This window comes from Nocardioides luteus, assembly GCF_000960475.2.
GTDB lineage: Bacteria > Actinomycetota > Actinomycetes > Propionibacteriales > Nocardioidaceae > Nocardioides > Nocardioides luteus_A.
Genome location: NZ_JZDQ02000011.1, coordinates 57,672 through 115,342, shown reverse-complemented (window position 1 = coordinate 115,342; position 57,671 = coordinate 57,672). Strand labels below are relative to the sequence as shown.

At 69.2% G+C, this 57,671-nt stretch carries 49 protein-coding genes and 1 pseudogene (2 of these 50 cut by a window edge); 39 read left to right on the top strand and 11 right to left on the bottom strand.

The window, feature by feature from the left end; all coding sequences use genetic code 11:
- Nucleotides 1-258, bottom strand: the 5' end (the start) of a protein-coding gene (locus UG56_RS09715; RefSeq protein ID WP_045549564.1) for an MFS transporter. It extends 1,164 nt beyond the left edge of the window; the window shows 258 of its 1,422 coding nt (coding positions 1-258); the start codon lies at nt 256-258; the stop codon falls past the left edge of the window.
- Nucleotides 259-376: 118 nt separating this feature from the next.
- Between UG56_RS09715 and UG56_RS09710 the strand changes: the two genes are divergently transcribed.
- Nucleotides 377-1,204, top strand: a complete 828-nt coding sequence (locus tag UG56_RS09710) for a helix-turn-helix transcriptional regulator (RefSeq protein ID WP_045549563.1) — start codon at nt 377-379, stop codon at nt 1,202-1,204.
- A gap of 41 nt (nt 1,205-1,245) precedes the next feature.
- Here UG56_RS09710 and UG56_RS09705 read toward each other — a convergent pair whose 3' ends face one another.
- Nucleotides 1,246-2,043 carry a helix-turn-helix domain-containing protein gene (locus UG56_RS09705; protein ID WP_045549562.1) on the bottom strand — a complete coding sequence of 266 codons (798 nt, stop codon included), beginning with the start codon at nt 2,041-2,043 and terminating at the stop codon, nt 1,246-1,248.
- 63 nt (nt 2,044-2,106) lie between these two features.
- Here UG56_RS09705 and UG56_RS09700 point away from each other — a divergent pair, with 63 nt between their 5' ends.
- The 10 genes from UG56_RS09700 (at nt 2,107) to UG56_RS09655 (ending at nt 11,989) form a co-directional block, all read left to right on the top strand.
- A complete protein-coding gene (locus UG56_RS09700) occupies nt 2,107-2,571 on the top strand; it encodes a DUF3224 domain-containing protein (protein ID WP_052693731.1) in 465 nt (154 codons plus the stop codon).
- Between the two features lie 59 nt (nt 2,572-2,630).
- Complete coding sequence (locus UG56_RS09695) at nt 2,631-3,737, top strand: GuaB3 family IMP dehydrogenase-related protein (RefSeq protein WP_045549561.1); 1,107 nt, start codon at nt 2,631-2,633, stop codon at nt 3,735-3,737.
- Nucleotides 3,738-4,288: 551 nt separating this feature from the next.
- Nucleotides 4,289-5,044 carry an SDR family oxidoreductase gene (locus tag UG56_RS09690; RefSeq protein ID WP_045549560.1) on the top strand — a complete coding sequence of 252 codons (756 nt, stop codon included), beginning with the start codon at nt 4,289-4,291 and terminating at the stop codon, nt 5,042-5,044.
- A complete protein-coding gene (locus tag UG56_RS09685; protein ID WP_045549559.1) occupies nt 5,044-5,820 on the top strand; it encodes an SDR family oxidoreductase in 777 nt (258 codons plus the stop codon). Before UG56_RS09690 ends, UG56_RS09685 begins: the two co-directional genes overlap by 1 nt.
- The gene (locus UG56_RS09680; protein ID WP_045549558.1) at nt 5,817-6,800 is read left to right on the top strand and encodes an NADPH:quinone oxidoreductase family protein; all 984 of its coding nucleotides are present in this window, start codon (nt 5,817-5,819) and stop codon (nt 6,798-6,800) included. The genes UG56_RS09685 and UG56_RS09680 overlap by 4 nt, the downstream gene beginning before the upstream one ends.
- On the top strand, nt 6,797-7,456 hold the full coding sequence (locus tag UG56_RS09675) for an HAD family hydrolase (protein WP_045549557.1): 660 nt from the start codon (nt 6,797-6,799) through the stop codon (nt 7,454-7,456). The genes UG56_RS09680 and UG56_RS09675 overlap by 4 nt, the downstream gene beginning before the upstream one ends.
- A complete protein-coding gene (locus tag UG56_RS09670) occupies nt 7,453-8,484 on the top strand; it encodes a phosphotransferase family protein (protein ID WP_045549556.1) in 1,032 nt (343 codons plus the stop codon). The genes UG56_RS09675 and UG56_RS09670 overlap by 4 nt, the downstream gene beginning before the upstream one ends.
- Nucleotides 8,485-8,487: 3 nt before the next feature.
- Nucleotides 8,488-9,720 (top strand): acyl-CoA dehydrogenase family protein, encoded by a 1,233-nt coding sequence (locus UG56_RS09665; protein WP_045549555.1) that lies wholly within the window; start codon nt 8,488-8,490, stop codon nt 9,718-9,720.
- Complete coding sequence (locus tag UG56_RS09660; protein ID WP_045549554.1) at nt 9,717-10,904, top strand: acyl-CoA dehydrogenase family protein; 1,188 nt, start codon at nt 9,717-9,719, stop codon at nt 10,902-10,904. The genes UG56_RS09665 and UG56_RS09660 overlap by 4 nt, the downstream gene beginning before the upstream one ends.
- Nucleotides 10,901-11,989 (top strand): acyl-CoA dehydrogenase family protein, encoded by a 1,089-nt coding sequence (locus UG56_RS09655; protein WP_045549553.1) that lies wholly within the window; start codon nt 10,901-10,903, stop codon nt 11,987-11,989. Before UG56_RS09660 ends, UG56_RS09655 begins: the two co-directional genes overlap by 4 nt.
- An 87-nt stretch (nt 11,990-12,076) precedes the next feature.
- Here UG56_RS09655 and UG56_RS09650 read toward each other — a convergent pair whose 3' ends face one another.
- The gene (locus tag UG56_RS09650) at nt 12,077-13,291 is read right to left on the bottom strand and encodes a PucR family transcriptional regulator (protein WP_143054979.1); all 1,215 of its coding nucleotides are present in this window, start codon (nt 13,289-13,291) and stop codon (nt 12,077-12,079) included.
- Between the two features lie 150 nt (nt 13,292-13,441).
- Between UG56_RS09650 and UG56_RS09645 the strand changes: the two genes are divergently transcribed.
- The 18 genes from UG56_RS09645 (at nt 13,442) to UG56_RS09560 (ending at nt 31,902) form a co-directional block, all read left to right on the top strand.
- Nucleotides 13,442-14,227 carry an ABC transporter ATP-binding protein gene (locus tag UG56_RS09645; protein WP_045549552.1) on the top strand — a complete coding sequence of 262 codons (786 nt, stop codon included), beginning with the start codon at nt 13,442-13,444 and terminating at the stop codon, nt 14,225-14,227.
- Nucleotides 14,227-14,931, top strand: a complete 705-nt coding sequence (locus tag UG56_RS09640; protein WP_045549551.1) for an ABC transporter ATP-binding protein — start codon at nt 14,227-14,229, stop codon at nt 14,929-14,931. Before UG56_RS09645 ends, UG56_RS09640 begins: the two co-directional genes overlap by 1 nt.
- Before the next feature lie 12 nt (nt 14,932-14,943).
- Nucleotides 14,944-15,822, top strand: a complete 879-nt coding sequence (locus UG56_RS09635; RefSeq protein WP_045549550.1) for a branched-chain amino acid ABC transporter permease — start codon at nt 14,944-14,946, stop codon at nt 15,820-15,822.
- 3 nt (nt 15,823-15,825) lie between these two features.
- On the top strand, nt 15,826-16,944 hold the full coding sequence (locus tag UG56_RS09630) for a branched-chain amino acid ABC transporter permease (RefSeq protein ID WP_071326994.1): 1,119 nt from the start codon (nt 15,826-15,828) through the stop codon (nt 16,942-16,944).
- Complete coding sequence (locus UG56_RS09625) at nt 16,941-18,269, top strand: ABC transporter substrate-binding protein (RefSeq protein WP_045550220.1); 1,329 nt, start codon at nt 16,941-16,943, stop codon at nt 18,267-18,269. The genes UG56_RS09630 and UG56_RS09625 overlap by 4 nt, the downstream gene beginning before the upstream one ends.
- 91 nt (nt 18,270-18,360) lie before the next feature.
- Nucleotides 18,361-19,140, top strand: a complete 780-nt coding sequence (locus UG56_RS09620; RefSeq protein WP_045550221.1) for an SDR family oxidoreductase — start codon at nt 18,361-18,363, stop codon at nt 19,138-19,140.
- 9 nt (nt 19,141-19,149) lie between these two features.
- Complete coding sequence (locus UG56_RS09615; RefSeq protein WP_045550222.1) at nt 19,150-19,920, top strand: serine hydrolase; 771 nt, start codon at nt 19,150-19,152, stop codon at nt 19,918-19,920.
- Nucleotides 19,917-21,068: a dipeptide epimerase gene (locus UG56_RS09610; RefSeq protein WP_045550232.1), complete on the top strand. Its 1,152-nt coding sequence runs from the start codon at nt 19,917-19,919 to the stop codon at nt 21,066-21,068. Before UG56_RS09615 ends, UG56_RS09610 begins: the two co-directional genes overlap by 4 nt.
- On the top strand, nt 21,065-21,646 hold the full coding sequence (locus UG56_RS09605) for a C40 family peptidase (RefSeq protein WP_052693870.1): 582 nt from the start codon (nt 21,065-21,067) through the stop codon (nt 21,644-21,646). Before UG56_RS09610 ends, UG56_RS09605 begins: the two co-directional genes overlap by 4 nt.
- Before the next feature lie 84 nt (nt 21,647-21,730).
- The gene (locus UG56_RS09600; protein ID WP_045550223.1) at nt 21,731-23,470 is read left to right on the top strand and encodes a glycerol-3-phosphate dehydrogenase/oxidase; all 1,740 of its coding nucleotides are present in this window, start codon (nt 21,731-21,733) and stop codon (nt 23,468-23,470) included.
- 54 nt (nt 23,471-23,524) lie between these two features.
- Entirely contained in the window at nt 23,525-24,124 is a 600-nt protein-coding gene (locus UG56_RS09595; RefSeq protein WP_045550224.1) for a hypothetical protein, read from the top strand.
- A 48-nt stretch (nt 24,125-24,172) separates the two neighbouring features.
- Complete coding sequence (locus tag UG56_RS09590) at nt 24,173-25,795, top strand: succinic semialdehyde dehydrogenase (RefSeq protein WP_052693872.1); 1,623 nt, start codon at nt 24,173-24,175, stop codon at nt 25,793-25,795.
- A complete protein-coding gene (locus UG56_RS09585; RefSeq protein WP_045550225.1) occupies nt 25,792-27,510 on the top strand; it encodes a GMC oxidoreductase in 1,719 nt (572 codons plus the stop codon). Before UG56_RS09590 ends, UG56_RS09585 begins: the two co-directional genes overlap by 4 nt.
- Nucleotides 27,511-27,757: 247 nt before the next feature.
- On the top strand, nt 27,758-29,332 hold the full coding sequence (gene guaA / locus UG56_RS09580; RefSeq protein WP_045550226.1) for a glutamine-hydrolyzing GMP synthase: 1,575 nt from the start codon (nt 27,758-27,760) through the stop codon (nt 29,330-29,332).
- Between the two features lie 36 nt (nt 29,333-29,368).
- Complete coding sequence (locus tag UG56_RS09575) at nt 29,369-30,400, top strand: hypothetical protein (protein ID WP_143054978.1); 1,032 nt, start codon at nt 29,369-29,371, stop codon at nt 30,398-30,400.
- A gap of 66 nt (nt 30,401-30,466) precedes the next feature.
- Nucleotides 30,467-30,808: a DUF3140 domain-containing protein gene (locus UG56_RS09570; RefSeq protein WP_045550227.1), complete on the top strand. Its 342-nt coding sequence runs from the start codon at nt 30,467-30,469 to the stop codon at nt 30,806-30,808.
- Entirely contained in the window at nt 30,805-31,437 is a 633-nt protein-coding gene (locus UG56_RS09565) for a UdgX family uracil-DNA binding protein (RefSeq protein ID WP_045550228.1), read from the top strand. The genes UG56_RS09570 and UG56_RS09565 overlap by 4 nt, the downstream gene beginning before the upstream one ends.
- Nucleotides 31,438-31,530: 93 nt before the next feature.
- Nucleotides 31,531-31,902 carry a DoxX family protein gene (locus tag UG56_RS09560; protein ID WP_045550229.1) on the top strand — a complete coding sequence of 124 codons (372 nt, stop codon included), beginning with the start codon at nt 31,531-31,533 and terminating at the stop codon, nt 31,900-31,902.
- A 100-nt stretch (nt 31,903-32,002) separates the two neighbouring features.
- Here UG56_RS09560 and UG56_RS09555 read toward each other — a convergent pair whose 3' ends face one another.
- Nucleotides 32,003-32,644, bottom strand: a complete 642-nt coding sequence (locus tag UG56_RS09555; RefSeq protein WP_045550230.1) for a GntR family transcriptional regulator — start codon at nt 32,642-32,644, stop codon at nt 32,003-32,005.
- Between the two features lie 147 nt (nt 32,645-32,791).
- Here UG56_RS09555 and UG56_RS09550 point away from each other — a divergent pair, with 147 nt between their 5' ends.
- The 6 genes and pseudogenes from UG56_RS09550 (at nt 32,792) to UG56_RS09530 (ending at nt 38,945) form a co-directional block, all read left to right on the top strand.
- On the top strand, nt 32,792-34,048 hold the full coding sequence (locus UG56_RS09550; RefSeq protein ID WP_045550231.1) for an NRAMP family divalent metal transporter: 1,257 nt from the start codon (nt 32,792-32,794) through the stop codon (nt 34,046-34,048).
- Between the two features lie 5 nt (nt 34,049-34,053).
- Nucleotides 34,054-34,833, top strand: a complete 780-nt coding sequence (locus UG56_RS09545) for a LamB/YcsF family protein (protein ID WP_071327000.1) — start codon at nt 34,054-34,056, stop codon at nt 34,831-34,833.
- Nucleotides 34,830-35,624, top strand: coding sequence for a putative hydro-lyase (locus UG56_RS09540; RefSeq protein WP_045552149.1), 795 nt, complete (start codon nt 34,830-34,832; stop codon nt 35,622-35,624). The genes UG56_RS09545 and UG56_RS09540 overlap by 4 nt, the downstream gene beginning before the upstream one ends.
- 5 nt (nt 35,625-35,629) lie before the next feature.
- A pseudogene (locus tag UG56_RS28670) lies at nt 35,630-36,223 on the top strand (5-oxoprolinase subunit B family protein); the annotation flags it as partial.
- The gene (locus UG56_RS28665; RefSeq protein WP_218145180.1) at nt 36,206-37,225 is read left to right on the top strand and encodes a biotin-dependent carboxyltransferase family protein; all 1,020 of its coding nucleotides are present in this window, start codon (nt 36,206-36,208) and stop codon (nt 37,223-37,225) included. The pseudogene UG56_RS28670 and the gene UG56_RS28665, both read left to right, overlap by 18 nt.
- Nucleotide 37,226: 1 nt before the next feature.
- A complete protein-coding gene (locus UG56_RS09530) occupies nt 37,227-38,945 on the top strand; it encodes an acetyl/propionyl/methylcrotonyl-CoA carboxylase subunit alpha (RefSeq protein WP_045549043.1) in 1,719 nt (572 codons plus the stop codon).
- A 219-nt stretch (nt 38,946-39,164) separates the two neighbouring features.
- Here the strand turns inward: UG56_RS09530 and UG56_RS09525 are convergent, their stop codons facing one another.
- Nucleotides 39,165-42,704 (bottom strand): hypothetical protein, encoded by a 3,540-nt coding sequence (locus tag UG56_RS09525; protein WP_143054977.1) that lies wholly within the window; start codon nt 42,702-42,704, stop codon nt 39,165-39,167.
- Nucleotides 42,705-43,198: 494 nt separating this feature from the next.
- Here UG56_RS09525 and UG56_RS09520 point away from each other — a divergent pair, with 494 nt between their 5' ends.
- Nucleotides 43,199-49,855 carry an RHS repeat-associated core domain-containing protein gene (locus UG56_RS09520; RefSeq protein WP_177191450.1) on the top strand — a complete coding sequence of 2,219 codons (6,657 nt, stop codon included), beginning with the start codon at nt 43,199-43,201 and terminating at the stop codon, nt 49,853-49,855.
- Entirely contained in the window at nt 49,855-50,388 is a 534-nt protein-coding gene (locus tag UG56_RS09515; protein WP_045549040.1) for a hypothetical protein, read from the top strand. The genes UG56_RS09520 and UG56_RS09515 overlap by 1 nt, the downstream gene beginning before the upstream one ends.
- 76 nt (nt 50,389-50,464) lie before the next feature.
- Here the strand turns inward: UG56_RS09515 and UG56_RS09510 are convergent, their stop codons facing one another.
- The 3 genes from UG56_RS09510 to UG56_RS09500 form a co-directional block, all read right to left on the bottom strand.
- Nucleotides 50,465-51,316 carry an alpha/beta fold hydrolase gene (locus UG56_RS09510; protein ID WP_045549047.1) on the bottom strand — a complete coding sequence of 284 codons (852 nt, stop codon included), beginning with the start codon at nt 51,314-51,316 and terminating at the stop codon, nt 50,465-50,467.
- A 39-nt stretch (nt 51,317-51,355) separates the two neighbouring features.
- Nucleotides 51,356-52,414 carry an adenosine deaminase gene (locus UG56_RS09505; RefSeq protein WP_045549039.1) on the bottom strand — a complete coding sequence of 353 codons (1,059 nt, stop codon included), beginning with the start codon at nt 52,412-52,414 and terminating at the stop codon, nt 51,356-51,358.
- Between the two features lie 120 nt (nt 52,415-52,534).
- Entirely contained in the window at nt 52,535-52,774 is a 240-nt protein-coding gene (locus UG56_RS09500) for a hypothetical protein (protein WP_045549038.1), read from the bottom strand.
- Nucleotides 52,775-53,038: 264 nt separating this feature from the next.
- Here UG56_RS09500 and UG56_RS28315 point away from each other — a divergent pair, with 264 nt between their 5' ends.
- Nucleotides 53,039-53,434, top strand: a complete 396-nt coding sequence (locus tag UG56_RS28315; protein WP_045549037.1) for a VOC family protein — start codon at nt 53,039-53,041, stop codon at nt 53,432-53,434.
- 9 nt (nt 53,435-53,443) lie between these two features.
- Here UG56_RS28315 and UG56_RS09490 read toward each other — a convergent pair whose 3' ends face one another.
- Nucleotides 53,444-53,908, bottom strand: coding sequence for a DUF5709 domain-containing protein (locus UG56_RS09490; RefSeq protein WP_045549036.1), 465 nt, complete (start codon nt 53,906-53,908; stop codon nt 53,444-53,446).
- 160 nt (nt 53,909-54,068) lie between these two features.
- On the opposite strand from UG56_RS09490, the gene UG56_RS09485 reads away from it, so the two are divergent.
- A complete protein-coding gene (locus UG56_RS09485) occupies nt 54,069-55,586 on the top strand; it encodes a sulfatase-like hydrolase/transferase (protein WP_256206528.1) in 1,518 nt (505 codons plus the stop codon).
- Here UG56_RS09485 and UG56_RS09480 read toward each other — a convergent pair.
- Entirely contained in the window at nt 55,571-56,533 is a 963-nt protein-coding gene (locus UG56_RS09480; RefSeq protein WP_256206527.1) for a formylglycine-generating enzyme family protein, read from the bottom strand. The genes UG56_RS09485 and UG56_RS09480 overlap by 16 nt on opposite strands.
- 31 nt (nt 56,534-56,564) lie before the next feature.
- A protein-coding gene (locus UG56_RS09475; RefSeq protein WP_045549034.1) for a hypothetical protein crosses the window boundary here: on the bottom strand, nt 56,565-57,671 show its 3' portion. 108 nt of this gene lie beyond the right edge of the window; 1,107 of the gene's 1,215 nt are visible here — the last part of the coding sequence; the start codon falls outside the window, past its right edge; its stop codon occupies nt 56,565-56,567.

Genomic DNA, 57,671 nt, shown 5'->3' with positions numbered 1-57,671 from the left:
CCGACGGCCGACGTAGTCGCCGATCCGGCCGAAGAGCAGCGTGAACCCCGCCGCGCACAGCGCGAACGCGGTCGCGATCCACTGCACGTGCGCCTCGGCGAACCCGAGGCTGTCCCCGACGGTCGGCAGCGCCACGTTGAGGATCGAGAAGTCGACGGTGAGGGTGAACTGGGAGGCGAGCAGCAGCAGGAGCACCAGCAGCTGTCCGCGGGTCATGGCGGCCTCGCGTACGGGCTCGGCCTGGGTAGTCGTGGTCATGGCCCCAACGCTGCGCCGGATGACGTACGCCAGCCAGACACCTGTCCTGACAGTCACCCGCGTGCCTGGCACTGGCAGGGACAGGAAGAAATCGCCGCGCGCCCGCACTATAGGAACCATGACGACCGAGCTCGGAGAGTTCCTGCGCAGCCGCCGGGCGGCGATCAGCCCCGAGGAGGCCGGCCTGGTGTCCTACGGTGCCCGCCGGGTGCCCGGCCTGCGCCGCGAGGAGCTGGCCATGCTGGCCGGCGTCTCGCCGACCTACTACACCCGGCTGGAGCGGGCCGACCACCACAACGCCTCCGACGCGGTGATCGACTCGCTGGCCCGGGCGCTGCGGCTGAGTGCCGAGGAGCACGACCACCTGCGTCGGCTGGCGCGCCCGGTCGAGACGGTCTCGGGCGGCCGCGACGTGGAGCCGCGCCCGGCCGCGGTGGCGATGCTGATGGACTACCCCGGTCCCGCGCTCATCGTCGACCACGCCAACTACGTGCTCGCCTGGAACGACCTCGGCCACCGCCTCTACGGTCACGGGCTGGACTTCGACGCGCCGTACGCCGGCCGCCCCCAGCGCCCGAACATCATCCGCCGGTTCTTCCTCGAGCCGGACGGTCCCGAGCTCTTCGTCGATCCCGAGGGCACCGGGCTGCAGATGGTCGGCTTCCTGCGCTACTCCTCGGGCCTGCACCCCGACGACCACATCCTCAGCTGCCTGGTCGGTGAGCTCGTCCAGCGCAGCGACCTGTTCGCCGAGCTGTGGGCCGAGCATCCGGTGATGGACTGCGGCTACGGCATCAAGCGCCTGCGGCATCCGGTGGTGGGGCGGCTGGACCTGGCGTACGAGGCGATGGTGCTGCCCGAGACCAGCCAGCGCATCGTGCTCTACCGGGCCGAGCCCGGTTCGTCCTCGGCAGCCGCGCTCGAGCAGCTCGCGCGCGGGTTGTGAAGCTGAGAGTGGTCTATAGATCACTCTCAGCTTCACAACCCCTACAGGTCCTTGGCGTAGGTCGCCGGGGGAGCGCCCACGACGTCCCGGAACGTACGCACCAGGTGGGCCTGGTCGCTGAAGTCGAGCTCCGCGGCGACCGCGGCCCAGTCGACGTCGCCGGAATGGGCGCGGGCGGCGACCTCGAGCACGCGGAACCGCTGCACGACCCACTTCGGGCCGATCCCGACGTACTCGCTGAAGAGGCGCTGCAGCGACCGCAGGCTCAGGCCGGCGTGGTCGGCGAGCTGCTCGGCGCGCGTGATCGAGCGGTCGTCCTCGGCGAGAGTCACCCAGCGGCGTACGTCCTCGGCCACGGGGTCGGCGGGAAGGCCGACCTCCAGGAGGTAGGCCTCCATGGCGGCGGCCATCTCCTTCGGGTCGGCCGACGACAGGATCCGCTCCGCGGCCGGCCGGTCGTCGACGCGGAGCAGCTCCTGGGCGGGGACGACCTGGTCGGCGATCGTGCTCACCCGGCGGCCGAGCACGGGCCGGAAGAGGCCGGGCAGGAAGGAGACGCCGAGGGTGTGCCCGCGGCCGGTGAGATGCCGGACGAACGGGCGCCGGCCGATGCCGTGGACCAGCAGCCGGCCCTCCTCGGCGGCGATGTGGATCCGCGGCTGCGGGATGACCTGCTGGTCGTGCGGGTGCTCGAGGTCCCAGGCGACGTACCAGTGGTAGTCCACGTGGCCGGCGATCTCGGGGCAGGGTGCGAACCGCTCGGTGGTGATCGTCCGGGCCGCCGTCACCGGCCGCACGATCGCGTCGGGATAGCCCCTGCCCTCCACGTGACCTGCCATGCCGCCAACGATATGGCGCGTTCCTTCAATCCTGCGCCCCTGTTTCCCGAGCAGGCTGGACCCATGACGAACAGCAACACCTACGGCAACAAGGCAAGCACCACGATGACCGTCGCGCGCTGGATCGAGGCGGCCTACGTCGACATCGACGGCGAGGGCACCCAGATGGGCGACGACGTCTACATCCCGAACCGCGGCCTGACGACCGCCGAGACCGACTACACCTACTCCGGGGAGATCGAGGGCAAGGGTGTCGCCCGGATGATCGGCGCCTACGGCAACCCCGCCGGCGGCGCGGTCTTCGAGGCGTACGAGCAGTTCACCGGCTCCATCGCCGGCCAGGAGGGCTCCTGCGTGTGGCGGATCAGCGGGACGTACGCCGACAAGACCGTCCGCTCCCACCTCACCGTCGTCCCCGGGCTCGGCACCGGCGGTCTCGAGGGGCTCGTCGGCGAGGCGGACATGGTCCTCTCCGAGGAGGGCGGTGGCGAGGCGTACGGCTTCGTGCTCTCCTACGACCTGAGCTGACGGTCCAGGTCGGTGCGTGCTTTCCGATCTCGATCCGGTCACGTGGAACAATCCGTCCTGTGACTGAGATCGAGATCGGCCGGGCCAAGCGAGCACGACGGGCGTACGCCTTCGACGACGTGGCGATCGTGCCGTCGCGGCGCACCCGTGACACCACCGAGGTCAGCACCGACTGGCAGATCGACGCCTACCGCTTCGACATCCCGGTGATCGCCGCGCCGATGGACTCGGTGATGTCGCCGTCGACCGCGATCGCGTTGGGCAAGCTCGGCGGCCTCGGGGTGCTCAACCTCGAGGGCGTGTGGACCCGCTACGACGACCCGCAGCCGCTGCTCGACGAGCTGGCCGAGCTGAGCGGTGTCGACGCGACCCGGCGGCTGCAGGAGATCTACGAGGCGCCGATCAAGGCCGAGCTGATCACCGAGCGGCTGCGCGAGGTCCGCGCCTCGGGCGTCACCGTGGCCGGGGCGCTGTCCCCGCAGCGGACGAAGGAGTACGCCAAGGCCGTCGTCGACGCCGGCGTCGACCTCTTCGTCATCCGCGGCACCACCGTCTCGGCCGAGCACGTCTCCTCGCAGGCCGAGCCGCTCAACCTCAAGGAGTTCATCTACGAGCTCGACGTGCCGGTGATCGTCGGCGGCTGCGCGACCTACCAGGCCGCGCTCCACCTGATGCGCACCGGCGCCGCCGGCGTGCTGGTCGGCTTCGGCGGCGGTGCGGCCCACACGACGCGGACGGTGCTGGGTGTCGCGGTGCCGATGGCCTCGGCCGTCGCCGACGTGGCTGCTGCGCGTCGTGACTACCTGGACGAGTCCGGCGGCCGCTACGTACACGTCATCGCCGACGGCGCCGTCGGCCGCTCCGGCGACATCGCCAAGGCGATCGCCTGCGGCGCCGACGCGGTCATGGTGGGTTCGCCTTTCGCGCGTGCCACGGATGCCCCCGGCAAGGGCTTCCACTGGGGCAACGAGGCCCACCACGCCGACCTGCCCCGCGGCGAGCGCGTCGCCTTCCAGCCCGTCGGCACCTTCGAGGAGGTCCTCTACGGCCCCTCCCACGTCGCCGACGGCACCATGAACCTCGTCGGCGCCCTCAAGCGCGCCATGGCCACCACCGGCTACACCGACCTCAAGGAGTTCCAGCGCATCGAGGTCGTCGTCGGCTGACGATCGATCCCCGGCCGAATCTGTAGTTCTGACGGCCGAGTCTGCAGTTGTGGGCGACGAAACGACAGTTTCGTCGCCCACAACTGCGTTTTCGGCGTTGTTGCCCGGGGACCCTTCGCCGTACGGGCGGTGCGTTCGGCGGCCGAGTGGTCGGGCGCGCAGACCGAGGCGTCACGTACGTCGGCCGAGACGTCGCTCCGGTTGCTCGAGACGTCGCTCCGGTCGGTCGAGACGTCACGTACGTCGGTCGAGTGGTCGCGACGGTGCCACCTCGGCCGACCGGAGTGACGCTTCGGCCGACGTACGTGACGCCTCGGCTGACGCGCGGCTGACGCGTCGCCCGACCGGGGTGACGCTTCGGCCGACCGGGGTGACGCGTCGGCCGACCGGGGTGACGCTTCGCGCGACCGGCGTGACGCCTCGGCCGACCGGGCGGACTTCTCGGCATTGCCTGGACACCGACCTTCCATGTTCTTGGGCGACCCCGTAGAGTGACCGCTGTCACCACCTAAGCAAGCGCTTAGATTAGCCGAGCACACGAGGGATTGAGCATGTCGAGGTTCGAGGGACGTACGGCGATCATCACCGGGGCCAGCCGGGGCATCGGTCTGGGCATCGCCCAGCGGCTGGTGGAGGAGGGGGCGAAGGTCGTCATCACGGCGCGCAAGCCCGAGGCGCTCGAGGAGGCGGTCGAGGGGCTCGGTGGCAAGGCGGTCGCCCTCGGCATCGCCGGGAAGGCTGACGACCCGGACCACCAGGAGGAGGTCGTCAAGACCGCGATCGAGACGTTCGGCGGCGCGGACCTGCTGGTCAACAACGCCGGTATCAACCCCAAGGCCGGCGGCCTGATCGACATGGACCGCGAGTCGGCCCGCAAGACCGTCGAGGTCAACTGCCTCTCGCCGATCGGCTGGACCCAGCAGGTCTGGCGGCAGTGGATGTCGGAGCACGGCGGCGCGGTCGTCAACATCTCCTCGGTGGCCGGCCTGGCCCCGACGCCGCTGATCGCCACCTACGGCGCGAGCAAGGCGATGCTCAGCTACATCACCCAGGAGCTCTCGGTCGAGCTCGGCCCGAAGGTACGCGTCAACGCGATCCTCCCCGCAGTGGTGAAGACCAAGTTCGCCGAGCTCCTCTACGAGGGCCGCGAGGCCGAGGTCTCGGCCGCCTACCCGCTCAAGCGCCTCGGCGTCCCCGAGGACATCGCCGGCGTCGCCTCCTTCCTCCTCTCCGAGGACGCCGGCTGGATGACCGGCCAGCTCGTCACCGTCGACGGCGGCCTCACCCTCGCCGGCGGTCGCGTCTGATGCCGATCGCTCCCGACAGCACCGCCGTCGTCACCGGCGCCGCAGGTGGCATCGGCCGCGCGCTGGCCGCCCGCCTCGTCGCCGAGGGCGTCCGCGTCGTGGTCAACGACATCGACGACGTACGCCTCGCCGAGACCGCGAAGGAGATCGGCGCCCACCCGGTGGCCGGCGATGCGGCTTCCGTCGAGGGCGTCGCCCGCCTGGTCGAGGCCGCGAAGGACCACCTCGGCCAGATCGACACCTGGTACGGAAATGCCGGCATCGACCGCGGCATCGGCCTGGACTGTCCCGAGGAGGACTGGCAGGCGTCGTACGAGGTCAACGTCATGGCCCACGTCAGGGCAGCAAGGCTCCTCGTCCCCGAGTGGGTCGAGCGGAAGTCGGGTCGTTATGTGGTGACCGCGAGCGCGGCGGGGCTGCTGATGATGGTCGGTACGCCGACCTACTCGGTCACCAAGCACGGCGCGGTCGCCTTCGCGGAGTGGCTCTCGGTGACCTACCGCCACCACGGGATCGTCGTCCAGGCGATCTGCCCGCAGGGTGTGCAGACCGGGATGCTCGAGCGGTCCGGACCGATGGCGGGCCTGCTCAGCCGCGACGGCGCGCTCACCCCCGAGCAGGTCGCCGACGCCGCCTGGGAGGCGACGACCGACGACCGCTTCCTGGTGCTGCCGCACCCGGAGGTGGGCGACTACTACGCCGCGCGGGCGACACAGACCGACAAGTGGCTCGGCGGGATGAACCGACTCTGGCAGCACGTGGAGGGACAGGTATGAAGGCGTGGCGGATCAACGAGCTCGGTGAGCCGAAGGACGTGATGAGGCTCGAGGAGGTGTCCGACCCGTCCCCCGGGGCCGGGCAGCTCGTCGTGAAGGTGCTGGCCAGCCCGGCCAACTTCCCCGACGTCCTGATGGCGCGGGGTCTCTACCAGGTCAAGCCCGAGCTGCCGTTCACTGCCGGCGTCGAGCTGTGCGGCGAGGTGACCGAGCTCGGTGACGGAGTCGACGGCTTCCGGGTCGGCGACCGCGTGATCGGCGGCGCCGCGCTGCCCTACGGCGGCTTCGGCGAGCTCGCGCTGATGGACGCCGCGACGACCTTCCCGGCGCCCGAGGCACTCACCGACGCGGAGGCGTCGAGCCTCTACATCGGCTACCAGACCGGCTGGTTCGGGCTCCACCGCCGCGCTCACCTCCAGCCCGGCGAGACGCTGCTCGTCCACGCCGCCGCGGGCGGGGTCGGCAGCGCCGCGATCCAGCTCGGCAAGGCCGCCGGGGCGACCGTGATCGGCGTGGTCGGCGGACCGGAGAAGGCCGAGGTTGCCAAGAAGCTCGGCGCTGATGTCGTGATCGACCGACACGAGGAGGACTTCGTGAAGGTCGTCAAGGAGGTCACCGGCGGCAAGGGTGCCGACGTGATCTACGACCCGGTCGGCGGCGACACCTACGACCGCTCCACCAAGTGCATCGCCTTCGAGGGCCGGATCCTGATCATCGGCTTCGCCGGCGGCCGTATCCAGGAGGCCGCGCTCAACCACGCGCTGATCAAGAACTACTCGATCGTCGGGCTCCACTGGGGTCTCTACAACATGCTCGCCCCCGAGCTCGTCAGGCAGTGCCACGCCGAGCTCACCCGGATGGCTGCCGAGGGCTCGATCAAGCCGCTGGTCAGCGAGGAGCTCTCCCTGGAGCAGGTGGCCGACGGCGTCCAGCGCCTTGCCGACGGCACCACGGTCGGACGGGTCGTGTACGTCGCATGATCGAGCAGATCACGGGCGAGATCAAGGGCGTCCTGTTCGACTACGGCGGCGTGATGACCACGCCGGTCCGTGACTCGATCGCGGCCTGGATCCAGGCCGACGGCATCAAGCCGGAGAGCTTCACCACCGTGCTCCAGGAGTGGCTGGGCCGCTACGTCGACACCGGCACGCCGATCCACCGGCTCGAGCTCGGCGAGCTCCCGGTCGAGGAGTTCGACCGGCTCCTGGCCGAGCGCCTGGAGACGTACGCCGGCACCCCGGTCGACCCGGTGGGAGTGCTGAAGCGCCTCTTCGCCGGGATGGGGCCGGACCCGGAGATGTGGACCCTGGCCCGCGACCTGCGGGACGCGGGCGTCCGGGTCGCGCTGCTGTCCAACAGCTGGGGCAACTTCTACGACCACGGCCCCATCGAGGAGACGTTCGAGGTCGCGGTGATCTCCGAGGACGTACGCCTCCGCAAGCCCGACCCGGCGATCTTCGAGCTCGTCCTCGACAAGCTCGACCTGGACGCGGCCGAGTGCGTGTTCATCGACGACGCCGAGCCCAACATCATCGGCGCCCGCGACCTCGGGCTGGTCGCCGTGCTCCACGAGGACGCCGCGACCACCCGCGCGACCCTGGCCCGACACATCCCCGCACTCGGAGGTGCCCGATGACCGAACCACTGCCCGGACTCGACCTGGACCGGCTCGGCCCCTGGCTCGCCGAGCACGTCCCCGGCGCGGGCGCCGAGCTGAGCGCGACCCACATCTCCGGCGGCAAGTCCAACCTGACGTACGCCGTCTCCGACGGCACTCACGAGTGGATCGTCCGCCGTCCGCCGCTGGGGCACGTGCTCGCCACCGCCCACGACATGAAGCGCGAGCACACCGTGATCACCGCCCTGCGCGACACCGATGTGCCGGTGCCGCACACGTTCGCGTTCTGCGAGGACGAGGAGGTGCTCGGCGCGCCGTTCTACGTGATGGAGAAGGTCGACGGCCGGCCCTACCGCTACGCCCGCGAGCTCGAGCCGCTCGGCGTCGAGCGGACCCGGGCGATCTCGGAGCAGCTGATCGACGTGATGGCCGCGCTGCACGCGGTCGACCCGGCCAAGGTCGGGCTGAGCGAGTTCGGCCGCCCCGAGGGCTTCCTGAGCAGGCAGGTCAGGCGCTGGAAGAAGCAGCTGGAGGCCTCCTACTCGCGCGACCTGCCCGCCGCCGACGAGCTGCATGCGCTGCTGGAGGCGCGCGTGGGCGCTGCCGAGGCCGCCTCGACCGGGCCCGGGATCGTGCACGGCGACTACCGGCTCGACAACGTCCTCACCGACGAGACCGACCGGATCAAGGCGGTCGTCGACTGGGAGATGGCCACACTCGGCGACCCGGTCACCGACCTGGCGATCCTGCTCACCTACCAGCGGATGGCCTCGGTCTCCGGCGACGGCACCGTGACCGACGTCAGCAACGCACCCGGCTGGCTCTCCGAGGACGAGATCATCGCCCGCTACGACGCGGCCAGCCCGCGCGACCTGAGCGAGTTCGGCTTCTACCTCGGGCTGGCCGCCTACAAGCTCGCCGCGATCCTCGAGGGGATCCACTACCGCTACCTCAAGGGCCAGACCGTCGGGCCCGGCTTCGACAAGATCGGGGACGGGATCCACCCGCTCCTGGACATGGGACTGTCTGCAATGAAGGAGAACTGACGCATGGACTTCGCACCCGACGCCAGGACCGAGGAGCTCGTCGCCTCGGTGTGGGACTTCCAGAAGACGTACGTCGAGCCGAACGAGGCCGTCTTCGACGAGCAGCTCGCGGCACTGCCGGATCGCTGGGCCTGGGACTCGGTTCCCGTCCTCGGCGAGATCCGGGCGGAGGCCCGCAAGCGTGGCCTGTGGAACCTCTTCCTGCCCGGCGAGGGCGGGGCCGGGCTGACCAACCTGCAGTACGCCCCGCTGGCCGAGATCACCGGCCGCAGCCACCTCGCGCCGGCCGCGTTCAACTGCGCCGCGCCCGACACCGGCAACATGGAGGTGCTGCACGACTTCGGCAACGAGGCCCAGAGGAAGGAGTGGCTCTCGCCGCTGCTGGAGGGTGAGATCCGCAGCGCCTTCGCGATGACCGAGCCGGCCGTCGCCTCCTCGGACGCGACCAACATCGAGACCTCGATCGCGCTCGACGGCGACGAGTACGTCCTCAACGGCCGCAAGTGGTGGATCACCGGTGCGATGAACCCGAACGCCAAGATCTTCATCGTGATGGGCAAGACCGACCCGTCCGCCGAGCGCCACAAGCAGCAGTCGATGATCCTGGTACCCCGCGACACCCCGGGCCTGACGATCAAGCGCGGCATGGAGGTCTTCGGCTACGACGACCACGACCACGGCGGTCACGCGGAGCTCGTCTTCGAGGACGTACGCGTGCCGGTCGGCAACCTCATCGGGGCCGAGGGCATGGGCTTCGCGATCGCCCAGGCGCGCCTGGGTCCCGGCCGCATCCACCACTGCATGCGCTCCATCGGCCTGGCCGAGCGGGCGATCGAGCTGATGTGCGCTCGTGTCGAGGACCGCGTCGCCTTCGGCAAGCCGCTCTCCGAGCAGGGCGTGATCCGGGACTGGATCGCCGAGTCTCGGGTACGCATCGAGCAGCTGCGCCTCCTCGTCCTCAAGACCGCCTGGCTGATGGACACGGTCGGCAACAAGGGCGCCCACACCGAGATCCAGGCGATCAAGATCGCCACCCCGGCGACCGTCCAGTGGATCCTCGACAAGGCGATCCAGGCCCACGGCGCCGGCGGCCTCTCCCAGGACTTCCCGCTGGCCAAGGCGTACGCCGGCATCCGCACGCTCCGGTTCGCCGACGGCCCCGACGAGGTGCACAAGAACGCCCTAGCCAAGGCGGAGCTGCGCAAGCAGGCCGCACGTCGAGAGGGCAGGCAGTGACTCCCGAGGAGATCAGGGGGCGCGTCGAGGAGTTCCTTGCCGAGCACCCCGTCGCGACGACCGAGCCGAGCGCCTTCCTGCACGCCCGCTACCGGGCCGGGCTGGCTTGGGTGGCGTTCCCGGAGGGCGAGGGTGGTCTCGGGGTCTCCCGTGCCCTGCAGCCGCTGGTGAACGATCTCTTCGAGGCCGCCGGTGCCCCCGACAACAACCCGCGGCGCAACGGGATCGGGCTCGGCATGGCCGCGCCCACGATCCTGGCCTACGGGACCCCGGAGCAGAAGGCCCGGTTCCTGGAGCCGCTGTGGTGCGGTGACGAGATCTGGTGCCAGCTCTTCTCCGAGCCCGGCGCCGGCTCCGACCTGGCCGGGCTGGCGACCCGGGCGGTCCTCGACGGCGACGAGTGGGTCGTCAACGGGCAGAAGGTGTGGACCTCGGGCGCCCACAACGCCGACTTCGCGATCCTCGTCGCCCGCACCGACCCGGACGTCCCGAAGCACCGCGGGCTGACCTACTTCCTCTGCGACATGCACGACCCCGGCGTCGAGGTACGCCCGCTGCGCCAGATCACCGGCGAGGCCGAGTTCAACGAGGTCTTCCTGACCGACGTGCGGATCCCCGACGCGCACCGCCTCGGTGCGGTCGGGCAGGGCTGGGAGGTCGCCAACGCCACGCTCAACAACGAGCGCGTCGCCATCGGTGGCGCCGCCATGCCGCGCGAGGGCGGGATGCTCGGCGTGGTCGCCGAGTCGTGGCGGGAGCATCCGGACAACCACACCCCGGAGCTGCGCGACCGGCTCTTGAGGCTCTGGGTCGAGTCCGAGGTGGCCCGGCTGACCGGGGCCCGGCTGCGGCAGAAGCTGGCCGTCGGCCAGCCCGGCCCGGAGGGGTCGGCGATGAAGCTGACGTTCGCCAAGATCAACCAGCAGCTCACCGGGCTCGACCTCGAGCTCCGCGGCGAGGAGGGTCTTCGCTACGAGGACGGGGAGGGCTGGACGATGGTCCGGCCCGAGCACGTCGACTTCGCCGGTCGCGACGCCGTCTATCGCTACCTGCGCGCCAAGGGCAACTCCATCGAGGGTGGCACCTCGGAGATCCTGCGCAACATCGTGGCCGAGCGCGTCCTCGGCCTCCCCGGGGAGCACCGGGTCGACAAGGACGTTGCCTGGAAGGAGATCCCTAGATGAGCGCACCCGAGGTCGAACTGCTCGACAACGAGCTCGACGCCGACCTGCGTGCCACGGTCAGGTCGTTCCTGGCCGAGCGCTGCGACCCGGCCGAGGTCGTCAAGGCGTACGACGGGGACAGCTCGCTCACCCCGGTCCTGTGGAAGGGGATCGCCGGCGAGCTCGGGCTCGCGGGGCTGCTGATCCCGGAGTCCTACGGTGGCGCCGGGGCCACCGCCCGTGAGGCCGCCGTGGTCCTGGAGGAGCTGGGGCGTTCGGTCGCCCCGGTGCCCTTCCTGACCAGCGCGGTCGTCGCGACGTCGGTCCTGCTGACCGGACCCACCGAGGCCGGCGCTGACCTGCTGGCCGGGCTGGCCTCGGGGGAGCGCACCGCGGCGCTGGTCGTACCGCTGCCCGCGACGACCGCCCAGCCGCTGGCGCCCGTCGAGACCGAGATCCGATCGGTCGCCGGTGCTCTCGAGGCCGACACGCTCCTGGTGCCGGTCGCGACGCCCGACGGCCTCGAGGTCCGGGCCGTCCCCGCGGACCAGGCGACGGTCGCCCCGGTGAGCTCGCTCGACATGACCCGCCGGCTCGCCGACGTGACCCTCGACCCGTCTGCCGGCGAGGTGGTCGTGGCCGCGGAGCACGGTGCCGACGGCGTACGTTCCGGTCTGCTCGCCGGGGCCGCGCTGATGGCCTCCGAGCAGGTCGGGGTGGCGCAGTGGTGCCTGACCACGACGGTCGACTACCTGAAGGTTCGGCGCCAGTTCGGCCGGATCGTCGGTGGCTACCAGGCGCTCAAGCACCGGCTCGCCGACCTCTACACCAGCGTCGAGGGAGCCGGCGCTGCCGCGCGCCACGCCGCCGGAGCGCTGGCGCTCGGGGACGCCGAGGAGGCGGAGATCGCGACCCATGTCGCCGCGGCCTACTGCGGTGATCTCGCCGTCACCGCGGCCGAGGAGGCCGTTCAGCTGCACGGCGGCATCGGCATGACCTGGGAGCACCCCGCCCACCTCTACCTCAAGCGGGCCAAGGCCGACCAGATCGCGTACGGCCTCCCCGGCCTCCACCGCGACCGCCTCGGTTCCCTGGTCGACATCTGAGGCCGAGAGGTCAGTTTCTGACGCCGAAGAGTCGATTTCTGACGTCGAGTGGTCCATTCGGCGTCAGATATCGACCTCTCGGCGGGGCTATTTCTCCAGGGCCATCAGAGCGAGGGCCAGGAGGAGGCGGTCGCCGGGGTCGGAGATGCTCCGGCCGGTGAGGTCCTGGATCTGCTTGATGCGGTAGATGACCGTGTTGCGGTGGCAGATCAGGTCCTCGGCGGCGTGGGTGGGGGAGCCGCCGTGGACGATGAGAGCGCGGAGCGTCGCCAGCAGCACGTCGGACTGGTGCGCGGGCTGGGCCAGGATCGGGCCGAGGGTGCGGCGGACGAGCAGCGAGGAGACCGCCGGGGAGGCGGTCAGGAGCACCTGGGGGAGGCGGTCGTCGACGACCGCGATGTCCGTACGTCCCCGGGGGATCGTCTCCACCGTGTGCGTGGCGAGCTGGAAGGCGGTGCCGAAGCCGCTGAGGTCGTCGGCGATGGCGATGCCGACCCGGCCCGAGTTGCAGCAGGCGAGCTGTTCGACCAGGTCGGTGACGGCCTCCGCGACCGGGCGCGACCCCAGCGGGACCAGCCCGAAGTGGTGGTCGCCGCGGACGTGCCAGAACGACAGCAGGTCGCAGCGTTCGAGCCGGTCGTCGGGGTTGCGCAGCGGTGAGTCGCGGTTGCCGTCGAAGGCGGCGATGACGCAGGCCATCTGCGAGTCGGCCGCGATCCCGAGGATCTCCTGCACCTCGGCGGCGAACGCCGGGTCACCGCCACGGCCCTCCGCCAGCCCGTCCAGGAGCCGGCCCTGGAGCTGCAGGTCGCGGCGCTGCAGGAGCGCCGCCTCCTTCCGGTAGGCCGAGGACATGACCGAGTTCTGCACGTCCAGGTCGGTCCACACCTGCCGCCCGGCGAGCACCATCACCCGGTCGTCGATCCCGAGCGCCTCCTGCTGGTGGACCATCGACTCCCACAGCATCCGGGTGCCGACGGTGTAGGCGTTGAGGCAGTACTCCAGCGGAACGCCCTGCCGCGCCCGCCGGCGGCCGGTCTCGCGCCACAGGTCGACGGGATTGGCGCCCGGGGTGAGTCCGGCCATGGCGCGGATGCCGCGGCGTACGTGCTCCCGGGTGCTCGAACGCAGGTCGGCCCGGATCGACTGGTCGGCGTTCTCGTACCACTGCGGCTGGATCGCGATCAGGGTCAGCGTGATGTCGTCGGCGATCGCGTCGGCCTGGCTCACCAGGGAGGCCCAGGCGCGCTCGACCAACGGCCGAAGGTCCGAGTCGGGAGATGTGTCGCTCGTCACACCCATGTGCGGAGCGTCCCATGTCTGCTGTCGGTTCCGCAGCAAAGCCAGGAATCTCGGACGGACCGCCCGAAGGATTTTGGGCGCAGTGCCCATATCCCCCGTTGTGCGGAGAGTCCAAAGTGATAGCCGTCACAACGGGCCGAAGGGAGCACGATGCAGAAGCCTGGCCAACCCACGCCGCTGTTCGCCGTCGAGGGTGTCTCGGTGAGATTCGGAGGCGTACGTGCCCTCGAGAACGTCTCGCTGGAGGTCGCTCCCCACGAGGTGCTCGGCGTCATCGGCCCCAACGGTGCCGGCAAGACCACCCTGTTCAACGTCGTGTGTGGCTTCGTCACCCCCGCCGACGGCGAGCTCCGGCTGCGGGGCGAGACGATCCCGGGCCTGCGCCCGCACCAGCTCGCCGGCCACGGCATCGCCCGGACCCTGCAGGGGCTGGGGCTCTTCGAGCGGATGACGGTGCTCGACAACGTGATGGTCGGTGCCGACCGCCTCGCCCGCGCCGGCTTCGTACGCAGCCTGCTCGGCCTCGGCCACCGCGACGACGCCCGGCTGGCCGGCAAGGCGCGCGAGGTCCTCGGCGAGCTCGGGATCGAGTCGTACGCCACCCGCTACCCGGGCAGCCTGCCCTACCCGATCCGGAAGAAGGTCGCGCTCGCCCGCGCCCTGGTCGCCGAGCCCGAGCTGCTGCTCCTCGACGAGCCGGCCAGCGGGCTGAGCGCCGAGGAGATGAGCGAGCTCGGCGAGATCATCACCGGCCTGACCGAGCGCACCGCGGTGATGCTCGTCGAGCACCACATGGACCTGGTGATGTCGGTCTGCCACCGCATCACCGTGCTCGACTTCGGCCGCGTCATCGCGGCCGGCAGCCCCGACGAGATCCGCAACGACCCGGCCGTGCTCGCCGCGTACCTCGGCGACGAGATCGAGGAGGCGGTCTGATGTTCGCCGTCGAGGACCTGAGCGCTGCGTACGGACCCGTCAAGGCGCTCAACGGCGTCACCTTCACCGCGTCGCGAGGGCAGGTCACCGCGGTCCTGGGCGCCAACGGCGCCGGGAAGACCACGCTCCTGCGCACCGTCTCCGGGCTGGTGAGATCCACCCGGGGGACGGTGAAGCTGGACGGCAAGGACATCACCCGCACCGCGACCGAGAAGCTGACCTCGTACGGCCTCTCCCATGTCCCGGAGGGGCGCGGCGTCATCGCCGAGCTGACCGTCGTCGAGAACCTCCGCCTCGGCGGTCTGCACCGTGCGACCGCCTCCGAGCCGATGCCGATCGAGCGGATCTTCGAACTCTTCCCGCGATTGGGCGAGCGCCGCGACGCGACCGCCCACCAGCTCTCCGGCGGTGAGCGGCAGATGCTCGTCATCGGCCGGGCGCTGATGGCGCGGCCGACCGTGCTGCTGCTCGACGAGCCGTCCCTGGGGCTCGCGCCGCGGGTCGTGGCCCAGATCTTCGACCTGCTCCGCGGGCTGGTGCAGAGCGAGGAGCTGACCGTCGTGCTGGTCGAGCAGAACGCCCGCAGCGCCCTGTCCATCGCTGACCACGGCGTCGTGCTCAACCTCGGCAAGGTCGTCGCCTCGGCGCCGGCCGCCGAGCTGGCCGCCGACGAGCAGCTCCGCCACGCCTATCTCGGGTTCTGAGGAGACGCAGACATGCAGCAGTTTCTCGACACCACCCTCGGTGGCCTGGTGCTGGGCGCGGTTTACGCCGCGTTCGCGCTGGCCCTGTGCCTGATCTGGCGCTCGACCCGGATCGTCAACTTCGCCCAGGCCGCGATGGCGATGGTGACCACCTACATCGCCTTGAGCCTGCTCAACGCCGACGTCCCCTACTGGCTCGCCTTCCTGGCCGCGCTCGCCGCCGGGTTCGGCCTCGGCGCGGTGATCGAGCGGGTGATCATCCGCCCGGTCGAGGGCAAGGCCGAGCTCAACGCGGTGATCCTCACCCTCGGGCTCTTCATGGTGCTCCACGGGCTCACCGCGATCACGTTCGGCGTCCAGCACCGTGGCTTCCCGGCCCCGGTCAGCACCAACGCGATCTCGGTCGGGGACACCTCGATCGGCATCACGCCCTTCGGGATCCTGACGATCGTCGTGGTCGCCCTGGTGATGGCCGGGCTCGTCGTCCTCTTCCGCTTCACCGACCTGGGGCTGCGGATGCGGGCCGCGGCGTTCAACGGCGAGGTCTCCCGCCTCCTCGGCGTACGCGTCGGCCGCATGCTCACCCTCGGCTGGGCGCTCGCGGCCGCCGTGGGCGCGGTGGCGGGGATGCTCATCGCCGGCGGCGACCTGGTGAACCCGGCGTTCATGGACCCGTTCGTGATCTACGGCTTCATCGCCGCCGTGCTGGGTGGCCTCGACTCGCCGCTCGGGTCGGTGATCGGCGGGCTGATCCTCGGGCTCTCGCTCTCCTACGTCACCGGCTACGTCGGCGAGCACCTGGCGCCGCTGGTCGCGCTCGGGATCTTGATGGTGGTGCTGCTGGTGCGTCCCAGCGGCCTCTTCTCGGCGGCTGCGGCCAGGAGGGTCTGACCCATGGAACGTCTGCGCTCTATCCTCGGACCGCTCGCCCGGCCGATCACGTCGGTGCCGCTGGCGCGCCACCTCGTCGTCGCCCTGATCGCCTTCGTGGTGGCGATGGCGGTCATCGGCGCCTCGAGCCAGTATCTGCAGACCCGCTACGCCGAGATGGCCTACTTCGCCATCGCCGCCGGCGGGCTCACGCTGCTGACCGGACTCTCCGGCCAGCTCTCCCTCGGCCACGGCGCACTGATGGCGGTGGGCGCCTACGCCGCCACGCTCGTGCTCGACCGCACCGGCGGCGAGACCCTGGCCGACGTCTTCGTCGCGCTGCTGGTCGCGATCGCCGTCTGCGCTCTGGTCGGCGTGGTGGTCGGGGTGCCGGCGGCGCGGCTGCACGGGCCCTACATCGCCGGCGCGACGCTGACGCTGGCGGTCGCGGTGCCCCGGCTGGCCAACCAGTGGCACGTGCTCGGCGGGGAGCAGGGCCTCCAGGTGCCGGTGCCCCGCGCGGCCGAGCTCCCGGCCTGGATCCAGGACCTGGTCTGGTTCTTCACCGCCGTCGAGATCGACCAGTACTCCTTCCTCGCCTACCTCGGCTGGCTGCTCCTCGCCCTCACCTTCGTGGCGCTCGCCAACCTGAGCCGCTCCCGGGTCGGCCGGAGATGGCGGGCGGTGCGGGACGACGACGTCTCCGCCGAGCTGGCCGGCATCCACCTGGGCCGCGCCCGCGTGGTCGCCTTCACCGTCAGCGCCATGGCTGCGGGTCTCGCGGGTGGCCTGATGGCCATGAACGTACGTCTCACCGCGCCGGGGGCGTTCACGATCACGCTCTCGCTGACGCTGCTGGCCGCCGTCGTCCTGGGCGGGCTGGGCAGCCTGCCCGGAGCGCTCATCGGGGCCGGCGTACTCGCCTTCCTGCCTCACTTCGCGACCGATCTCGGAGAGTCGGCCGGGCTCAGCGCCACCCAGGCCGCCGAGGTCACGCCGGTGGTCTACGGGCTGGTGCTGATGCTCGTCATCCTCCTCGCGCCGGCGGGGATCGTCGGCAGCCTGCGCTCGCTCGTGTCGCGCGCCTCGCGCACTTCATCGCTCGCCTCAGCTCTCGGGTCAACCAAGGAGAAGACAACATGAGAAACACTGCACGCAGAGCCGTACAGGTCGTCTGTGTCCTCACCACTGCCTCGCTCCTCGCGGCCTGTGGCGCGGGGAAGGAACGGCCCTCCGAGGACGGGTCGGCGGTCGGCGTCACCGACACCACCATCAAGATCGGCGCCCACTTCCCGCTGACCGGCCCGGCCGCCCCCGGCTACTCGGAGATCCCCTCGGGCCATGAAGCCTTCTATGAGTACGTCAACGACGCCGGTGGCGTCCACGGCCGCGACATCGAGATGGTCGTCAAGGACGACGCGTACAACCCGACCAACACCAGCGCCGTCACCAACGACATGATCCTGCAGGACGAGATCTTCGCGATGGTCTCGGGTCTCGGCACCCCCACGCACCGCGCGGTCGTGCAGCGGCTCAACGACGACGGGATCCCCGACCTGTTCGTCTCCAGCGGCTCGCTGCAGTGGGGCGACGACCCCGGCAAGAGCCCGATGACGTTCGGCTGGCAGACCGACTACGAGATCGAGGGCAAGATCATCGGGCAGTACGTCAAGGAGAACATGCCCGACGCCAAGGTCGGTCTGTTCCTGCAGGACGACGACTTCGGCGAGGACGGCGAGAAGGGCACCCGGGAGTTCCTCGACTCCCAGATCGTCGACGTGCAGAAGTACACGCCGGGCGGGTCCACCGACTTCTCTCCGCAGATGTCGTCGTTCAAGTCCAAGGGCGTCGACCTGGTGATCGGCTTCAACACGCCGTCCTACACCGCGCTGAGCCAGATCGCGGCGCAGGGCGTCGGCTTCAAGTCGAAGTGGTTCTACTCGAACGTCGGCTCCGACCCGGCGCTCGTCGGTGGGCTCCTGGCGTCGATGACCAAGGGCAAGATCCCGGCCGAGCAGGGCGTGAAGCTGATGGACGGGATGATGACGACCGAGTATCTCAGCGGCGTCGACGCTCCCGACGACGAGTGGGTCAAGCTGTGGCAGAAGGTCTGGGACAACTACTCCAAGAAGGGCTCGGAGAAGCTGACCAACTACCGGATCTACGGCATGGCCCAGGCCTACACCCTCGTCCAGGCGCTGCAGGCCAACGGCAAGGACCTGACCCGGGAGTCGATCGTCAAGACCATCGAGGAGGAGGGTTCCTCCTTCGAAGGACCCGGCCTGGCGCCGTTCCGCTTCTCCGCGGACTCCCACCTGGGCATCTCCGGGATGAGCGTGGTCGAGATCAAGAACGGCGCCTCCGAGCCGCTCACGCCGGTGCTCGTCACCGACATCGGCGACGCTCCGATCGAGGAGGACGACAGCGCCGCCTCGGATGCCCCGCCCTCGTCGGGCATCCCCGAGTGATCGGTACTGATCAGTAGGTTGCCGCACGTTCACGGACCGGCCTCGGTTACAGTGATTAACCCTCACTAACGCCACTGGAGGTGGTCGGTCCGTGAACGTACTCGCACCCGGGAGCGGGGTAGTTGTGACCGGAGCAGCCCGAGGGATCGGGAGAGCCCTGGCCACGCGGTTCGCCGCGGAAGGGTGTCGCGTCGTCGTGGCCGACATCGACGACGCCGAGCTCTGCTCGGTGGCCGACTCGATCGGCGCCCTTGCGGTCCCCGGCGACGCCGCCTCCGCCGCCGGCACGGCGGCGCTGGTGGACGCTGCCCGGGAGGAGCTCGGCAAGATCGACGCCTGGTACGGCAATGCGGGAGTCGAGCGCGGCCGCGGCCTCGAAGCCTCCGACCACGCCTGGTTGACCTCCTACGAGGTCAACGTCCTCGCCCACGTACGCGCGGCGCGGCTGCTGCTCCCGGAGTGGGTCGCCCGCGGCGCCGGCCGGTTCGTGGTCACCTCCTCCTCCGCGGGTCTCCTCACACTGCTCGGCTCCCCCTCCTACGCCGCGACCGAGCACGCCGAGATCGCCTTCGCCGAGTGGCTCGCCGCCACCTACCGGCACCAGGGCATCGTCGCTCAGGCGATCGTCGCGCGCAGCGTGAAGACGGCGATGCTCGATCGCTCCTCCGGACTCCCGGGTTTCCGGTCGGCCGAGGGCGCGCTCACCGCCGAGGAGGTCGCCGACGCCGTCTGGGATGCCGGGCAGACCTCGCAGTTCTGGATCTCGCTCGAGCCCGACGTGGCCGAGGAGTACGCCACGCGTGCCGCGGACGTCGACAGCTGGCTCGACGAGGTGAACCGGATCCGGCAGGAGCTCGACCGGACCGACTAGTCTCGACGCGTGGAACCTTTGGTCTCGACCTGGCTCAGTGGGCTCGACGGCATCCCGACGCAGGCCCAGAACGTCAACCAGCAGCACTACGCGGCGAGCCTGATGAAGGTGCCGGTCGCGATCGCGGCCTATCGGCTGCGCGACCGCGGGCTGCTGTCGCTCGACGAGCCGATCGCGGTGCACACCGACTTCGACTCCGCGGTCGCCGGGGCGCGCTTCGAGATGTCGCGGGAGGAGGACCAGGACCCCGAGACCTGGGAGGCGATCGGCTCCGCGCTGCCGCTGGCTGATCTCGTACGCCGCTCCCTGACCGTCTCCGGCAACCTGGCCGTCAACCTGGTGCTCGAGCGGGTCGGGCTCGAGGAGGTCGCCGCGGTGCTCGCCGACGCTGGCGTGACGCCGATGACGACGGTCGCGCGCGGGATCGAGGACGCGCCTGCGCGTGAGGCCGGGCTGCAGAACCTGGTGACCGCCAACGACATGGGCAAGCTGCTCACCAAGCTCGCCTCCGGCCGGCTGCTGTCGCCGGAGTCGACCGCCGAGCTCGAGGGCATCCTGGTCGCCCAGGAGTATCGCGACGCGATCCCGCTCGGCGTACCCGAGGACGCGGTGGTCGGCAACAAGACCGGCTGGGTCGACGGCGTACGCCACGACATGGCGATCATCCGGCCGGCTCAGGGCGACCCGCAGGTGATGGTCGTGCTCACGACCGGCCTGGACGACGACGAGTCGGAGTTCCGGATCAGCGAGGTCGCTCGCTATCTGTGGTCGACCCTGTGACCTCTCCGTCGATCGTGGCGGTGCGCACCCAGCGTGTCCGGGTGCCGCTGCACACCCCGTTCGTGACCGCGCTGCGGCGTACGGAGTTCGCGGAGACGGTCGTGGTCACCGTCGAGGACTCCGACGGGTGCGTCGGCTGGGGCGAGGCGCCACAGGTCTGGCGGGTCACCGGCGACTCGCTCGCCGGGTCCGCCGCGGCGCTGGAGGGGCCGATCTCGGATGTGCTGGTCGGTGCTGCCGCCGATCTGTCGGCTGCGCGGTTGATCCAGGGGGCGGTCGTCGGGAACAGGTCCGCCAAGATGGCCGCCGACGTCGCGCTGCATGATCTCGTCGCGCGGCGAGCCGGCATCTCGATGACCGGACATCTGGCCGAACTGGACGGGCACTTCGTGGGGTTGTCGGGTGTTTCAGTGCCCGTCATGTCCAGGGATACCCGGTCGACCGGGTATCCCTGGGACAGCGTCCTCACCGACATGACCCTCTCCGTCGGCACACCCGCCGACCTGGCAGAGGCGGCCGCCGCCCGAGCCCGAGACGGGTTCACGACGCTCAAGATCAAGGTCGGAACGGACGCCGCAGGTGATGCCGAGCGCGTGCTCGCGGTGCGCGACGCCGCCCCGGGCTGCGTACTCCGCCTGGACGCCAACACCGGCTGGCGCGCGGACGAGGCGGTGGCGGTGCTGACGACCCTGGCCGACCAGGATGTCGAGCTCGAGTTCGTCGAGCAGCCGGTGGCCCGGCGTGACCTCGAGGGCATGGCGTACGTCCGCCGGAACCAGCCCTACCCGATCCTGGCCGACGAGTCGGTCTTCGACCTCGAGGACCTCGTCGACGTCATCCGCGCAGGCGCAGCGGATGCGGTCAACGTCAAGCTGGCCAAGTGCGGCGGGATCACGCCGGCGATCGAGCTGCTGGAGGTCGCGAAGCGCCACGGCCTCGGCCGGCTCGTCGGCTGCATGATGGAGTCCCACCTGGGCATCGGTGCCGCCGCGGCCCTCGCCGCCGCGACCGGCATCGACGGCGAGCAGGATCTGGACGCCGGCTGGTGGGCGAGGAACAGCCCGTACGAAGGTGGCATCGGCTACGACGGCCCCCGCATCCTCTTCCCCCAGGCGAACGGCCTCGGCATCGAAGGAGTCCTCCCATGATCACCGTCCACCGGCCCACCTTCGTCGTCGCCGCACCCGCACAGGACGCCGAGCACGAGACCGAGGTCGTCCCCGGCGAGGAGGTCGTCGTCCTGGAGACCCAGGGGGAGTGGGCGTACGTCGTGGTCCCGGCCCACTCCTCCTCGAAGGACGAGCGCGGCTATCCCGGGTGGCTGCCGGCCGACGCCCTCACCAGCCCTGTGAACGCGCTGCTGAGCAAGGCCCGGAGCTACCTCGGCGTGCCGTACGTCTGGGGCGGCACGACAGACACCGGCATCGACTGCTCGGGGCTGGTCTTCCGAGCCGCAGAGGCCATCGGCGTACGTCTCCCGCGGGACGCCCGCGACCAGGCCGCCGCGCTCGAGCCGATCGACCTCGACGAGGTCACCGCCGGCGACCTCTACTTCTTCGCCCAGGACCCCGGCGGACGGGTCACCCACGTGGCCATCGCCACCGCGTCTCCCGAGCCCGATGGCACCCGCCCGATGATCCATGCCGACGGCGACACGATGGTCGTCGTCGAGGAATCCATGCCTCCCGAGAGGCTCGCCACCCTCGTCGGCGCCGCCCGTCTGTGACGGCTGCGTGACTTATCAGGCAGCGCCGGTGAATTCTCGCGCGCCAGAAGTGACAATTCGGCGTGGTGGGTTAACTTCGAACGTATGACTCGCACAGGGGCACTGAGTCCGCAGAGCCGCGATCTCGCGATCGGCACGATGGTCGGTGCGGCGGGGGAGACCGAGCTCGACGTTCTCGTCGTCGGGGGAGGTGTGACCGGCGCCGGCGTGGCGCTGGACGCCGTCACCAGAGGACTGAGCACGGGGCTGGTGGAGCAGCGCGACCTGGCGTCGGGGACGAGCTCGCGCAGCTCGAAGCTCGTCCACGGCGGGCTCCGCTATCTCGAGATGCTCGACTTCGAGCTGGTCCGCGAGGCGCTCCAGGAGCGCGGTCTGCTGCTCAACACCCTGGCCCCGCACCTGGTCCGCCCGGTGCCGTTCCTCTACCCGCTGACCAACCCGGTCTGGGAGCGCGCCTACATCGGCGCCGGCCTCGCGCTCTACGACGGGATGGCGGCCTTCGGCCCGCTCTCCGGGCTCGGCAACTCCGGCCTCCCGCGCCACCGCCACCTCACCCGCCGCGGCGTCGCCCGGATCGCCCCCGACTTCAACACCGACGCGATCACCGGCGCGATCCAGTACTACGACGCCCAGGTCGACGACGCCCGCCTGGTGATGACGATCGCCCGCACCGCCGCCTCCCACGGCGCCCACATCGCCACCCGGGTCCAGGTGACCGGGTTCCTGCGCGAGGGCGAGCGGGTCGTCGGCGTCCGGGCCCGCGACCTCGAGCACGACCAGGACCTGGTCATCCGGGCCAAGACCGTCGTCAACGCCGCCGGGGTGTGGACCGACGACATCCAGGCGATGGTCGGCGGCCGCGGCGCCCTGCACGTCAAGGCGTCCAAGGGCATCCACCTCGTCGTCCCGCGCGACCGGATCCGCTCCGAGTCGGGCTTCATCGTCCGCACCGAGAAGTCGGTCCTCTTCGTCATCCCGTGGGGCCGCCACTGGATCATCGGCACCACCGACACCCCCTGGACCTACGACCTCGCTCACCCGGCGGCCTCCAAGACCGACATCGAGTACGTCCTGGAGCACGTCAACGCGATCCTGCGCGAGCCGCTCGACCTCGAGGACGTCGAGGGCGTCTACGCCGGGCTCCGCCCGCTCCTGACCGGCGAGTCCGACCAGACCGCCGGCCTCAGCCGCGAGCACACCGTGGTCACACCGCTGCCGGGCCTGGTGCTGATCGCCGGCGGCAAGCTGACGACCTACCGGGTGATGGCCAAGGACGCCGTCGATGCGGCGGCCCACTCGCTCGGCACCACCACCAACATGACCCTGCGCGACTCGATCACCGACAAGGTGCGCCTGGTCGGGGCCGAGGGCTTCGAGACCCGCTCGAACCAGCGCGTCCTGCTCGCCCGCCGCTCGGGCCTCCACGTCGCCCGGATCGACCACCTCCTGGGCCGTCACGGCGGCCTGATCGACGACGTGCTCGACCTCATCCAGGAGCGACGCCCCCTCGCGCTGCCCCTCGAGGGCGCCGAGGACTATCTCGCCGCCGAGGTCGTCTACGCCGTCCACAACGAGGGCGCCCGCCACCTCGACGACGTGCTCGAGCGCCGCACCAGGATCTCGATGGAGACCTTCGACCGCGGCGTACGCGCGGCTCCGGGGGTCGCCAAGATCATGGCCGAGGAGCTCGGCTGGGACGACCGGCGCGCCAAGGAGGAGGTCGACCACTACCTGCGCCGCATCGAGGCCGAGCGCCGCTCCCAGCTCCAGGTCACCGACGAGGAGGCCGACCGCGCCCGGCTGGAAGTGGAAGACCTCGTCTGAAGGCGCGCCGAATTGCCGTGGCGGACCAAGCGGTTGACGTAGCAATCTGACGCCATGTTCCTGGTCGAAGACCCGCCCGAGCCGCTGGCCACCGATGATTTCGTCCTCACACCGCTGCGGCCCGAGCTGCTCGACCTGGACACCGAGGCCTACCTGGCCAGCCCGGACGTGATCCGCGACCACAGCTGCGGCAGGTGGCCGGTGGAGGGTTTCGGCAGCGACGACAACCTGCCGCTGGTGATCCGGCACTGGTCCGACCACCAGGCGAAGCGCGCCTTCACCTACCTCTTCCTCGACCCCGAGGGCACCTCCTCGCTGGGATGCCTCTACGTCCGGCCGCTGTTCCCCTACCTGGAGGCGATGGGCGCCGACGCCCAGACCCTGCTCCGGTACGCAGGTGGCTCCACCGCCCGGGTCAGCTACTGGCTCCGCCAGGACCGTGAGCCGGGGCTGGGCGCGGCGGTCGCCGAGCGGCTCGACGAGTGGCTGCGTACGAAATGGCCGTTGGACGCCTATCTCTACCGGGCCACGCCTGCGGAGGAGTGCACCGTGCACGCCCTCGACCGGCTGCCGCTGGACCGCGTCACGATCGACCTTCCGGCCGAACAGCAGAGCTACCTGTGGTGGGCTGCCGACGTTCGTATCGTGAGTTAGTGGGACGACTGTCTGGCTTCCGAGACGCCCGTCACATACTCTCGGTACATGAGCGCATCCAACCCGACTTCTTCCGGCGGCCCGATCGTCGAGGGCCCGCTCGATCCCGAGCACGACGCCGCCGCGTCCCTGGCCCTCGAGCCTGACTACGTCTCCCGCCTGACCGGCCGCGTGGTGGCGACGACCGGGGAGAGTCACGAGGTCATCAGTCCGCTCAACGGGGCGCCGCTGGCGCACATCCCGCAGTCGAGCGACGACGACGTCGCCGGTGCCTTCGCCAAGGCCCGGGTCGCGCAGGAGAAGTGGGCCGCGACCCCGGTCGCCGAGCGCGAGCGCATCCTGATCAAGCTGCACGACCTCGTCCTCGACCGGCAGGACGAGATCCTCGACCTGATCGTGCTGGAGTCGGGCAAGGCTCGCAAGCACGCCTTCGACGAGCCGCTGCACATCGCGCTGACCGCCCGCTACTACGGGCGGAAGAGCAGCAAGATCCTCGACACCGAGCGCAAGCTCGGCGTCATCCCGGTGCTGACCCGGGTCGAGCTCAACCACGTCCCCAAGGGCGTCGTCGGCATCATCAGCCCGTGGAACTACCCGTTCACGATGGCGCTGTGCGACGGCCTGGCCGCGATCGCCGCCGGCAACGCGGTGGTCATCAAGCCCGACTCCCAGACCATGCTCAGCGCGCTCCTCGGCGCCGAGTTGCTCGAGGAGGCCGGGCTCCCGGAGAACCTGTGGACCGTCGTCGCGGGCCCGGGCTCGAAGATCGGCACCAGCATCATCCAGCGCGCCGACTACGTCTGCTTCACCGGCTCGACCAACACCGGCAAGCTCGTCGCCAAGCAGGCCGCGGAGAGGCTGATCGGCGCCAGCCTCGAACTCGGCGGCAAGAACCCGATGCTGATCCTGAAGGACGCCGACATCGAGAAGGCGGCCGAGGGTGCGACCCGCGCGGTCTTCTCCAACTCCGGCCAGCTGTGCGTGAGTGTCGAGCGGCTCTTCGTCGACGACAAGATCTACGACCGGTTCGTGGAGCGCTTCGTCGCCCGCACCCAGGCGATGACCCTCGGGGCCACCCTCGGGTGGGAGAACGACATGGGCACCCTGATCTCGCAGGCCCAGGTCGACACCGCGACCGCCCACGTCGAGGACGCCGTCTCCAAGGGTGCGCGCGTGCTCGCCGGCGGCAAGGCCCGTCCCGACCTGGCGCCGTTCTTCTTCGAGCCGACCATCCTCGAGGGCGTCACCCCGGAGATGACCTGCTTCGGCAACGAGACCTTCGGTCCGGTCGTCTCGATCTACCGCTTCCACAGCGAGGAAGAGGCGATCCAGCGCGCCAACGACGGTGAGTACGGCCTCAACGGCTCGATCTACAGCCGCGACACCGCCCGCGCCCGCCGCATCGCCCGCCAGATCAAGTGCGGCACGATCAACATCAACGAGGCCTTCGGCGCCACCTTCGCGAGCATCGACGCCCCGATGGGCGGCATGCGCGAGTCCGGCCAGGGCCGCCGCCAGGGTGTCGAGGGCATCCTGCGCTACACCGAGACCCAGTCGGTCGCCTCCCAGGCCGTGCTGCGCTTCGCCCCGCAGTTCGGGATGAGCGACCAGGCGTACGCCAAGTTCATGACCGCCTCGCTGCGGGTGCTGAAGTCGCTGGGCCGCGCATGAGCGGGAGTCACTACGACGTCCTCGTCATCGGGTCGGGGTTCGGCGGCTCGGTCTCCGCGCTGCGGCTGACGGAGAAGGGCTACAAGGTCGGGGTGGTCGAGGCCGGTCGCCGGTTCGCCGACGACGAGCTGCCCAACACCTCGTTCGACCTGCGCAAATACCTCTGGGCGCCGGCGATCGGCTGCTACGGCATCCAGCGCATCGACATGGTCAAGGACGCCGTGATCATGGCCGGCGCCGGGGTCGGCGGCGGCTCGCTGGTCTACGCCAACACCCTCTACGAGCCGCTCGACCCGTTCTACGAGGACCCTTCCTGGAGCCACATCACCGACTGGAAGGACGAGCTCGCCCCCTACTACGAGCAGGCCAAGCGCATGCTCGGCGTCAACCTCTACCCCAACATGACCCCGGCCGACGAGGTCATGCAGAAGGTCGCGGCCGAGTCGGGTCGCGGCGACACCTTCCACAAGGCGCCGGTCGGCGTCTTCTTCGGCGGGCCGGGCCAGGTGCCCGGGCAGGAGGTCGCGGACCCCTACTTCGGTGGCGAGGGCCCCGACCGGCGTGCCTGCATCGACTGCGGCGAGTGCATGACCGGCTGTCGCCACAACGCGAAGAACACCCTGGTCAAGAACTACCTCTACCTGGCCGAGAAGAACGGCGCCGAGGTGCACCCGCTGACCACGGTCACCCGCGTCTACCCGGCCAGGACCGGAACCGGGTACGTCATCGAGACCCGCTCCACGAAGGCCAAGCTGGGCCTGGGCCGGACCCGGAAGTTCACCGCCGATCAGGTGATCTTCTCGGCGGCCTCGCTCGGCACCCAGAAGCTGCTCCACAAGCTCAAGCGCACCGGCGACCTCCCGCAGATCTCCCCGCGCCTGGGTGAGCTGACCCGCACCAACTCCGAGTCGATCCTCGGCGCAATCGCCCCGGACACCGCCATCGACTACACCGAGGGCGTGGCGATCACCTCCTCGTGGCACCCCGACGAGCACACCCACATCGAGCCGGTCCGCTACGGCCACGGCAGCAACGCGATCGCGGCCATGCAGACGGTGCTCACCGAAGGTGGTCCCCGGCGGTTCCGGCGGTGGCTCAAGGAGATGTGGCTTCAGCGGCGGTCGCTGCGTACGTTCTACGACTTCAAGCACTGGTCCGAGCGCACCGTCATCGCGCTGGTCATGCAGGCGCTCGACAACTCGATCACGACCTTCCCGAAGCGGACGATCTTCGGGTGGCGGATGTCGTCGAAGCAGGGCCACGGCAAGCCCAACCCGACCTGGATCCCCGCCGGCCTGGACGCCGTGCGGAAGATGGCCGGGGTGATGAGCTCGGGGGAGAAGCCGGGCTATGCCGGTGGCACCATCGGGGAGCCGTTCAACAAGCCGATGACCGCCCACTTCATCGGTGGCTGCACCATCGGCGACTCGGTGGAGACCGGGGTGATCGACCCCTACCAGCGGCTCTACGGCTACGAGGGGCTGCACGTCGTCGACGGCTCCGCCATCTCGGCCAACCTGGGCGTGAACCCGTCGCTGACGATCACCGCGCAGGCCGAGCGGGCGATGGCGTTCTGGCCCAACAAGGACCAGGCCGACCCGCGCCCGGCGCTGGGTGCGGGCTATGCCCGGATCCAGCCGGTCCGGCCGGCCTCGCCCGCGGTGCCGGCGACCGCGCCGGCCGCGCTGCAGCTGCCCATCGTTGACGTCTCGTGACCGAAGTGTTGTGTTGGTGAAACAGACTTCGCCGGAAGTTTCTGGCAGGAAGTTTTTAGTTGACCCGTAACTGTGGTTAAGAGGGGTCGTTGGAGTGATCAGACCCGGGATTGCTCCCTCCCTAATACATGCCGGGTCTTACGTCCGGGACAGTTCTGCCTCGGGCAATCAGGGCCCGGCCACCTCCCTCCCCGGCCGGGCCCTGGTGCATTTCACGGACGACGCGACCCGTCGTTAGGATTCGTGCATGACGCAGGCTCCTGGGGCGGAAGAGCACGATCTGGTTCTCGTGGTGGACTTCGGCGCGCAGTATGCGCAGCTGATCGCCCGCCGCGTTCGTGAGGCGAAGGTCTACTCCGAGATCGTGCCTCACTCGATGCCGGTCGAGGAGATGCTCGCCAAGAACCCGAAGGCGATCATCCTCTCCGGCGGCCCGTCGAGCGTGTACGCCGAGGGCGCCCCCGCCATCGACAACAGCCTGTTCACCGCGGGCACCCCGGTCTTCGGGATGTGCTACGGGTTCCAGCTGATGGCGCAGGGCCTGGGTGGCACCGTCGACGACAACGGCGCCCGCGAGTACGGCCGCACCCCGGTCACCGTCGGCGTCCCCGGCATCCTGCTCCGCGACATGCCGCCCGCCCACAACGTGTGGATGTCGCACGGAGACTCGGTCTCCGAGGCGCCCGAGGGCTTCACCGTGCTCGCGAGCACCGCCGACACCCCGGTCGCTGCCTTCGAGAACGTCGACAAGCAGCTGGCGGGCGTGCAGTGGCACCCCGAGGTGCTCCACTCCGAGCACGGTCAGCAGGTGCTCGAGCACTTCCTGTGGGACATCGCGCAGTGCCGTCAGACGTGGACCATCGGCAACATCGCCGAGGACCAGATCGAGCGGGTCCGCCAGCAGATCGGCGACCACCGCGCGATCTGCGCGCTCTCCGGCGGCGTCGACTCCGCGGTCGCGGCAGCCATCGTCGCCAAGGCGATCGGTGACCGGCTGACCTGCGTCTACGTCGACCACGGCCTGATGCGCAAGAACGAGTCGGTCGCGATCGAGAAGGCGTTCCGCGAGTCGACCGGCGCCGAGCTGAAGATCGTGGACGCCGAGAAGGAGTTCCTCGACGCGCTCGCCGGGGTCACCGACCCGGAGGAGAAGCGCAAGATCATCGGGCGCGAGTTCATCCGCTGCTTCGAGCGCGCCGAGGTCGAGATCCTGGGCGACTCCGACGAGAAGGTCGCCTTCCTCGTCCAGGGCACCCTCTACCCCGACGTCGTCGAGTCCGGCGGTGGCGCCGGCACCTCCAACATCAAGTCCCACCACAACGTCGGCGGCCTCCCCGAGGACCTCGAGTTCGAGCTGGTCGAGCCGCTGCGTGAGCTCTTCAAGGACGAGGTCCGCGCCGTCGGCTCCCAGCTCGGCCTGCCCGACGAGATCGTCCAGCGCCAGCCGTTCCCCGGCCCCGGCCTCGGCATCCGCATCATCGGTGAGGTCACCAAGGAGCGGCTCGACATCCTCCGCGAGGCCGACGCGATCGCCCGCGAGGAGATGACCCGCGCCGGTCTCGACCGCGACATCTGGCAGATGCCGGTCGTGCTGCTCGCCGACGTCCGCTCCGTCGGCGTCCAGGGCGACGGCCGCACCTACGGCCACCCCGTCGTGCTCCGCCCGGTCACCTCCGAGGACGCGATGACCGCCGACTGGGCCCGCCTGCCCTATGAGGTCATGGAGCGCATCTCCACCCGGATCACCAACGAGGTGAGCGAGATCAACCGCGTCACCGTCGACATCACCTCGAAGCCGCCGGGCACCATCGAGTGGGAATGAGTCGTCGAGCGGTCCCGGCCGTGGACAATGTCCACCATGACTGAGCCGGACCTCGCTCGACGACTCCTCGACGCCCATGTCGCCCACGAGATGGCGGCGATCCGTGGCGTACGTTTCCTCGATCTCGTCACCGGCGAGATCGACTTCGCGCTGCGCGCTGCCAGCGAGCTGACGCTGGACCAGGTGATGCCGCGCGACCTGATCAAGGAGGTCGCGCTGAAGTACGTCAGCACCTTCCGGCTCCCGGGAGCGATCCCGGAGGTCGCGGGGGCGATCGCGACGCGGCTCAGGGCGCACCCCGCCAACGACACGCAGTTGGGCAAGGTGGTCAGCCGGCCGCGGATCGCCGAGCTGGTCGCGGTCCTCGTCGAGATGCGTACGCTGCGCCAGCAGGTCCTGCGGAGCCTGGCCGAGAACTCCGGGGTCCAGGCCGGCGTCGGCACCTTGGTGCGCGGCACGGCCCGGGGTGCCGTCGACACCGGCCGCCGGCTCGCCGACAACCTTCCGGGTGGTGCGTTCGGCTTCTCGATCGCCGAGCGCGTGGCCGGCCGGATGGCGGACACGGTGAAGGGCACCCCGGTCGGCGCTGCCGTCGACCAGAGCGCCCGCGAGCTCGCCGAGCGCGGCGCCGGGGCGCTGCTCGGCTATCTCTCCGACACCGCGGCCAGCTCGGTGACCGACGAGGAGGTGCGTGACGCCCTGCTGGAGGTCTGGGACGTGCTCGCGACCCGCCCGGTGCGCGAGCTCGCCGACCTCGTCGACGACGAGCAGCTGGTCGCGCTCTTCGTCGGGGGCTACCAGGTCTGGCTCGATGTCCGGGACTCCGAGTACCTGCAGGCGCTGGTCGACACCGGCGTCGACTTCTTCTTCGACACCTACGGGAGCTTCACCCTCGACCGGCTTCTGGAGGAGTGGGGTCTGGGCCGGGACGACCTGGTCGAGGAGGCCCTCCGCTTCGGCCCGCCGGTGATCGAGGCGCTCGCCGAGGCGGGCGTCCTCGAGCAGCTGATCCGTCGCCGGCTCTCCAGCTTCTACGACTCCCCGGAGGCCCAGGCTCTCCTGGAATGATGCCGTGTGCCTGGTCGCCGGGGTGGGTACCGGACCCCGAGCAGTCGATCAGGCAGGAGGCACGACATGGCCGAGACGATCGTCGATGACAGGCTCTGGGAGAACTTCCACCGCGCGGTGAACATGACCTCGCGCGACCTGCGGAAGTGGCTCGCCGTGCAGGGCGCGGGGGAGACGACCGAGGCCGAGCCGGACCAGGCCGGCAGCGAGCTCGGCCACCGAGTGGCCGACATCCTCGGCAAGCGCCGCGCCGACCTCACCCGTGACGACGTGGACGTGATGCGGCGCGTCGTCGACAAGGTCACCGATCTGCGTGGCGGGGACACCGGCCAGTGGGAGCCCACCGCGGGCGATGCGCGCTGGCGGCGCCGGCTGATGAACGTCGGCCACGACCCGCTGGGCTCGTGAGCGCCGCGGAGTGGGTGCCGGAGTCACCGACGCTGGCCGAGCTGCGCAGCGCCGTGCAGGACTGCCGCGGCTGCGAGCTCTATCGGGACGCCACCCAGGGTGTGATGGGCGAGGGGCCGACGCCCGCCCCGTTGATGCTGCTCGGCGAGCAGCCGGGTGACCGGGAGGACCGCGAGGGCGAGCCGTTCGTCGGTCCGGCGGGCGGCATCCTCCACGAGGCGCTCGCGGATGCCGGGATCGACCCGGAGGCGACGTACACGACGAACGTGGTCAAGCACTTCCGCCACCGTCTCTCCGGCAAGCGCCGCATCCACCAGTCGCCCACCAGCAAGCAGGTCGGCGCCTGTGCGCCGTGGCTGGCGGCCGAGCTGGACCTGGTACGTCCCACCGGCGTCGTCCTGCTCGGTGGCACCGCCGGCAAGGCGCTCTACGGCTCGTCCTTCCGCGTCGGCGAGGCGCGCGGCCACCTCCTCGAGTGGCCCGATGCCATCGCCACGGCGAGCCTCGACCCGTGGGTCCTCGCGACGACCCACCCCTCCGCGGTCCTGCGAGCAGAGGACCAGAGGCAGGAGACGTACGACGGTCTGGTCGCGGACCTGAAGGTCGCCGCCAAGGCCCTGACGAGATGACGGCAGAAAAATGGTGAGAGGCGATGTCGAGATCGCCGGTGCACGCTCGACGCGTGGGTAAGAGCATCACCACCCACCTCCGAGGAGATCGAGATGAGCACCAACGCACAACGAGCCGGCTGGGTCATCACCGCCCTGGTCACCCTGTTCCTCGGCTTCGACATCGTCACGCACCTGCTGCGGGTCGGGCCCGTGACGGACTTCAACGACAAGATCGGCGCTCCGGACTGGTTCCCGGTCGTCTGCGGTGCCGTCCTGGGCCTGTCGTTGATCGCCTACCACCTCCCGGCCACCCGGGCGATGGGAACGGTCCTGATCACCGCCTACCTGGGCGGCGCGGTCACCGTGAACCTGGTCTTCGGGCAGCCGGCCTTCAACACTGTCTTCGCGATCGCCACCGCCGTCCTGGTCTGGGCCGGCGCCTGGCCCCGCGACGAGCGCCTGCGCGGCCTGGTCACCGCCTGAGGTAGGGGGCATCGTCGGGGTAGTCCGGGAGCGAACTGCCCATTACTCGCCAGTAAATGGGCAGTTCGCTCCCGGACTACCCCCTCGACAACGGGCCGGCCTAGCCGTGGCGCAGGCGGGTGAAGGCGCCGAGGACGGTGCGCTCGGAGAGCACGAGGTAGTCCTGCAGCTCGGCCGCGGCCGCGGGCCCACCCTGGTCGAGGAAGGTCTCGAGGAGGGCGCGGTTGCGGGTGACGAACGGGGCGTGCAGGGCCTCGGGGTTGTCGATCTCGAGGAAGGCGAGCCGCAGCTCGGCGGCGATGTCGCGGAAGAGCCGCTCCAGGCGCGGGCTGTCGGCGAGGGCGACGATGGCGTCGTGGAACGCCATGTTGGCGGTGCCGACCGTGCGCCAGTCGCGCGCCTCGAGGCTGGTCTCGCCCAGTTCCACAGCCTCGCGCATCGCGGCCACCGCGGGGTGCAGTGGGGAGCCCGCGGCCAGGGCCGCAGGCTCGACGTAGCGGCGCGCGCGGTAGATGTCGACGACGTCCGCCACACCGGGTGAGGCGACCGAGACCCCGCGGTGGGGGATGTGCTCGATGAGCCCCTGCTCCGCGAGCACGCGGAACGCCTCACGGAGCGTGTTGCGGGAGACGCCGAGCTTTTCGGCGAGGGAGATCTCCGAGAGCCGGGTGCCGGGCGCGAACTCGCCGTCGATGATCCGCCGGCGCAGCGCGTTCGTCAGGGTGTCCTCGGCATCGGGCATGACCGCATCCTAGGGGAATCGCATCCGCGAACAATCGAAACACGTTTTTAACGGACGCGACTATCATTGTTGAACAATCGGTGTCATCCTGTACTACATCAAGAATGTGGCCCCGACCACACGGCCCGCAGATGGCAGGAGTCCCCCATGACTGACACGACCAGCGCCGAGCGCGCGAAGACATTCGCCCGCTCCCGCCGAGGACCGATCCTCGGCGCCATCTTCCTGATGGCCACCTCGGCCATCGGCCCCGGTTTCATCACCCAGACCGCGACGTTCACCGCCCAGCTCGGAGCGGCGTTCGCGTTCGCGATCCTGGCCTCGATCCTGATCGACTTCGCGCTGCAGATGAACGTGTGGCGCCTGATCACGGTCTCGGGCAAGCGAGCCGGGGACCTGGCCAACGAGGCCGTGCCGTTCTCCGGGCACGTGCTCGCGACGCTGATCGTGATCGGTGGCCTGGCGTTCAACATCGGCAACATCGCCGGCGCCGGGCTCGGCCTGAACGCCCTGCTCGGCATCGACCCGAAGATCGGCGGCCTGCTCTCGGCGCTGCTCGCGATCGGCATCTTCATGTACAAGCGGGCCGGCCGCGTCGTCGACATGGTCGTGCTCGGGCTCGGTCTGCTGATGATCGGGCTGACCCTCTTCGTCGCGATCGCGTCGCAGCCTCCGGTCGGCGACGCGCTGCGCCAGACCTTCGTGCCCGACACCCTCAACTTCGCGACCATCACCACGATCGTGGGCGGCACCGTCGGTGGCTACATCACCTACGCCGGCGCCCACCGCTACCTCGACTCCGGCCTCGTCGGCCCCGACCACGTGCCGGCCGTCCACCGGGCCTCGATGAGCGGCATCCTCGTCACCGGGATCATGCGCTACGTACTCTTCCTGGCGATCCTCGGTGTCGTGGCCTCCGGCGTCACCCTCGACTTCTCGAGTCAGGCGGCCAACCCGGCCGGCCAGGCGTTCGGTGCCGTGCTCGGCGACGCGGGCATCCGCATCTTCGGTGCGATCTTCTGGGCCGCGGCGATCACCTCGGTCATCGGTGCCGCCTACACCTCGGCCACGTTCATCTCGACCTTCTCCAAGAAGCTGGGAACCGGGTGGCGGCTGCAGGTCGCGACGGTCGCCTTCATCGTGGTCTCCCTGGTCCTCTACCTGCTGATCGGCGCGGCGCCCGCGGCTATCCTGGTCTTCGTCGGCGGTTTCAACGGCCTGATCCTCCCGATCGGCATGACGATCTTCATGTACGTCGGCTGGTTCCGTCAGCGCGACGTCCTGCACGGCTACCGCTACCCGGTGTGGCTGCTGGCCCTGGGGACCCTCGCGACCCTGCTCAGCTGGTACATGGGCGTCGTCTCGATCGGCCCGATCTTCGCCTTCATCGGCATTGGAGCGTGAGCACCGTGAACACCAAGGCAACCATCGACCTGAACTCCGACCTCGGCGAGAACTCGCCCGACCGGGTGGTCGCCGACGACGCGGCGATGCTCGGGATCGTCTCGAGCGCCAACGTCGCCTGCGGGTTCCACGCCGGCACCCCCGAAGGGATCCGTACGACGCTCGCCGACGCCGTGGCCAACGGCGTCACGATCGGCGCGCACCCCGGCTATCGCGACTACGAGAACTTCGGACGCCGCGCCATGGACATCGAGTCCGCGACCCTGCAGGCGCACGTCGAGTACCAGCTCGGCGCGCTGATCAGCCTGACCACCGCGGTCGGCGGCGCTGTCCGCTACGTGAAGCCGCACGGCGCCCTCTACAACACGATCGCCCGCGACGAGCGGCAGGCGCGGAGCGTGGTCGCGGCGGTCAAGGCGATCGACCCGTCCCTCGTGCTGCTGGGGCTCGCGGGCGGCGTCGTGCTCGACGTCGCCGAGAAGGCCGGGCTTGCGACGGCCGCCGAGGCCTTCGCGGACCGCGCCTACACGCCCGGCGGCGAGCTGGTCTCGCGCGCCGAGCCCGGTGCGGTCCTGCACGACGCCGAGGAGGTCGCGGCCCGGATGCTGCGGCTCGCCCGAGAGGGTGTGGTCGAGGCGATCGACGGCACCGACGTGGCCGTACGCGCCGACTCGATCTGCGTGCACGGCGACAGCGACGGCGCCATCCGGATGGCCGCGGCCATCCGGGAGCTGTTCGAGGCCGAGGGCATGGTCATCGCGCCCTTCGCCGGAGCGTCTGCATGACCGCGAGCGCCACCCAGCTGAAGGAGGCCCGCGCGGCGCGGGCGTCCTACCGGGCGGGCGAGGTCGCCCCGACGAGCGGCGTCGCCCACGGCCTGGTGCAGGCGAACCTGATCTCGGTGCCGGCCGACTGGGCCTTCGAGGTGCTGCTCTTCGCGCAGCGCAACCCGAAGCCGTGCCCGGTGCTCGAGGTCCTCGATCCTGGTGCCTACGAGTCCGCCCTGGCACCCGGCTCCGACCTGCGCACCGACCTCCCGGCGTACCGGATCTGGCGGGAGGGCCAGCTGACCGAGGAGGTCACGGACGCCAGTGCCGCGTGGGAGGAGCACCCCGACCTGGTCTCCTTCCTGATCGGCTGCAGCTTCACGTTCGAGGCGGGCCTGACCGACGCCGGGATCCCGATCCGTCACCAGGAGCTCGGCCGCAACGTGCCGATGTACCGCACCTCGCGCGCGTGCGCGCCCGCCGGGCGCCTGCGCGGCGACATGGTGGTCTCGATGCGCCCGATCCCCGCCGACCGGGTCGCCGATGCCGTACGCATCTCCGGGCGCTATCCGGCGGTGCACGGTGCGCCCGTGCACGTCGGCGACCCGGCCTCCCTCGGCATCGCCGACCTGGCCGCTCCCGAGTTCGGGGACCCGCCCGAGGTGCGCGAGGGCGAGGTGCCGGTGTTCTGGGCCTGCGGCGTCACGCCCCAGGCCGCGATCATGGACTCGCGTCCGCCGTTCGCGCTCACCCACGCGCCCGGCCACATGTTCATCACCGACGTACGGGATTCGGAGTATCTGGCGTGAGGCACGTGCTCATCGCATCGGACCAGGCGCTGCTGGTCGAGGAGGACGATCTCGAGGGCGCGATGCGGCTGCACGCGGCGCTCGCGGCCGAGCCTCCGACCGGCGTCGTCGAGCTGGTGCCGGCCGCCCGGACGGTGCTCGTCCGGTTCGACCCGACGCTGGTGGACGAGGTGACCCTCGCCAAGGAGCTGACCCGCGTCGAGGCCGTCCACGGCAGTCTTCCGGCATCGGGTTCGGTGACGATCGGCGTGCGCTACGACGGGCAGGACCTCGACGAGGTCGCCGACCTGCTCGGCATCAGCACCGAGCAGGTCGCCGCACGCCACGCGGCCGCGACCTGGCGGGTGGCCTTCACCGGCTACGCACCCGGCTTCGGCTATCTGGTCGGCGACGACCCGATCTTCGACGTACCGCGGCGCTCCTCGCCGCGCACCCGGATCCCGGCCGGCTCGGTCGGGCTCGCCGGGACGTTCTCCGGCGTCTACCCGCGGGAGAGCCCCGGCGGCTGGCAGCTGATCGGGCGTACGGACGCACCGATGTGGGACCTGCACCGGGATCCGCCCGCGCTGCTCGCGCCCGGGATGACCGTGCGGTTCGAGCGGCTCGAGCGTGAGTCGGTCTCCGTGACCGAGGCCTCGCCGGCGGCCGATGCCGTGGAACACCCCTTCGCGGTCGAGGTCGTACGCCCGGGCCTCCAGCTGGTGCTCGAGGACCTCGGCCGCCCCGGCCATGCCGCGCTCGGCGTCTCGGCGTCGGGTACGGCCGACCGCCGTGCCCTGCGGGCCGCGAACCGCGCGGTGGGCAACGCCCCCGGCGCGGCCGGCTTCGAGCTCGCCGGTGGCGGCGCGGTCCTGCGCTTCACCGGCCCCGCGGTCGTGGCGGTCGCGGGCGCGGCTGCCGAGACGACGGTCGTACGCAGCGACGGTCCGCCGCTCCCCGTCGAGCACGGCGCCGCCACCGCGCTCGAGGACGGCGAGGAGCTGCGTCTCGGCGCGGTCACCGCCGGCCTGCGTGCCGTGATCGCGGTGCGCGGCGGCCTGGATCTGGAGCCGGCGCTCGGGAGCGTCTCCAGCGACACGCTCGCGGGTCTCGGCCCCGGCGACCTCGGCGGCCGGCCGCTGCGTACCGGCGACGTGGTGCCGCTGCACGGTCCCGCCGCCGCGCCGCATGCGGTCGACCCCCACCCGGCGCCCGCCGACCCGTTGCCCGCTCCCGGTGACACGGTCGAGCTGCGCATCGTGCTCGGCCCGCGCGAGGACTGGTTCACCCCGGCCGGCGTACGCACCCTGGTCGAGCAGGAGTGGACCGTCACGCCGCGCTCCGACCGGGTCGGCGTACGTCTCGAAGGCGCCGTCCCGCTCGAGCGCGACATCGCCGGCGAGCTGCCGAGCGAAGGGGCGGTGACCGGTGCGATCCAGGTGCCGCCCGACGGACAGCCCGTGCTGTTCCTTCCGGATCACCCGCTCACCGGGGGCTATCCGATCATCGGTGCGGTCATCGACCGCGACCTGGACCTGGCCGGGCAGCTGCCGCCCGGGGTCCGCATCCGCTTCCGACCCGTCGCGCTCGAGGCGCCGGCGGCCGAGATCCGAGGAGACTGACATGCGCAGGGTGCTCATCGCCAACAGGGGAGAGATCGCCGTCCGCGTCGTGCGGGCGGTCGCCGAGGCCGGCCTCGTGTCGGTCGCCGTCTACGCCGACCAGGACGCCGACGCGCTGCACGTGCGGCTCGCCGACGAGGCGTACGTCCTGGGCGGCTCCACCGCCGCCGACTCCTATCTCAGCATCGAGTGGCTGATGGCCGCGGCGCAGGCCTCCGGCGCCGACGCGGTGCATCCGGGCTACGGGTTCCTCTCGGAGAGCGCCGAGTTCGCGCGCGCCGTCGAGGCTGCCGGGCTGACCTGGATCGGCCCGAGTCCGGAGAGCATCGACAAGCTCGGCGACAAGATCACCGCCCGCCGGATCGCGCAGAGCGTCGGCGCGCCGCTGGTGGCGGGCACCGACCGGCCGCTGGAGTCCGCCGACGAGGCCGTCGCATTCGCGCGCGAGCACGGGCTCCCGATCGCGATCAAGGCCGCCTTCGGTGGCGGCGGGCGCGGGCTGAAGGTGGCCCGCGAGCTCGACGACGTCGCCGATGCCTTCGACTCCGCCTCGCGTGAGGCGCTGGCCGCGTTCGGCCGGGGCGAGTGCTTCGTCGAGCGGTTCCTGGAGCGTCCGCGACACATCGAGGTGCAGGTGCTCGGCGACGGCACCGGTCATGTCGTGGTGGTCGGTGACCGCGACTGCTCGCTGCAGCGGCGCAACCAGAAGCTCGTCGAGGAGGCGCCCGCGCCCGGGCTGACCGACGAGCAGCGCAGCCGCATCCACGAGGCCGCCCGCGACATCTGCGCGGCGGTCTCCTACCGCGGCGCCGGGACCGTCGAGTTCCTGATGGGGGCCGACGGGGTGATCTCGTTCCTCGAGGTGAACACCCGGCTGCAGGTCGAGCACCCGATCACCGAGGCGGTCACCGGGGTCGACCTGGTCGCCGAACAGCTCCGGATCGCCGCCGGTGAGGGGATCTCCTTCTCGTCCACGCCGGAGCCCTCCGGGCATGCGATCGAGCTGCGGATCAACGCCGAGGACCCGGGACGCGGCTTCCTGCCGAGCCCGGGCGTCGTGACGGGACTGCGGGTTCCCGCCGGGCCCGGCGTCCGCTGGGACGCGGGGATCGAGGCCGGCGACACCGTCCAGGGCGCCTTCGACTCGCTCATCGCCAAGCTGATCGTGCACGCCCCTGACCGCGACAGGGCCGTCGTACGCGCCCGCCGCGCGCTCCGCGAGCTCGACGTGGAGGGGGTGGCGACCGTCGTCCCCTTCGCCCGCGTCCTCCTCGACGACCCGGCGTTCTCGACCGACGGGTTCGCCGTGCACACGCAGTGGATCGAGACCACGCTGATGCCGCGGCTCGAGGCGCAGCGACGCCCCGAGCCCTCGCCGGCCGTGCCGCTGCGGCGGATTCCGGTCGAGATCGACGGTCGCCGGGTGATGCTCGGCCTCCCCGACGAGCTCCTGCGGGGGCTCGCGGCGGGCGGGGCGGACCCGGCCGAGGCCGGGCCGGCGGCGGCCGATCCTGCCGTGCTCGAGGCTCCCGTCCCCGGCGTACTCGTCGACTGGCTCGTCGCCGACGGCGAGAAGGTCTCCGAGGGCCAGGACGTCGCGGTCATCGACGCCATGAAGATGGAGACCCGCGTCGCCGCGCACCGTGCGGGCGTGCTCGCCCGTGGCACCGATGTGGGTGGCACCGTTGCGATCGGGGACGTGCTCGGGAAGATCGAGTAGTCCGGAAGCCGGGATCCAACTCCTAATGGCCACCTCCGCCGCCCATTAGGTCCGTTGATATTCGGCGAGCATGTGCCCCGTCCTGCGAAGGCCAGGTTCCAGGTGGTTGAAAATCTGTTGGCCATAGGTTCTGGCGTTTGTCAGGGGGCCAACGGTGCCTGAAATGGGGCTGGCCGTCGCCTGGGTAGGCGACGGCCAGCGATGGACCCAGCAGGTCAGTTACGGCTGCTGTGAGGTAGTCGAAACCGCGAAGACATGCAGCGCCTGGGCTCCGGACTCAGCGCAGCTCTTTGACGTGAAGGTGCTGCCCACCCGGGGAAGGGTGATGGAGGTGATGGGGGAGTTGGCGTGTGTCTCCTCGGCAGGGGCTTTGAGTACGTAGAGGTATCTGTTGCCGGTTACCTGGCTTGATCCGGACAGGGATTGCGTCATGGCGAGTGTTTCAACAACACGGACCTTTTGTCGGTCAGTGAGGGCCTCGTCGTCGGGTGCTGTTGTGTCTGGCTGGGCCGGAGTTCCGTCCCAAGCAGGGATGGGCGATTTGAGGAAGTGGTCGGAGGGCGTTTCCTCCGGTGCGCCGCCTTCGACGGGATCTGTGTCGCCGTACATCACCTTGATCGTGAGTGCGCGTGAGGATGTGGGGTCGATGGGTTGGCAGGTGGAGGTGGCGAGGAGGTACACGTCACCGGTGGTTTCGTCACCGGTGACGGCTGGGTCGTCGGGGTAGGTGAGCGTTTGCCCGTTGGCGATGACGTTGTCGTAGCTTCGGCCGGTGTACTTGGTGCTGGACTTCTTGGCGGGGATGTTGAATCTGAGTCCGCCAGGAGTGGTGAACGTACTGGCCGTTGCTGAGGGCGGGGTGAACCCGTTTGGCAGGGCTGCGGCGGCGAGGGAGGTGTCCGGCGCGGTGCTGGTTGGCGTGATCAGGTCGAAGTTGGTCGCGGTGGTCGTGCCGACCGCGGTGTTGTTGAACATGTCGCCGAGGCTGGCGTAGGTGCCTTGTCGGATGGGTGAGAGGTTCAGGTAGTCGAGCATCAGGGTGTAGCCGTTGTCCTCGATGCCTGAGCATGGGCCGCTCGTGTAGGTGTAGGTGGGGGCGCTGGTGCCGACGATCTCGACGGTCAGGAGGTAGCTGTGGCCTGCCTTGAGGCGTACGCCCTGTGCGTCGGGAAGGTAGTCGCTGAGAGGCACGTAATGGTTGGTGTTCGAGGTGGCATAGGTGTCGACGACGAGGGGATCGCCGCCGTTGGTGGTGCGGAACGTGATCGGATCGAGTTCGGTCTTGATCGGTGTTCCGTCGGGTGCGGTATTGGGCTGTTCGGCGAGAGCGAACCTGACCTTTCCGAGGTGGTTGCCCTTGAGCATGGCGACGCCGAGGGAGTAGTAGAAGTCGGGATAGTTCGTCGGGACGGTGAATTTGTAGGTGCTGCGTACCGGCGCGGTGAGATCGCCGCGGGTGGCGACGATGCGGTGGAACTTCCCGCCAGAGCTGATCCCGTAGGTGTCGTCGCTGTAGCAGGCCGCGTCGCGGTGGAGATCGTCTCCAGTGCTTGCCGCGGCCGCGGTGGCGTCTACGAGGCCGAGCTTGGATGTGCTGGAGGCGCTGAAGTCGTAGACGGTGTTGCTGATCGGTTCGCCATCCGCGTCGGCGTATGTGGGGGACACGAAGAAGCCGTAGGTCTTGAAGGTCGCGGTGACATTGTGAGCGTGGTCGAACGCGCCGACGGTGACCTCGTGATAGCCCGGAGCGAGGTCGTTTGCTGGGATGGTGAGGGTCGCGTCGCCGGCGCTGTTCGCCGTCAGATAGCCGGAAGAGGCCCCTGGTGCGGCGGTGCTGTAGTCGCACACGATGTTGCTCGGGTCGGGCGGCGTAGCGGTGTCGATCGCGTAGGTGAACCCGGCGGTGTCTTGGGCGGTTGAGTCGTCGGTGACGAGGCTGAAGGTGCCGGCTTGGCCTTGGGACTTGCCCCACGCGTTCAGGGGGTAGTCACTGCTGCTGATGCCGAGGCCGATGGGCGCGGTCTTGTCGACGGTGAAGTGATAGAGCCCCGACCATGCTGAAGGCGTCTTCTCCTCAATCGCGGTTTCGTGGACGTACGATCTGGCGCGGAAGGCGTACTTGTCCTGGCTGATCAAGGTTGTCGAGTTGGAGTTGCTTCCGGCCATTGCCCACTCTGCGAGGGTGCCTGAGGGAATGCTGCCGTCAGCTCCGACGCGGATCTTGTTGTAGCGGACTTTAGTCTGCTGCTCGGTGCCGGGCCAGCGGTAGACCTCGAAGTCATATTCGAGGGGGAGGTTCTGATAGCTGCGCTCGTCAGAGCGTGCGTAGAGCTTCGTTGAGGTTGTCAGGTCGACGTATCGCTCGCGGTTAGGGCATTGGGTCGATCCCGAGATCGCAAGGTCGGCGGGGGTGGTCGGAACATAGCCGTAGCGCACGGCCAGGGTGGGGTTGTTGCCGAACTTCTTCCACTGGTCGCGGTTGTTCTGGTCCTCGGGGGTGAGCGCAAACTGGAGGTTGTGGTCCTCGTTGGTGGCGGCACTCTTGACGTAGTTGACGACGTTGGAGTTGTTGAAAGTCAACGTGGCTGAGGAACTTCCGTCCCAGCCCGCTGCTGAAGAGATGGTCTCGAGTTTGCCGCCGAGCGGCCCGGGCCACTCTGTGGAGGGAAGGAAACCGGTGGCCCCATGGAGCTCGACCGGCTGTGCCGCACCGGTTGCGTTGAACTTCTGGAGCACCTTGACAGCCGCGTCGTAGATGGTCGGGTCGAGGCCTTCGACGAAGAGTCCAGGGGCCTCGAAGGAGAAGTAGGACCGCGCCGTGCCCTGGATGTCCTGATTGCAGCCCGACCAGTCACAGAATCCGACACGCATGGGCTCGGTGGAGTCGTCGTAGTAGTTCCAGCCGCGTGAGTGGACGGTGAGATAGTGGAAGCGGTTGCGTTCGAGTCGCGGATCCAGGTAGAGCGGGTAGACGATCGACTCGTCGGTAAGGACTTGCGCTGGCGGCGCAAGGGCCAGATCCATGCTCGAGCCATCTGTTGCGATGTCGAGATCGGTCTCGGCGTGCAGAATCCTTCCGTTCGCAGGATCGGTCGCGGTAGGGACTTCTCCCGAGATGTCTACGGGGTCGCTCGAATCGGGGTTGCCGCTGCCGGAGTTGGAGTCCCACAAGACGGGCGGGGCCCCGTCGAACACGGTCCCTTCGGTCTCGGCCATGTCGCCGGTCGCGGAGATGTGGCCCTCGGCGGTCGCCGCAAACTCGAGGTCATCTGTCGCGGCCGCAAGGTCGACAGGGTCAGCGATCAGCGCGGCAGCAGCCTCGGCATCGGAGACAACTAAGGTTTGTGAGTAGCCTGCTGGCTGGGCGGTCAGAACAAGATCGACGCCTGGGCGAACGGAACGGTAAGTCGCGGAGGATCCATCCAGAACTGGGGCAGGGAGTGTTCCGTCCCAGTCAATGGTCACGGTGGTGTTGTGTCCGTCGGCGTCCTCGTGCAACGTGACCATCGGACCGTCTCCGCCGGCTGAGAACTCGACGCCGCCGATGGCAGCGCCTGGTGAGATCACCCCGTTGACCATGGAGAGTGTGGTGTCGATGTCTATCCATTCAGAGCCTTGCTTGACCCGCTCGGGAACTCGGGTGGCTGTGAGTTCATAGGTTCCATCGGGTAGGGCCTTGACTTGCGAGTTCTCGGTGGTGAGATCGTCGATCACGATCGGGGTGTCCTCGGTAGCCGCCTCCTCGCTCGCGGCGAACACCGCTTCAGCCTCTGGGGAGAGCGATGAGTCGGAGGGCTCGTTCGTTCGCGGAGCCGAACTTGTGGCCGGGGAGGTGGTGACCCCTGAATAGTGGGACGCGTGAGCTGCAGAAGGCGCCAGAACCGTCAGCGGAAGAAGGGCGATGCCGAGCGAGGCTCCGAGCATGGCGCAGCGACGTGATCGGTGGGGGATACGCACGTTAGGAAGAACTCCCGGGAGTGAACGGACCGACGCACGAACCACTTGATGTGGCGGAGCGCCCGGATAGGTGAGCAAACAACGTCCCCGACCAAGCAGCCAGGCTCCCGAGAATGAACCGGTGAACTGCACAATGCAGGGAAGGCTGACTCCAACACGCCGCGTGGACGAAAACAATAGCTACCTTGAACTATTCCTTTACCTATGCGGGTATGGGTACGTTGCGCCAGCCCCTCTCACCATCCCCCACGCAGGAGGACTCGTTGCCTCGGAGATCGACTCGGCGATTCACTGGTGTGCCGCCGATCAAGGCCACGTCGCTTCACGCCACCGTCCAACGAGAACTGCTGTCGAGAAGCGGCTCGCGGCGCCAAGGCATCCTTGCGGCACTTGTGGCGTCGACCGCCTTGAGCATGCTCGCGGTGATGACACCTCCAGCCGAGGCGGCTCCGCCGGAGCGGACGAGGGTGTATGTCCCCGACGTGAAGGCTGAGAAACAGGTCGGGCACTCCGAGGTCAAGCTCAAGCAGCGTGAGCGGGAGCCGAGGAAGGGCACCCACGCCCCAGCGGAGCGTGACACGGCGAAGTTGCCGCAATCCGGCCAGGCTACTGCGACTGTACCGACGGGCTCCCTCGCAGGGCAGCAAGGTGCCAAGACGAATCAGTCGGCCTTGGTACGCGCCGGCAACCTTCCGGTGAGCATTCGCTTCTCCACTGATGTGGTTCAGGAAGCGGCCAGAGCGGCCGCTGAGAGTAAGACCAATGACACGTCAGGCTCTCCTGGGCTCGATGTCCATCTCCTCGGCGCGAAGGAGGCCGAAGGTGCCGGGATCCCGGGTGTGGTCTTCACCCTCAGGGACTCCAATGCTAAGTCCGAAGGAAATCCAGGCGCGGCGTCCGACGTGAAGTCGGGCTTTGAAGGTATCGACCTGGGCGCCGTCGATGTAGCCCTTGACTATGCAGAGTTCGCGGACGCAATCGGTGGCGAGTGGGGTACGAGGCTCCGGTTGGTTTCGTATCCGGCCTGTGTGCTGACGACGCCGACCGAGCAGGAGTGTCGCACTCGCAAGGACGTCACCGTCAAGCACGACTTCGCCAAGAAGCGGCTCACTGGAACTGTTGACCCGGCTGAGGGCACGTCGAGGTCGTCAAAGAGTGTGGCCTCTGCGGATCAAACGGTCGTCCTCGCGGCGGTAGCAGAGGGGTCGGGTCCCAACGGTGACTTCAGCGCCACCTCGCTTGCTCCGTCTGGCTCGTGGTCCCAGGGCGGCTCGACGGGCGGGTTCTCCTGGTCTTACCCGATCACACTTCCGCCAGCGGGAACCGGTGGCGGGATTGCGCCGTCGTTGGCAATGAACTATTCCTCCCAGGCCGCGGATGGGCAGAACACGACGTCCAACAACCAGTCCTCGTGGGTCGGTCAGGGCTGGTCGCTCGATGGCGGCTTCATCGAGCGGACGTACTCGTCGTGCTCTGAGGACAAGAGCTTGCCCGAGCGACGCCAGACCGGTGATCGATGCTGGACCAGCGATGGCGAGATCATGTCGCTGATGATGCCCGGTGGCGGCAGCGCCACCCTCGTGAAGGACGATGAGACCGGAGTTTGGAAGTCCGAGGCCGACAACGGCCTGCGGATCCAGCGCAAGACCGGCGCCGACAACGGCGGCTATGAGGGTGAGTACTGGCTGGTCACGACCACGGACGGCACCCAGTACACCTTCGGCCGCGAGAAGCTTCCGAACACCGCCGACGGTGACTCCACGGGGTCGGCATGGGTCACCCCGGTCTTCCACCCCAACACCGGCGACCCTTGCCACAATGAGACCGACCAGATGTGTCGGATGGTCTACCGCTGGAACCTCGACATGGTCGAAGATCGTCTCGGCAACGCGACCGTCTACGACTACGCCGTGGAGACCAACCACTACGGATCCCGGTTCTGGATGGAGGACGACTGGGCCGACCCGACCACCCGCGTCTATGACCGCGGCGGATACTTGAAGTCGATCCGCTACGGCCTGCGAGCGAACGATCTGTCCGCTCCCGCCCCGCAGCAGGTTGCATTCAAGGTTGCTGAGCGGTGCTTCCCGACTGAGTCGTTCGACTGCGCGCCCGAAAAGGCGACGCTGGCAAATGCGACTCACTGGGCCGACTCGCCGATCGACCAGACCTGCGACGCCGATGGCATCTGCGACGTCAGCGTGCCTTCGTTCTGGTCGCGAAAGCGCCTGAGCGAGATCGAGACCAGCTACCTGGACGCCAGCGGCGTTCGGCATCCCGTGGACACCTACAGCCTCGGGCAATCATTCTACGTCGACACAACCGGCGAACTGGTCCTGGATTCGATTGGCCGCACCGCACACAAGGGGTCGGAGACGCTTGCCACCCCTGACGTGACCTTCTCGATGTCCACGCGCGCCAACCGCGTCCTCGGGCTTCACGGTCTGCCGGCGATGTCCAGGGCTCGAGTCCATGCGATCTACACCGAAACCGGACAAGACATCGCAATCTCTTACTCCGGCGACTCCGGCCAGGAAGGCCGGGCCAAGGCGTTGTGCGCGGCACAGACGATTCCGGCATCGCCCGAGGAGAACGGCACCGAGTGCTACCCGGTGAAGTGGGTCCAGGATGGCGACACCGAGCCGATCCTGGACTACTTCCACAAGTACGTCGTGACCTCGGTCGCCGTTCGTGACCACAACGGCACCGCGCCGGGCCGTGTCACCACCTACACCTACCGCGGTGACGCCGCCTGGCACTACGACGACAACGAGGTCCAAAAGCCCAAGTACCGCACGTGGTCCCAGTTCCGCGGCTACCAGAGCGTCGAGACCCGCACGGGGAACAGCGACTCTTCGGATTGGGCGTTGTCGAAGACGTCCTACTTCCGGGGCATGGACGGCGACAGGCTCCCCGGAGGTACAACTCGCAACAGCTCCGTGACGGATTCCCAAGGCGGGTCCCGTGCCGACGCCGACTTCTTCGCTGGCCAACCGTTGGAAACGACGCAGTACAACGGCGATGGCGGTGAGGTCATCTCCACCACCATCCACTCCCCGAAGCTGGTCGCCACCACGGCGTCGCGGGCCCGCGAAGGTTTGGACCCGGCCAAGGCCCGGATCGTTCAGCCCGGCGGATCGAAGACCTATACCCCCTATAAGGCATCCGACGGCACTACCGCATACCTCACGTCGGGAACCTCCACCGTCTATGACGGTTTGGGCCGTGCGACTGAAGTCACGTCGACCGGTTCGGGCGCGGGGACCACCTGTGTCAAGACGACCTATGCCGACAACAGCACGAACTGGGTCCGGGACAAGGCCTCGCAGTTGACGACATACGCCAACACCTGCCCTACCGAGGCGACTCCGTCTCCAAAGGTGCTTCGGGCATCGCGTACGTACTACGACGACTCGACCGTTCTGGGCGAGGTCACCGACGGTCTTGCAACCAAGTCGGTCACAGCGACGAAGCTCGAGGGCAGCGCGCCTGACTGGAACGCCGGGACGTCGACGACGTCGACCGGTTACGACGCGTACGGGCGTGTACGGACAAGCACGGTGTCCAACGCTGGCGCGCCATCAGGTAACAGGACTACGACGACCTCCTACACGCCATCCGGCACGGGCGCACTCACCAAGGTCACCACGACCTTGCCGATCTCAACCCATGTGACCGAGCGGCATCTCGACCCAGCACGGGGTGTGGCCCTCAAGGCTGTCGCCGTCGACGATCTCGTTACCGAAGGCACCTATGACCCTCTCGGTCGGTTGACGGCCGTATGGCGCCCCGGCCAGGTGAAGGGCACTGACCAGGCCACCGAAACCTACGACTACCGAGTGACCCCTGACGCACCGCTCTCCGTCACCTCCAAGACCCTCGTCGACCCCGGTAAGGGCATTGACGGCACCGGCAAGGCGGGCTATCGCACAAGGGTCGTGATCTACGACGCGTTCGGCGCCATGCGCCAGGCACAGGCCGACGGTGTCGGCGGAGGACGCGTGGTGACCGATGCGTTCACCGACTCCCACGGCAGGACCGTCAAGTCCTATGACCACTGGTACACCACTGGCACGCCCGCACCGACCCTCATCACGACGCCCGAGAACAACATCGACGACTGGCAGGCAACCGATTACGACGGCGCCGGCCGTCCCATCGAGGTGATCGCCTACAAGACCAACAGCGTCGTCACCTCTCGGGTCAAGACGATCTATTCAGGCAACTCGACAACGGTCATCAACCCCGAAGGCGGCGTCTCATCCACGACCTTTGCCAATGGGCGCGGTGAGAAGACCGAGCTGCGCAACTACAAGACGCTGCCGACGATCTCCGGCAATCAGGTCACGGGCGGCACCTATCAGCGCATCAAATACACCTACGATGCGATGGGCCAGCAGCTCACCCAGACTACCGGCCTCAACAACACCACCAGCACCAGTCTTGCAGCCGAGTGGTCGAACACCTTCGATCTTGCCGGCCGCGTTGAGACTGTCACCAGCCCCGATGCTGGGACGACGACCAACACCTACTGGCCTACGGGCGAGGTCAAGACTCGAACCGACGCCAAGAACCGCACTCTCTACTACGAGTACGACGCCCTTGGCCGACCCTCGACTCGAAAGACAAACGGCACCGGTGGCACGCTGCTGGCTGAGTGGCGTTACGACGACCCGGCGCTCGGCATCGGCCGACTGGCTTCCTCGACCAGCTACGACGCAGGGGCCGCGTTCACCAAGACCGTCACCGGCTATGACAACGCAGGACGTGCGCTCGGCACGACCGTCACTCTGAATGAGACTGGACTCAACCCGTCCTACACGACCAACCAGACCTGGACCAGCACAGGTCTTATGGCCACGATGACCACCGCGAGGTCGACCAGCACGCTTGGCGGCGCAGGCGGGGCGGCGCCTGAAGGGATTGAGTTCGACTACGACCCGTCGGGCAACCCAATCGCGATGCGCGGCATCACGAGCATCGTCACCGACGTCACGTACACGCCCTATGGCGAGGCCACCCAGTACGTCTTTGGGGTCAACGATGCCACGATGGCGCTGACCTACGGGATCGACAGCAAGACCAGACGCGTCACCTCGGCGCTGCTCACAGGTCAGCTCGCCTCCCCGCAACTGGAGAAAACGAACTACTCGTACGACCCGGCCGGAAACGTCACCAAGGTCGTCAACCAGCAAGGCAACGCGTCCTCGACGACCATTCAGACGACCTGCTACGACTACGACAACCTCAGACAGCTCGTCGACGCCTGGTCCTCCAGCGACTCCTGTGCCACCAACCCGACCACGGCAAAGTCGAACGCCAAGGTCGACGGGCCACAGCCGTTCTGGACGACATGGGACTACGACGACGCCGGCAGCCGGACCACGCAGATCCAACACGGTCTCGGCACCGCCCCATCCACGACTACCACCTACGCCAACGGAACCAGCGACACCGACACCATCCCCGAGCACGCGCTCGCATCGACGAGCACGACCGGCGCGACGACGGGATCCTCGACCTACACCTACAACGCTGACGGCGCGATGGCGTCGAGGACCGTCGGTACGGGTACAGCCGCGAAAACGACATCGTTCACCTACGGACCGGACGGGAAGATCCAGACCGTCGCTGCACCCACTGGCTCGGCTCGCTACGTCTACGACGCCGACGGCAACGTGCTGCTTCGCCGTGAGAACGATCTGACCACCCTGTTCCTGCCTGGCCAGGACGTTGTGGTTCGGCCCTCCACGAAGGCGGTCTCTGCCTACCGGCAGTACACCTTCAACGGACAGACCGTCGCGACCCGCACTAACGCGGGTGCGCCGAGCTTCTTCCTTGCAGACCTAAACGATACCGCCCAAGTGGCCGTCAACCCCGCCACCTGGGCGGTGACCAGGCGCTACACCGACCCCTACGGAAACGTGCTGGCCAACAAGAATGGGGCCACGCCCGGCACGATCCCGGGCAAGCGCGGCTTCCTCAACCAGCCCGTGAATACAACCGCAGGGCTCTCCGAGCTCGGAGCACGGCTCTATGACCCCACCGTTGGCCGGTTCACCTCGGTCGACCCGATCCTGTCTTCGACAGATCCTGCTGCAGCCAACGGCTACACATACTCGGGCAACAACCCGATCACCTACAACGACGCCTCTGGTCTGCAGTACATGGATCGCTCCCCGAGCCTAACAACAGTCAAGACCGACGAGCCCGAGCCTGAGCCGGAACCGACCTTTGAAGAGGGCGTGAAGGATGGCGCGGGCGAGGAGGTCATGGAGGTCCTCGACAGCCTCAACCCGGTGACCATCGCCAAGAATCTATTCAAGATGATCACCGACCCGCCGAACATGAAGAAGTTCTTCATGGATGTCGTCAAGGGCCTGCTTCCGATCGACAAGTTCAAGGCAGCCTATGACGCCTACCAGAGCGGAGACGACTACGCCTTCGGCAAGTCCATCGGGAAACTCGCTGTCTCCGTCTCTGGCGAGATCGCGGGGATGATCTTCGGTGGCGGTGCCAAGCTTGTCTCGATGCTCGGCAAAGCAGCCAAGGCCGGCAGGGGATCTATTGGGAACACCCCTGAGCTCTCGGAGGCAAGCCTGCTCAAGCAGGCGAACGCGGTGCGAGACGAGAAAGTTGCCGAGCTCGCAGCGGGGTCGGCGCGCGGACGGAATGAGAATGCAGTTGTTGTCGGGGCGTACAACGCTCGCACTGGCAATACCGCATGGGGTGTGAGTTCGAAGGCCCTTCAGGAATGCGCCGAGGCTTGTGCAGCACGAAATGTCGGCGGTGATCTGGCTGACATCCGATTTACAGTGGCGATGCGGCCGCGTGGCGGTGGGCGTCCGGCGACTCCGCAGCCCGTCTGTGCAGACCATTGCGAGCCCACGTACGGTCGAGGAGCGTTCCCGGACCCGGCGACGCAGTTCCAGTCTGACGTTGGAGGTTCCTGATGTGGGAGATCGACTACCTCGTGGCTACGGGCCGTCTGCGGGTTGAGGTGTCCCGTCTTCTGGATGAGTTCCTTGCGACTGGGGACCCGGACCGAGCAGCGGACTTGATGGTCCTTATCGAGTCGGCGGTCGCGCCGGTGAGCGGCGGACTGGCGGACGACGCTGGAGGTGTCGCGTCCGCTGTCGTCGCTGGGTTGCCAAGAATGCCTGCTGACACCCGCGCGGAGGCGTTGCTGCTGCTCACTCAAATCGTTGGGTCCATCGAAGCGACAGAGGGGCTGGCGAGTGACGAAGCCAGGCGGCTGATCGAGTCGATGTTCCCGATGCTGGCCGCCATGGTGGAGGTCGGATCCGACGGCGACCTCGCTCAAGGTGTTGACCTGATCTCCCTGTGCTCATCACTCAGCCCCGCATGCGGAGAGCGAGCTGCGTACTACTTGGGGCGGATCGTCGAGCGGGCTACTGGCACGTTGCGGGAAAGCGCCGAGCGCGAGCTTGCCGAGGTCTCCCGAATGATCACGCGAGGCACGTGACGCACCGTTGCTAAGGCCCGCTCCCAATCGACAAGTGCCAAGAAGTTATCACCGCGCGCAATGACGTTAATCCCGCCTAGTTCGGAGCCGTGTGGTAGAGGATTGCCGGGACGGCCGTGTCCCAGGTGTAGGGAGGCGGCGGCTCGTGGCCGACGTCGTCGAGGGTGAGCAGCGTGGCGTCGGGGATCTCCCGGGCGAGGAGCTCACCGTGGCCGCTCGGGAAGAGCGGGTCGCGAGTGCCGTGGACGACCAGGGTCGGGGCGGTGATGTCGGCCAGCGTCGCCTCGACCGGCTCGCCGTCGCCCATCACGTGGTGGTTGACCAGGCTCGGTCCCATGTCCGGCGTGCGGCGTACGACCCGCTCGGCCACGGCTCGCACCCGGGCCTCGTCGAAGCGCTCGGGCACGAACGCCCGCTGGTCCTCGACCAGCATGGCGACCAGCGCGTCGTGGTCGTCCATGTCGGGCATCGGCCGGTCGGCGGCCGCAGCGAAGAAGTCCGCCAGCGCCTCGCCGATCGGCGGCAGCTCGACACCCTCGAACGCGGACGTGGTCTGGTTCAGGATCACGGTGGCGACCCGCTCGGGATGGAGGACGGCGGTGCACTGGGCGAGCGCGCCGCCCATCGAGATGCCGAACAGGTGGGCCTTGTCGAGACCGAGGGCGTCGAGAAGGCCGGGTACGTCGGCGACCAGGTCACGCCAGGTGTAGTCGGGCTTGCCCGCCGGCCAGGTCGCCGAGCGGCCGGTGTCGCGGTGGTCGTAGCGGATGACGTACCTGCCGCCCGCCGCCAGCGCCGCGCAGAAGTCGTCCTCCCAGTAGTCCATCGAGGCGGACTTCCCGCCGATCAGCAGGATCGGCGGGGCGGTGGGTATCCCGAACGTCTCCGTGCACAGCTCGATCCCGTTGACCGCCAGCATCTGCTCCATGGCGACCAGCAGATCGCCGGCGGGACACGGCGTCAAGCGTTATTCGGCGCCGTGTCCGGTGTAGGCGTCGATCTCGCCGCGCAGCCGTGCCTTGACGTCCTCGGGTGCGTAGGAGACGTCGACCGCGGCCCGGGCGAGGTCGGCGATGCCCGCGGTGTCGAGGCCGAGGAGGTCGGTCGCGATCTCGTACTCCTGGTTGAGCGTGGTCGCGAACATCGGCGGGTCGTCGGAGTTGATCGTGACCGGCACGCCGGCGTCGACGAACGTCTTCAGCGGGTGCTCCTCGAGCGAGGCGACCGCGCCGGTGGCGACGTTGGAGGAGGGGCAGACCTCGAGCGGGATCCGGTGCTCGGCGAGATGGGCGAGGAGGGCCGGATCCTGGGCCGCCGAGGTGCCGTGGCCGATCCGCTCGGCTTTCAGCACGTTCAGCGCGTCCCAGATCGTCTGCGGTCCGGTGGTCTCGCCGGCGTGCGGCAGCGAGCGGAGCCCCGCGGCGCGGGCGGCGTCGAAGTGCCTCTGGAACTGCGGCCGCGGAACCCCGACCTCGGGCCCACCGAGCCCGAACCCGATGAGCGCCTCGGGGCCGTGGTCGACGGCGTACGCCAGGGTCGCGTCGGCCGCCGGGATCCCCGCCTCACCCGGGATGTCGTAGATCCAGCGCAGCGTGATCCCGAAGTCGCGCTCGGCCGACACCCGCGCGTCCTCCAGCGCCTCGGTGTAGGCCTCGATCGGCATGCCGCTGTGCCCTGTTCTCGGCTCACGCACGGCCAGATCCGGGCGTACGGAGGTGTAGGGGGTGCAGGTCAGCTCGGCGTACCTGACCTGCTGGGTCTGCGCCAGGTCCCGCGCGATCTCGTAGGTCAGGTAGCGGATGTCCTCCGGCGTACGCACCAGGTCGACGACCGAGAGGTAGACCTCGATGAAGTGCGCGAAATCGCTGAACGTGAAGTAGTCCTTGAGGAGCTCCACATCCGCCGGCACCGCGCCGGGGTGTCGCGCGGCCAGCTCCGCGACGATCCGCGGCGAAGCCGACCCGACGTGGTGGACGTGCAGCTCTGCCTTCGGCAGCCCGGCGATGAAGGTCTTCAGGTCACTCACGCCCCGATCCTCACATGCAGCTTCCCCTGCCCGCGACTCTCTTTGTCGCGGCTGCACTAGACGATGACACCTAGTGAACGGATTCACGAGGTGTCATCGTCTAGTGCAGCCGCTCACGGGCTAAGCGGCGTAGGTCACGGTGTCCGGCCAAGCCCCCGTGGCCGATGCGACTCTGTAGGCCTTCATGAGGATCTTCGCGGCCGCAGGGTCGATATCAGCATGAAGCGTCGAGAGCCGTGAACGGATGTCCGACTTGGTGATCGACACCTCGCCGGATCGGTCGGTGCCGGGGCTGAGGAACGAATACGTGACCGTCTGGTCGTCCTCGTAGACCTTGGTGCCCTCGATCAGGATGCCCATCAGGCGATGTCGCCGGCGAAGCGGGGGCGCGGGTCGAGTGGCGGGGCGTCGGGGTTCACAGTTCCTCCAGACGGGGTGCGGTGCGCATTGTCCGAGTCTCGATCTGCGGATTGCCCCGGGTGGGACGACGTCGGTGTCCTCGAAGCGTACGACGCCACCCGTCCAGTTTCCCCATCATGTGCCGGCGCGATGCCCGAGCCGCGCACGCGGAGACGATGTAACCTCAGGATCGGTGCACATCCGCCAGCGCCAGGGGAGACGAAGATGCGGGCGATCCATCACTGGGACCTCTGGGTCGACGACTTCGAGACCGCCTCGGGGGAGTGGGGGTGGCTCTTCGGCGAGCTCGGCTGGGAGGCCGGCGAGAAGGGTCACTTCTGGGAGGCGCCGGACGGGACGTACGTCTTCATGGAGCACTCCACGGACCAGCACGGCACCCAGGACCGGCTCCGGCCCGGCGTCAACCACATCGCGTTCACCATCGACAGCCGCGACGTGCTCGACCGGATGCGGGCGGCGTCGACCGAGCACGGCTGGCACGAGATGTATGCCGACCGCTACCCGCACGCCGGCGGCGACGAGCACACCGCCCTCTACCTGGAGAGCTCCGAGGGGTTCGAGGTCGAGATCGTGCTCGAGGTCGACGACCTCACCGCCTGACCGGCCGGCTCAGCGGTAGTCGTCGCCGTCCTCGTCGTCGTCCTCGTCGATGATGTGCATCGCGGCCTCCTCGGCGGAGGCACCGGCGCCGTCGATGCCGGCGTCGACGCCGTAGAGCTCGGACTCGGTGTCCTCGCCCTCACCACGGTCGGGGTCGACGAGCCGGCCGGCACGCTTGCTGCCGACCTCGCGGCCGTCGGGGTCGTCGTTCTCCTCGGCGTCGTCGTACTCGACCGCGTAGGGGTCCGGCTCCGGCACCTCCTGGTGACGGCGCTGGTCGATGCACTCGCGGTGCTCCTCCTCCCACGGCGTGTTGCCGTAGTCGGTGGAGTAGTGGTCGGCGGTGACGATGCCGTGGTCGAGCTCGTCGCGCACCTCACCTTCGAGAACGTCCCCGGAGAGCGCGTCCTCGCCGGTGATCTGGTCCTCGTCGTCGACACTGTAGTCGCCGTAGTTCTCGCGCGATTCGCTCACTTGAGTCTCCTGATCGGCCGGGCATTGGGGCCATCACGGCCCCCTTCGGTAACGTTAACCCGGTCCGGTATGGAGTGGAACCGGACGGCATCAGACGACGCGGGGATCGACCCAGGGAGCAGAGTAGATGGCGCCTCGCGCCCGGTTGGCGGTAGCGGCTGTGGCCGCGCTTGCGGGCTCCTCGGTCGCGCTCGGCGTGATGCCCCAATCGTCCGGTCCGCTGGGCTCGTTGGGGTCGCTGGCCGAGAACGCGTTCGCGCGGGTGTCCTCGACCGACGAGGTCATGGTCCCCTCGACGCCCACGCCGACGCCCGACTGGACTCCCTACTCCACCCAGCCCAACATCCTCATGATCACGGCGGACGACCTCGCCTACGACGATCTCGAGTTCATGCCCCACACGCGCCAGCTCCTGGCCGAGCAGGGCACCTCGCTGACCGAGGCGATCGCACCCACGCCGATCTGCGTTCCGGCCCGTGCGTCGCTGCTGACCGGGCAGTACAGCCAGAACCACCACACCGTGACGATCAACGGCGAGCGCGGTGGCTACGAGGCGATGGACCACACCGGCACGCTGCCCGAGGCGCTGCAGGAGGCGGGCTACGACACCCTCTTCGCCGGTAAGTACCTCAACGGCTACGGCCTGCGCGGCACCGCGAAGGACGTTCCGCCCGGGTGGACCGACTGGCGGGCGACGACCGACATGTCGACCTACAACTTCATCCGGCCGCGGATCAACCACAACGGCAAGCTCACGACCTACCACCGTTACACGACGTACGTGATGCGGGACCAGGCCAATCAGATGATCTCGGCGCCGGAGCGGGCCGAGAAGCCGTGGTACATGTGGCTCAACTACGTGGCGCCGCACCATGGCGGGCCGGCGGAGCCGGACGACCCCGAGGGCACCAGCACGACCAGGCCGGCCGCCGAGGACAAGCACTCCTTCGACGGTCTCGAGCTGCCGGATCTGCCCTACATGTTCCGTACGCCGTCGGACGCCCCGCGGATCTCGCCCTCGCAGAAGTTCTTCGACGCGGAGGGACGCGCCGAGCTGAGGATCGCGCACGAGCAGCGGGTCGAGGCCGTCCAGGCGCTCGACCGGGCGGTCGCCAGCCATGTGCTTCGCCTGCAGGAGACCGGCCAGCTCGACAACACCATCATCATCTTCTCCTCCGACAACGGCTACACCACCGGCGGCCACAACATCAACGGCAAGCTGATGCACTACCGCGAGACGCAGCGGATCCCGCTCATCCTGCGCGGGCCCGGCATCCCGGTCGGGCGGACCCTGTCCACCGGGGTCGGCAACCCCGACATCGCCACCACGGTGATGGCCATCGCGGGTGCCGAGCCGGGACGACCCCAGGACGGCGTCAACATCATGCCGTGGCTCTCCGCGCCCCCGCAGAACCGAGTGCTCCCGCTCTCCGCCTGGCGGGTCAACGACGGCCGCAAGCAGATCTACTCCGGGATCCGCTTCGGCGACTGGACCTACGCCCGGTTCTCCGACGGCAGCGAAGAGCTCTACGACCTGGCCGACGACCCCTATCAGATCCGCTCGCTCGCGCTGCTCCCCGAGTACGCCGACGAGCTGGCCCAGCTGCGTGCGCTGAGCACGAGGTACGCCCACTGTGCGGGTGACACGTGCCCGAAGGAGTTCTACCCGGCGGGCTGATCCGCCGCGTCTGCCGCGCAGCGGAACCCCAGGTTGCCCGCGGTCGAGTCGGGCGGGCTGCTGGAGCGCGCCGAGAGCCGGTAGCGGTGGCAGTAGGAGTCGTGGCAGAGGTAGGAGCCGCCCCGCATCACCCGGGTCAGGCCCTCGGCGGGGCCCCGCGGGTCCGTCGCGAGCCCGTCGGCGAGCTCGGCGTAGTAGGTCGGTGAGAACCAGTCCGCGCACCACTCCCAGACGTTGCCGATCATCTGGAACAGCCCGAACCCGTTCGGATCGTACGTCCGCACCGGCGCGGTCGTGACGAACCCGTCGTCGGCGGTGTTGGTGTCCGGGAAGACCCCCTGCCAGACGTTGGCGTGGTGGGTGCCGTTCTGCTCCAAGTCGTCGCCCCACGGGAACCGTGAGCCGTCGAGGCCGCCGCGGGCGGCGTACTCCCATTCGGCCTCGGTCGGCAGCCTGGTCCCGGCCCACTCGCAGTAGGCCAGCGCGTCGTCGTGGGAGACGTGCACGACCGGGTGGTTGCCCCGGCGGCCGACGTTGGAGCCGGGGCCCTCCGGCGTCCGCCAGGAGGCGCCGCGCACACCGAGCCACCAGGGTGCCTCCGGGGAGCTGCCGAGGACGTCACGTGGCGAGCCCTCGAAGGCCAGGTGGAAGACGGCCGAGAAGCCCTCGCGCTCGGCGGTGGTGACATGACCGGTCGCCTTCACGAACCGGGCGAACTCCTCGTTGGTCACCGCCGTCGCGTCGAGCCGGAAGGCCGGCAGCGCGACCGGGTGCACCGGGCCTTCGCCGTCGGCCTGGTAGCCCTCGCCGAACGAGTCGCCGGCGGCGTACGTCCCTCCGGGGAGGTCGACGAGCGTCCGCCTGCGCTTGCGGGGCAGCGCCGGCGGCCGCTGCGACGGGTCGGGGCTGGGTCCGCGGGTCGCGCCGAAGGTGAGGTCGGAAGGCACGCCCACCAGCCTACGAGCAGGGCCTGTCGACTCAGTGGGGGTAGGTGGCCTTCAGACTGCCCGCGGTGGCCACGACCTTGCCCTTCTTGCCGGTGACCAGGATGCCGGGTGAGCGAGCCTTGCCGTTGTTGTCGGCCTTGATCGTGACGCTGCAGGACGGCTTCTTGCGCGGGCACGTGAAGTCCCCCGACGGCCGGTAGGTCACGGTCAGCCTCTGGTTGTCCGCGAGCCCCTCGATGTAGGCGGCCATGTAGGCGCACTTCGGCTTGCTCTTCGGGCAGGCGTGCTCGTAGGGGCGCCACTCCATCGTGGCCGCGGCCGCCTTGCCGCAGAGCTTCGCGGGCTCGCTGGTGCGCACCGTGCCCCAGGCGTACGTCACCTTGGTGGTCGCCTCCACGCAGGCCTCGGTGCCGCCCCTGGCGACCGGCAGGGTGTAGGTGAGCTCCGGGTCCTCGCCGGCGGTCGGCTGGGCGGCGCCGTCGTCGATGGAGACGGTGCCCGAGGGCACCTGTGGTGCGGTGACCTTCAGTGTGACCTCACGGTAGCCCGCGGCCGCGGCGGCGGTCGGCGCCTCGGGGGTGCGGGCGTAGCACGTGTCCAGCGCGGTGATCGCGGCGACGTTCTTGGCGGCGAGGTCCTCGTCGGTCAGCCGCAGGTTGGTGACCGCGAGGACGCCGGCGACCGCCGGGCGGCCGACCTTGCGCAGGCAGCGAGGGCTGTCGAGCGTCCAGGCGTCTGCGACCTGCCTGCTCCAGCCGTTCGCGCCGCCGTCGGCGCAGTCGAGCAGCTCCGCGTACCACTGCGAGCCCAGCGCCGAGGGCCACTCGCCGGTGTAGCTGAAGCCGCTGCCGGCCCGGGTGACCACCCCGGCATCGGTGAGCCCGGCGCTGCCCTCGTCCTTGGTGATCGCGTGCGCGGCGCAGCGGATCTGCTCGGGATCGGCCCAGGCCGGGGTGTCGCCGGCCAGCGTGAGGGTGCGCGCCACGGCCTTCTCGTCACCGCGCAGCGGACCGATCTCGCCGCTGAAGTAGGCCCACGCCGAGGTGCCGAGGAAGGCCACCCCCACGAGCACGCCGACGCTCACGAGCCAGATCAGGAGCAGGCGTACGTGACGACCCCGGTCGCGCCGCCGGCGCGG

Excerpts from the sequence above, each read along its gene's own strand:
- UG56_RS09600 (WP_045550223.1), top strand. The coding sequence starts at position 21,731 with ATGACTCGCACAGGGGCACTGAGTCCGCAGAGCCGCGATCTCGCGATC.
- UG56_RS09595 (WP_045550224.1), top strand. The coding sequence starts at position 23,525 with ATGTTCCTGGTCGAAGACCCGCCCGAGCCGCTGGCCACCGATGATTTC.
- UG56_RS09510 (WP_045549047.1), bottom strand. The coding sequence starts at position 51,316 with ATGGAGCAGATGCTGGCGGTCAACGGGATCGAGCTGTGCACGGAGACG.
- UG56_RS09705 (WP_045549562.1), bottom strand. The coding sequence starts at position 2,043 with ATGGCAGGTCACGTGGAGGGCAGGGGCTATCCCGACGCGATCGTGCGG.
- UG56_RS09555 (WP_045550230.1), bottom strand. The coding sequence starts at position 32,644 with ATGCCCGATGCCGAGGACACCCTGACGAACGCGCTGCGCCGGCGGATC.
- UG56_RS09700 (WP_052693731.1), top strand. The coding sequence starts at position 2,107 with ATGACGAACAGCAACACCTACGGCAACAAGGCAAGCACCACGATGACC.
- UG56_RS09625 (WP_045550220.1), top strand. The coding sequence starts at position 16,941 with ATGAGAAACACTGCACGCAGAGCCGTACAGGTCGTCTGTGTCCTCACC.
- UG56_RS09645 (WP_045549552.1), top strand. The coding sequence starts at position 13,442 with ATGCAGAAGCCTGGCCAACCCACGCCGCTGTTCGCCGTCGAGGGTGTC.
- UG56_RS09570 (WP_045550227.1), top strand. The coding sequence starts at position 30,467 with ATGGCCGAGACGATCGTCGATGACAGGCTCTGGGAGAACTTCCACCGC.
- UG56_RS09680 (WP_045549558.1), top strand. The coding sequence starts at position 5,817 with ATGAAGGCGTGGCGGATCAACGAGCTCGGTGAGCCGAAGGACGTGATG.
- UG56_RS09670 (WP_045549556.1), top strand. The coding sequence starts at position 7,453 with ATGACCGAACCACTGCCCGGACTCGACCTGGACCGGCTCGGCCCCTGG.
- UG56_RS09710 (WP_045549563.1), top strand. The coding sequence starts at position 377 with ATGACGACCGAGCTCGGAGAGTTCCTGCGCAGCCGCCGGGCGGCGATC.
- guaA (WP_045550226.1), top strand. The coding sequence starts at position 27,758 with ATGACGCAGGCTCCTGGGGCGGAAGAGCACGATCTGGTTCTCGTGGTG.
- UG56_RS09635 (WP_045549550.1), top strand. The coding sequence starts at position 14,944 with ATGCAGCAGTTTCTCGACACCACCCTCGGTGGCCTGGTGCTGGGCGCG.
- UG56_RS09665 (WP_045549555.1), top strand. The coding sequence starts at position 8,488 with ATGGACTTCGCACCCGACGCCAGGACCGAGGAGCTCGTCGCCTCGGTG.
- UG56_RS09675 (WP_045549557.1), top strand. The coding sequence starts at position 6,797 with ATGATCGAGCAGATCACGGGCGAGATCAAGGGCGTCCTGTTCGACTAC.
- UG56_RS09585 (WP_045550225.1), top strand. The coding sequence starts at position 25,792 with ATGAGCGGGAGTCACTACGACGTCCTCGTCATCGGGTCGGGGTTCGGC.
- UG56_RS09685 (WP_045549559.1), top strand. The coding sequence starts at position 5,044 with ATGCCGATCGCTCCCGACAGCACCGCCGTCGTCACCGGCGCCGCAGGT.
- UG56_RS09640 (WP_045549551.1), top strand. The coding sequence starts at position 14,227 with ATGTTCGCCGTCGAGGACCTGAGCGCTGCGTACGGACCCGTCAAGGCG.
- UG56_RS09650 (WP_143054979.1), bottom strand. The coding sequence starts at position 13,291 with ATGGGTGTGACGAGCGACACATCTCCCGACTCGGACCTTCGGCCGTTG.
- UG56_RS09540 (WP_045552149.1), top strand. The coding sequence starts at position 34,830 with ATGACCGCGAGCGCCACCCAGCTGAAGGAGGCCCGCGCGGCGCGGGCG.
- UG56_RS28315 (WP_045549037.1), top strand. The coding sequence starts at position 53,039 with ATGCGGGCGATCCATCACTGGGACCTCTGGGTCGACGACTTCGAGACC.
- UG56_RS09530 (WP_045549043.1), top strand. The coding sequence starts at position 37,227 with ATGCGCAGGGTGCTCATCGCCAACAGGGGAGAGATCGCCGTCCGCGTC.
- UG56_RS09655 (WP_045549553.1), top strand. The coding sequence starts at position 10,901 with ATGAGCGCACCCGAGGTCGAACTGCTCGACAACGAGCTCGACGCCGAC.
- UG56_RS09550 (WP_045550231.1), top strand. The coding sequence starts at position 32,792 with ATGACTGACACGACCAGCGCCGAGCGCGCGAAGACATTCGCCCGCTCC.
- UG56_RS09690 (WP_045549560.1), top strand. The coding sequence starts at position 4,289 with ATGTCGAGGTTCGAGGGACGTACGGCGATCATCACCGGGGCCAGCCGG.
- UG56_RS09560 (WP_045550229.1), top strand. The coding sequence starts at position 31,531 with ATGAGCACCAACGCACAACGAGCCGGCTGGGTCATCACCGCCCTGGTC.
- UG56_RS28665 (WP_218145180.1), top strand. The coding sequence starts at position 36,206 with ATGACCGTGCGGTTCGAGCGGCTCGAGCGTGAGTCGGTCTCCGTGACC.
- UG56_RS09500 (WP_045549038.1), bottom strand. The coding sequence starts at position 52,774 with ATGGGCATCCTGATCGAGGGCACCAAGGTCTACGAGGACGACCAGACG.
- UG56_RS09515 (WP_045549040.1), top strand. The coding sequence starts at position 49,855 with ATGTGGGAGATCGACTACCTCGTGGCTACGGGCCGTCTGCGGGTTGAG.
- UG56_RS09605 (WP_052693870.1), top strand. The coding sequence starts at position 21,065 with ATGATCACCGTCCACCGGCCCACCTTCGTCGTCGCCGCACCCGCACAG.
- UG56_RS09590 (WP_052693872.1), top strand. The coding sequence starts at position 24,173 with ATGAGCGCATCCAACCCGACTTCTTCCGGCGGCCCGATCGTCGAGGGC.
- UG56_RS09575 (WP_143054978.1), top strand. The coding sequence starts at position 29,369 with ATGACTGAGCCGGACCTCGCTCGACGACTCCTCGACGCCCATGTCGCC.
- UG56_RS09630 (WP_071326994.1), top strand. The coding sequence starts at position 15,826 with ATGGAACGTCTGCGCTCTATCCTCGGACCGCTCGCCCGGCCGATCACG.